This window comes from Tardiphaga robiniae, assembly GCF_013359755.1.
Lineage (GTDB): Bacteria > Pseudomonadota > Alphaproteobacteria > Rhizobiales > Xanthobacteraceae > Tardiphaga > Tardiphaga robiniae.
In genome coordinates this window covers 227434-277104 of the sequence record NZ_JABMCJ010000082.1, presented here as the reverse complement: position 1 = coordinate 277104, position 49671 = coordinate 227434, and the positions used below count along the sequence as shown (strand labels likewise).

40 protein-coding genes and 1 tRNA gene (1 of these 41 only partly in view) are annotated in these 49671 nt (G+C 61.7%); 15 read left to right on the top strand and 26 right to left on the bottom strand.

Annotation, left to right across the window (positions count from 1 at the left end; genetic code table 11):
- Nucleotides 1-493 precede the first annotated feature (493 nt).
- Nucleotides 494-700, bottom strand: coding sequence for a hypothetical protein (locus HP556_RS13165; protein WP_068737106.1), 207 nt, complete (start codon nucleotides 698-700; stop codon nucleotides 494-496).
- A gap of 328 nt (nucleotides 701-1028) precedes the next feature.
- Nucleotides 1029-3266 (bottom strand): flagellar biosynthesis protein FlhA, encoded by a 2238-nt coding sequence (flhA, locus tag HP556_RS13160; protein ID WP_089267512.1) that lies wholly within the window; start codon nucleotides 3264-3266, stop codon nucleotides 1029-1031.
- Between the two features lie 212 nt (nucleotides 3267-3478).
- Between flhA and HP556_RS13155 the strand changes: the two genes are divergently transcribed.
- Nucleotides 3479-4729: an MFS transporter gene (locus HP556_RS13155; RefSeq protein WP_338117568.1), complete on the top strand. Its 1251-nt coding sequence runs from the start codon at nucleotides 3479-3481 to the stop codon at nucleotides 4727-4729.
- Here HP556_RS13155 and HP556_RS13150 read toward each other — a convergent pair.
- From HP556_RS13150 to HP556_RS13135, 4 genes are all read right to left on the bottom strand, one after another.
- Nucleotides 4726-5103: a hypothetical protein gene (locus HP556_RS13150; protein WP_175367293.1), complete on the bottom strand. Its 378-nt coding sequence runs from the start codon at nucleotides 5101-5103 to the stop codon at nucleotides 4726-4728. The two genes, HP556_RS13155 and HP556_RS13150, sit on opposite strands and share 4 nt — an antisense overlap.
- 170 nt (nucleotides 5104-5273) lie before the next feature.
- On the bottom strand, nucleotides 5274-5681 hold the full coding sequence (locus tag HP556_RS13145; protein WP_175367292.1) for a DUF4864 domain-containing protein: 408 nt from the start codon (nucleotides 5679-5681) through the stop codon (nucleotides 5274-5276).
- Nucleotides 5682-5685: 4 nt separating this feature from the next.
- Complete coding sequence (locus HP556_RS13140) at nucleotides 5686-7014, bottom strand: metal-dependent hydrolase family protein (protein ID WP_175367306.1); 1329 nt, start codon at nucleotides 7012-7014, stop codon at nucleotides 5686-5688.
- A gap of 875 nt (nucleotides 7015-7889) precedes the next feature.
- Nucleotides 7890-7965 (bottom strand) — tRNA-Ile (locus HP556_RS13135).
- A 151-nt stretch (nucleotides 7966-8116) separates the two neighbouring features.
- Here HP556_RS13135 and HP556_RS13130 point away from each other — a divergent pair.
- Nucleotides 8117-8329 (top strand): DUF1328 family protein, encoded by a 213-nt coding sequence (locus tag HP556_RS13130; protein ID WP_089267474.1) that lies wholly within the window; start codon nucleotides 8117-8119, stop codon nucleotides 8327-8329.
- A gap of 17 nt (nucleotides 8330-8346) precedes the next feature.
- Here the strand turns inward: HP556_RS13130 and HP556_RS13125 are convergent, their stop codons facing one another.
- The gene (locus HP556_RS13125; RefSeq protein ID WP_170849793.1) at nucleotides 8347-9324 is read right to left on the bottom strand and encodes a Bug family tripartite tricarboxylate transporter substrate binding protein; all 978 of its coding nucleotides are present in this window, start codon (nucleotides 9322-9324) and stop codon (nucleotides 8347-8349) included.
- 148 nt (nucleotides 9325-9472) lie between these two features.
- Between HP556_RS13125 and HP556_RS13120 the strand changes: the two genes are divergently transcribed.
- On the top strand, nucleotides 9473-10444 hold the full coding sequence (locus HP556_RS13120) for a TAXI family TRAP transporter solute-binding subunit (protein ID WP_175367291.1): 972 nt from the start codon (nucleotides 9473-9475) through the stop codon (nucleotides 10442-10444).
- Nucleotides 10445-10659: 215 nt separating this feature from the next.
- Here HP556_RS13120 and HP556_RS13115 read toward each other — a convergent pair whose 3' ends face one another.
- Nucleotides 10660-11883: an ABC transporter substrate-binding protein gene (locus HP556_RS13115; RefSeq protein WP_175367290.1), complete on the bottom strand. Its 1224-nt coding sequence runs from the start codon at nucleotides 11881-11883 to the stop codon at nucleotides 10660-10662.
- 406 nt (nucleotides 11884-12289) lie between these two features.
- On the opposite strand from HP556_RS13115, the gene HP556_RS13110 reads away from it, so the two are divergent.
- Complete coding sequence (locus tag HP556_RS13110; protein ID WP_175367289.1) at nucleotides 12290-13249, top strand: AraC family transcriptional regulator; 960 nt, start codon at nucleotides 12290-12292, stop codon at nucleotides 13247-13249.
- A gap of 197 nt (nucleotides 13250-13446) precedes the next feature.
- The gene (locus HP556_RS13105; RefSeq protein ID WP_175367288.1) at nucleotides 13447-16104 is read left to right on the top strand and encodes an autotransporter outer membrane beta-barrel domain-containing protein; all 2658 of its coding nucleotides are present in this window, start codon (nucleotides 13447-13449) and stop codon (nucleotides 16102-16104) included.
- Nucleotides 16105-16178: 74 nt separating this feature from the next.
- Here HP556_RS13105 and mobA read toward each other — a convergent pair whose 3' ends face one another.
- A complete protein-coding gene (gene mobA, locus HP556_RS13100) occupies nucleotides 16179-16808 on the bottom strand; it encodes a molybdenum cofactor guanylyltransferase MobA (protein ID WP_175367287.1) in 630 nt (209 codons plus the stop codon).
- A 70-nt stretch (nucleotides 16809-16878) separates the two neighbouring features.
- On the opposite strand from mobA, the gene HP556_RS13095 reads away from it, so the two are divergent.
- The 5 genes from HP556_RS13095 (at nucleotide 16879) to HP556_RS13075 (ending at nucleotide 19972) form a co-directional block, all read left to right on the top strand.
- Nucleotides 16879-17127, top strand: a complete 249-nt coding sequence (locus HP556_RS13095) for a sulfurtransferase TusA family protein (protein ID WP_175367286.1) — start codon at nucleotides 16879-16881, stop codon at nucleotides 17125-17127.
- Nucleotides 17128-17327: 200 nt separating this feature from the next.
- The gene (locus HP556_RS13090) at nucleotides 17328-18986 is read left to right on the top strand and encodes an OFA family MFS transporter (RefSeq protein WP_175367285.1); all 1659 of its coding nucleotides are present in this window, start codon (nucleotides 17328-17330) and stop codon (nucleotides 18984-18986) included.
- An 87-nt stretch (nucleotides 18987-19073) separates the two neighbouring features.
- Complete coding sequence (locus HP556_RS13085; protein ID WP_089267466.1) at nucleotides 19074-19337, top strand: hypothetical protein; 264 nt, start codon at nucleotides 19074-19076, stop codon at nucleotides 19335-19337.
- A gap of 159 nt (nucleotides 19338-19496) precedes the next feature.
- Nucleotides 19497-19793, top strand: coding sequence for a hypothetical protein (locus HP556_RS13080; protein ID WP_175367284.1), 297 nt, complete (start codon nucleotides 19497-19499; stop codon nucleotides 19791-19793).
- On the top strand, nucleotides 19790-19972 hold the full coding sequence (locus tag HP556_RS13075) for a hypothetical protein (protein WP_175367134.1): 183 nt from the start codon (nucleotides 19790-19792) through the stop codon (nucleotides 19970-19972). Before HP556_RS13080 ends, HP556_RS13075 begins: the two co-directional genes overlap by 4 nt.
- On the opposite strand, the gene dapA is transcribed toward HP556_RS13075, so the two are convergent.
- Together dapA and HP556_RS13065 are read right to left on the bottom strand one after the other, a co-directional pair.
- Nucleotides 19969-20943 (bottom strand): 4-hydroxy-tetrahydrodipicolinate synthase, encoded by a 975-nt coding sequence (gene dapA / locus HP556_RS13070; protein ID WP_175367283.1) that lies wholly within the window; start codon nucleotides 20941-20943, stop codon nucleotides 19969-19971. The genes HP556_RS13075 and dapA overlap by 4 nt on opposite strands.
- 10 nt (nucleotides 20944-20953) lie before the next feature.
- Complete coding sequence (locus HP556_RS13065; RefSeq protein ID WP_175367282.1) at nucleotides 20954-21223, bottom strand: hypothetical protein; 270 nt, start codon at nucleotides 21221-21223, stop codon at nucleotides 20954-20956.
- A 184-nt stretch (nucleotides 21224-21407) separates the two neighbouring features.
- Between HP556_RS13065 and HP556_RS13060 the strand changes: the two genes are divergently transcribed.
- Nucleotides 21408-21668 (top strand): DUF6496 domain-containing protein, encoded by a 261-nt coding sequence (locus HP556_RS13060; protein ID WP_175367281.1) that lies wholly within the window; start codon nucleotides 21408-21410, stop codon nucleotides 21666-21668.
- Nucleotides 21669-21816: 148 nt separating this feature from the next.
- Here HP556_RS13060 and HP556_RS13055 read toward each other — a convergent pair whose 3' ends face one another.
- Together HP556_RS13055 and ku are read right to left on the bottom strand one after the other, a co-directional pair.
- Nucleotides 21817-22053, bottom strand: a complete 237-nt coding sequence (locus HP556_RS13055; protein WP_175367280.1) for a hypothetical protein — start codon at nucleotides 22051-22053, stop codon at nucleotides 21817-21819.
- A gap of 19 nt (nucleotides 22054-22072) precedes the next feature.
- A complete protein-coding gene (gene ku / locus HP556_RS13050; RefSeq protein WP_175367279.1) occupies nucleotides 22073-22960 on the bottom strand; it encodes a non-homologous end joining protein Ku in 888 nt (295 codons plus the stop codon).
- Between the two features lie 144 nt (nucleotides 22961-23104).
- Here ku and ligD point away from each other — a divergent pair, with 144 nt between their 5' ends.
- Nucleotides 23105-25831: a DNA ligase D gene (gene ligD / locus HP556_RS13045; protein ID WP_175367278.1), complete on the top strand. Its 2727-nt coding sequence runs from the start codon at nucleotides 23105-23107 to the stop codon at nucleotides 25829-25831.
- A gap of 107 nt (nucleotides 25832-25938) precedes the next feature.
- Here ligD and HP556_RS13040 read toward each other — a convergent pair whose 3' ends face one another.
- Entirely contained in the window at nucleotides 25939-26103 is a 165-nt protein-coding gene (locus HP556_RS13040; RefSeq protein WP_081422059.1) for a DUF3309 family protein, read from the bottom strand.
- A gap of 155 nt (nucleotides 26104-26258) precedes the next feature.
- Between HP556_RS13040 and HP556_RS13035 the strand changes: the two genes are divergently transcribed.
- Nucleotides 26259-26570 (top strand): polyhydroxyalkanoic acid system family protein, encoded by a 312-nt coding sequence (locus tag HP556_RS13035; protein WP_175367277.1) that lies wholly within the window; start codon nucleotides 26259-26261, stop codon nucleotides 26568-26570.
- A 230-nt stretch (nucleotides 26571-26800) separates the two neighbouring features.
- On the opposite strand, the gene treY is transcribed toward HP556_RS13035, so the two are convergent.
- The 6 genes from treY to HP556_RS13005 are packed head-to-tail and all read right to left on the bottom strand — an operon-like array spanning nucleotide 26801 to nucleotide 40838.
- Complete coding sequence (gene treY / locus HP556_RS13030) at nucleotides 26801-29593, bottom strand: malto-oligosyltrehalose synthase (protein WP_175367276.1); 2793 nt, start codon at nucleotides 29591-29593, stop codon at nucleotides 26801-26803.
- Complete coding sequence (treZ, locus tag HP556_RS13025; protein WP_175367275.1) at nucleotides 29593-31359, bottom strand: malto-oligosyltrehalose trehalohydrolase; 1767 nt, start codon at nucleotides 31357-31359, stop codon at nucleotides 29593-29595. The genes treY and treZ overlap by 1 nt, the downstream gene beginning before the upstream one ends.
- Nucleotides 31356-33434, bottom strand: coding sequence for a glycogen debranching protein GlgX (gene glgX / locus HP556_RS13020; protein WP_093760720.1), 2079 nt, complete (start codon nucleotides 33432-33434; stop codon nucleotides 31356-31358). Before glgX ends, treZ begins: the two co-directional genes overlap by 4 nt.
- Before the next feature lie 3 nt (nucleotides 33435-33437).
- The gene (gene glgB, locus HP556_RS13015; RefSeq protein WP_175367274.1) at nucleotides 33438-35579 is read right to left on the bottom strand and encodes a 1,4-alpha-glucan branching protein GlgB; all 2142 of its coding nucleotides are present in this window, start codon (nucleotides 35577-35579) and stop codon (nucleotides 33438-33440) included.
- Nucleotides 35576-38875 carry a maltose alpha-D-glucosyltransferase gene (treS, locus tag HP556_RS13010; RefSeq protein WP_175367273.1) on the bottom strand — a complete coding sequence of 1100 codons (3300 nt, stop codon included), beginning with the start codon at nucleotides 38873-38875 and terminating at the stop codon, nucleotides 35576-35578. The genes glgB and treS overlap by 4 nt, the downstream gene beginning before the upstream one ends.
- Before the next feature lie 10 nt (nucleotides 38876-38885).
- A complete protein-coding gene (locus tag HP556_RS13005) occupies nucleotides 38886-40838 on the bottom strand; it encodes a maltotransferase domain-containing protein (RefSeq protein WP_175367272.1) in 1953 nt (650 codons plus the stop codon).
- A gap of 198 nt (nucleotides 40839-41036) precedes the next feature.
- Here HP556_RS13005 and malQ point away from each other — a divergent pair, with 198 nt between their 5' ends.
- Complete coding sequence (gene malQ / locus HP556_RS13000; protein ID WP_175367271.1) at nucleotides 41037-42989, top strand: 4-alpha-glucanotransferase; 1953 nt, start codon at nucleotides 41037-41039, stop codon at nucleotides 42987-42989.
- A gap of 24 nt (nucleotides 42990-43013) precedes the next feature.
- The gene (locus tag HP556_RS12995; protein WP_175367270.1) at nucleotides 43014-44813 is read left to right on the top strand and encodes a glycoside hydrolase family 15 protein; all 1800 of its coding nucleotides are present in this window, start codon (nucleotides 43014-43016) and stop codon (nucleotides 44811-44813) included.
- A gap of 66 nt (nucleotides 44814-44879) precedes the next feature.
- Here the strand turns inward: HP556_RS12995 and HP556_RS12990 are convergent, their stop codons facing one another.
- The 6 genes from HP556_RS12990 to HP556_RS12965 all read right to left on the bottom strand — a co-directional run.
- Nucleotides 44880-45692 carry an HAD family hydrolase gene (locus HP556_RS12990; RefSeq protein ID WP_175367269.1) on the bottom strand — a complete coding sequence of 271 codons (813 nt, stop codon included), beginning with the start codon at nucleotides 45690-45692 and terminating at the stop codon, nucleotides 44880-44882.
- Nucleotides 45693-45703: 11 nt separating this feature from the next.
- Entirely contained in the window at nucleotides 45704-46183 is a 480-nt protein-coding gene (locus HP556_RS12985; protein ID WP_175367305.1) for a gluconokinase, read from the bottom strand.
- A gap of 55 nt (nucleotides 46184-46238) precedes the next feature.
- Complete coding sequence (pgl, locus tag HP556_RS12980; protein ID WP_175367268.1) at nucleotides 46239-46979, bottom strand: 6-phosphogluconolactonase; 741 nt, start codon at nucleotides 46977-46979, stop codon at nucleotides 46239-46241.
- A 4-nt stretch (nucleotides 46980-46983) separates the two neighbouring features.
- A complete protein-coding gene (gene zwf / locus HP556_RS12975; protein WP_175367267.1) occupies nucleotides 46984-48510 on the bottom strand; it encodes a glucose-6-phosphate dehydrogenase in 1527 nt (508 codons plus the stop codon).
- 5 nt (nucleotides 48511-48515) lie between these two features.
- Nucleotides 48516-49544 (bottom strand): phosphogluconate dehydrogenase (NAD(+)-dependent, decarboxylating), encoded by a 1029-nt coding sequence (gene gnd / locus HP556_RS12970; RefSeq protein WP_175367266.1) that lies wholly within the window; start codon nucleotides 49542-49544, stop codon nucleotides 48516-48518.
- Between the two features lie 64 nt (nucleotides 49545-49608).
- Nucleotides 49609-49671 carry the 3' end of a bifunctional transaldolase/phosoglucose isomerase gene (locus tag HP556_RS12965; RefSeq protein WP_175367265.1) on the bottom strand. The gene runs 2790 nt beyond the window's last position, so 63 of the gene's 2853 nt are visible here — the last part of the coding sequence; its start codon lies off the right edge, out of view; its stop codon occupies nucleotides 49609-49611.

Sequence of the window (49671 nt, the reverse complement as noted above, 5' to 3'; positions counted from 1 at the left end):
GCGGAGTGCGGAGCTCTGCGCCTTTGCCCGGAAGAACGGTCCCGGGGACAGAAATCGCCCGTAGCAGTCGCAGACTGCGTAAACTTGTCTGCGGTGTGGCGCGCCGTGAGGCGTTGCGCGGTTGCAGCTTGCCGGCGTTCCGGTGGAGCGGACCGCGATAAAAAACCACCCTTTGCGCCTCACGGCGCGCTGCCACCCCTCATCTATCTGAGGGGGACTGCTCACACCTCGGACGCGCAAGCGCCGCGAGACTGCGAGAGCGTAGCTGTTTGAAATTTGAATCTGTGATGTGGCGCGCTGGCGCGCAGAGTATCCCTCCCACTGCGCAGCTGCGCTGCTTGAGGGAGGGAGAAGCAAGAAAGCACCCCACAAAAGAAAAACGCCCGTGGGGAGCGGGCGTTTTCCATTCAGAAGTCCACTCGGGGGGAAGTGGAGCTTCTATGTATTCACCTGACGACCTTGGGGGACATCGCCACGCGAATTCCTGAATTTCTTAGCGGACCATGCTGGCGTTCGAAGTGGTGACAGCAACCGGCTGGCCTGCTTTGATCACACGAGCGCTGGCGGTCTGGCTGTAGCCTTCGTCAGCATTCATGCGGGCCGAGATTCCGAAGCCTGCCACGAAGATACCGGCGACCAGAGCAACGATCACCACCTTGAGGTGGGTCATGCGATCCGCGCTGTAAATCGAGTGGTTCATTGGAAACGCTCCCTGCCGTCTTACTCTGCCTACGATCGTTTGTGTCGTGTCCGCGTCGGCAGGTTCAACTCATCACGCATAGGAAACGTGGTGTTGGGTCGTTCCGTTCCAAATAGTCGATCACAAGGCAGTGATAAGACGTGATCCGGCGCGATTGAAGCACCCGGCTTGGCCTGAAATTCATAAATTATTATTTATTATCAGAGCGTTGAGAGTGATTCGTGCCGTCGCCCCGAAATGGCCTCGGGATGCGACATTCTGGCAAATCTCTTGTCTGTGACGAATTTACATCGGTTTCGGGCAAGGTTGCTAGCCTCTTGCCGCCGAATCAGACGCTTCCGACGGTCTTCAGGCGCGCACGGGGGTGGATTTCCGCCTGAGACAGCACGGTGGTTTGTGCGCGGAACCGTTCCACCAGCGAGCGCACGAACGGCCGGATCGAGGCCGAGGTGACCAGCACCGGCGCTTCGCCTTCGCGCGCGGCCTGTTCGAAACGATCGCGCACGGTGGTCATGAACTCCGACAGCTTCGACGGCTGCATCGCGAGACTGCGTTCTTCGCCGGTGCCGATGATCGATTCCGCGAAGGCCTGCTCCCACTGCGCCGACAGTGCGATGAGCGGCAGGTAGCCGTTGTAGGACGTGTTCTGCGCGCAGATCTGTCGCGCGAGGCGCGCACGTACATGCTCGACGATGGTCGACGGGTTGCGCGAGAAGGCGAGGGCGTCGGCAATGCCTTCGAGGATGGTCGAGAGATCGCGCACCGAAATACGTTCGGTGAGCAGCAATTGCAGCACGCGCTGGATGCCCGACACGGTGATGAGCGACGGGACGATATCCTTGACCAGTTCGCCTTGTTCCTTCGGCAGGTCCTTCAGCAGCTTCTGCACTTCGCCGTAGGACAAGAGGTCCGACATATTGCCCTTCAGCAGCTCTGTCAGATGCGTCGACAAGACGGTGGCGGCATCGACCACGGTGTAGCCCTTGAGCGAGGCTTCTTCCTTCAGGCCGGCATCGACCCAGGTCGCGGGCAGGCCGAAGGTCGGCTCGGTCGTGTGAATGCCCGGGACATTGACCTGATTGCCGCCGGGATCCATGACCATGAACTGGTTCGGCCAGATGCGGCCGGTGCCGGCGTCCACTTCCTTGATCTTGATGATGTAGGTATTGGCTTCGAGCTGCACGTTGTCCAGGATTCTGACCGACGGCATCACGAAACCCATTTCGACGGCGAGCGACTTGCGCAGCGCCTTGATCTGTTCGGTCAGGCGATCGGTGCCGTCCGGGCCATTGACCAGCGGCAGCAGCGCGTAGCCCAGCTCGATCTTGAGATCGTCGATCTTCAGCGATGCGGAGATCGGCTCGTCCGCGGCGGCGGCTTGTGCGGCGGCGGCGGCGGCCGGTGCTGCGGCCTGATGCGCGACTTCGGCACGCGCAACCTTGTTGCGCTTGTTGGCGGTGACGGCGAGATAGGCTGCGCCGCCGCCGAGCGCGAGGAACGGCAGCATCGGAATGCCCGGCAGCAGCGCCAGCGTCAGCATGACGCCGGCCGACATGCCCAGCGCCTGCGGATAGCCGGAGAATTGCTTGATCAGCGTCTTGTCGGCGGCGCCGGTAATGCCCGCCTTCGAGACGAGCAGGCCTGCGGCGGTCGAGACGATCAGCGCCGGAACCTGGGTGACCAAGCCGTCGCCGACGGTCAGCAGCGTATAAGTGCGGCCGGCTTCCGAGAACGACAGGCCCTGCTGCGCGACGCCGATGATGATCCCGCCGATGACGTTGATGGCGGTGATGAGCAGGCCGGCAATGGCATCGCCGCGGACGAACTTGGAAGCACCGTCCATGGCGCCGAAGAAGCCGCTTTCGTCTTCAAGGTCCTTGCGGCGCGCCTTGGCCGTGGCCTCGTCGATCAGGCCAGCCGACAGATCGGCGTCGATCGCCATCTGCTTGCCGGGCATCGAGTCCAGCTGGAAGCGTGCCGCGACTTCGGCGATACGGCCCGAACCCTTGGTGATGACGATGAAGTTCACGATCACCAGGATCGCGAACACGACGATGCCGATGACGAAATTGCCACCCATCACGAAATTGCCGAACGCCTCGATGACGTGGCCGGCCGCGGCGGTGCCTTCGTGGCCATGCGACAGGATCAGGCGGGTCGAGGCCAGGTTCAGCGACAGCCGCAACATGGTCGAGATCAGCAGCACGGTGGGGAATGACGAGAATTCCAGCGGCGTCTGGGTGAACAGTGCCGTCATCAGGATCAACACCGACATGGTGATGGAGATCGCGAGGAACAGATCCATCACGATAGCTGGCAGCGGCATGATCAGGACGACAAGGATGATCAGAACGCCGAATGCGAGGCCGATATCGCCGCGCAAGACGTTCGTCCTGATGCTGGCGAAGTCGAAACCGCCGCTCTTGGGTGCTCCGAGGCCCTGACCCGCGATCAAATCCGTCATCGATGCCGCTTCCCCGCGCGAATGTCGCTCGCGACTGCCGAACGTCTGCGCGGCGGCCGAAGGGCCGCCGATCCGCAAGTGAGGCACCGCACTGGCATCCACGGGCATTCCCCCGGTCAGCTGACGAGACGCGACTCCACTCGGCAATTTTTGCCGTGTGTATGGTTAGCAAAGGGTTAACGAGGCGTTACTGCGCGGCTTTGCCACAAGCCCGGAGCCAGTTTTGGCCGAAACGGTCTGTTGCACTGTTTCTGCATGCCTAATCCTTCGGCATATCGCTTGACCCGTGGGCACACGCCGAGGATGTTGCCGCCGTGACCATCGCGACCCCCACCTCAGATTCGACGCCGTTCCTGCCTGACTCCCGTCAGGCCTGGATCAGGCTGTCGCTTGCCTTGATCATCGGCTCACTGGGGTCAGTGGGCATGTGGTCGGTGGTGGTGGCGCTCCCGGCCGTGCAGGCCGATTTCGCCGCCAGCCGCGGTGCAGCGTCGCTGGCCTTTACCCTGACCATGGTCGGCTTCGGCCTCGGCGGCGTGGTCGCCGGCAGGCTCACGGACCGGTTCGGCATCGTGGCCACGATAGCGCTTGCGACTGTGCTGATGGGCGCCGGTTATCTTCTCGCGTCGCAGTCCAGGGCGCTCTGGCAGTTCAATCTTATTCACGTGGTGATCGGGGCAGGATCGTCGGCAACCTTCGGACCGCTGATGGCGGAAGCGTCGCACTGGTTCGAACGCCGGCGCGGCATCGCGGTGACTGTCGCCGCGACCGGCAGCTATATCGGCGGCACGCTCTGGCCGCCCATTGTCAGCTGGGGCATTCTGACTTTTGGCTGGCGCTCGACGCATATCAGTGTCGGGGTGGTCACAACCGTCCTGATGCTCCTGATGCTTGTGGTTCTGCGTGCGCAGATGGGCACGGTTACACGACGCAGTCACGTCAATGCGCCGCCGCCCAAGGTCGATCTCCAGCTCAGCAACAACACGCTGACGACGCTTCTCTTCGTGGCCGGCATTGGTTGCTGTGTCGCCATGGCGATGCCGCAGGTGCATATCGTCGCTTATTGCGGGGATCTCGGCTATGGCGTGACGCGCGGCGCCGAGATGTTGTCGCTGATGCTGGCCTGCGGGATTGTCAGCCGTGTTGGCTCGGGTTTTCTGGCCGATCGTATCGGTGGCATTCGCACACTGCTGATTGGCTCGTTGCTGCAGGGATTCGCACTGCTGTTCTATTTGTTCTTCGACAGCCTGGCTTCGCTTTACATCATCTCGGCGATGTTCGGCCTGTTCCAGGGCGGTCTGGTGCCGGCCTATGCCATCATTATCCGCGAGGCGATGCCGGCATCGCAGGCGGCTACGCGTGTCGGCATTGTCATATTGGGCACGGTGGGTGGCATGTCACTTGGCGGCTGGATGTCCGGCGTCATCTTCGACGCCACGGGCTCCTACGCGGCAGCGTTCATGAATGGGCTCGCCTGGAATGCACTCAATGTCACCATTATCACGGCGCTGATGCTGCGGGCGCGCCGCAGGTTGATTTTCTCCTCGGGCGCATCGGTCGCCTAAGGCGTCAGATCCTGCACCGGCGGCATCGCCGGAAATCCATCGATCGGCACGTTTTCGAGCGCGCGTTTGGCCGGGCCGCTACCGAACATGCAATCAAGCGTCGGCTCCGCAATCGCCGTCATGGTCCGCGGGATCAAGCTTCGTTTGTCCGGCGGCAGCCAGTTCTCGTTCAGCGTGGGGACGCCGCGCTCGGTGACCCCGTACAGGATCGCGTCGAGAATATCGCGATCGCCGATCTCGCCGATCAGCGCGGTGCGGACGCAGTCACAGATCGCTTCGGGATGTGCATAGCGCGACACCATGAAGGGCGCGCAGAGCCGGATGAACTCGCCGCGCGGATCGGGCATCAGGGATAGGCGACGCGTGTCAGCCATCGCGATGGTCGACACCCCGCACGCCAACAGGCTGCCCAGGACAATGGGAGACAGTGTGCTGAGGGACAGGTACCGCAACAAATTCACCCGGGAAGCAACCGTAGGACGAGAGAGGTGCAGGACCTATTATAGATGATGTGAGGTGCGAATGTGAATGCCGCTGTGAGGTGTCACACAGCTTGGCCGACTTTCAGCAACATGCAGCCGCTGATCTTCAGGCTGCCATCCGGCTGCGGCTCCAGCGTGTAGAGCGCATCCCACGGCACACCATCGGCATCAACGATATGGACTTTCTGCTCAATTGTACCGTCAGATGTGTTGCTCTCGGTGAATTCGAAGCTGCGATGGCGATAGATGGGTGCATAGGCGTTGCGCACCATGTCCATGAAGCTGTCGGGATCGGTGAAAATGCTCTGGATGCCGGGGGCCGCGAACCCATAGGCAGTCACAGCGTCGTCGCGCGCCAGGGCATCGGCTTGGGAGCTGATGATCTTCTGCGCCGCCGCGACATCGTCCGCCGCACGGACAGGCGATGCGAGGCCGATCGCTATGACGACAAGAAAGAGGAGGCTGCGCATAGGCTCACTTGCTCAAAGTGTTCTTGTAGATGACGCCGTCTTTCATGATGATTTTGAAATTATTCGCGGGATCGGCAATCAGGTTGATGTTGTCCAGCGGATTGCCGTCGACAAGCAATAAGTCCGCGAGCGCACCCTGTTCCACGACGCCGAGCTTGCCGGGATAGGGATTGCGCTTGCCCGACAGCGCCAGCAGTTCGGCGTTTGTCGATGTCGCCATGACCAGCGCTTCGGCGGGCGTGTACCAGCGCGTGAGCGAGGCCAGAATTGCCCCCTGTTGCTGCGCGAGCGCGCGCGAGAACAGCACGTCGGTGCCCCACGCCGTCTTGATCTTGTACTTCCTGGCAAACTCGTAGGACCTGGCTATGCCGGGCCAGACCTCATCCGCCTTGGCCCGCTGGACGGACCCCTCCGGAAAGCCAAGCCTCAAGCCCTCGGGGAGAGGCTGCAAGCTCAACCAGATGTCCTTCTCGGCAAGCAGCCTGGCGGTTGCCTCGTCCATCAGCATGCCGTGTTCGATGCACTTCACGCCCGCGGCAACGGCTCTCTGGATCGCAGCCGGAGTAAAGGCGTGCGCGGCGACATATGTGCCCCAATTCTCGGCCGCTTCGACGGCGGCGCGTAGTTCGGGCTCGGTGAAAGTGGTCACGTCGACCGGACTGAAAGGTGACGACACGCCGCCGCCCGCCGTCAACTTGACCTGGGAGGCGCCCTGCATGAGTTGTTCGCGCGCGCGCAGACGCACCTCGTCAGGGCTGTCCGCAACTATAGCGCCACCGACCTGCTCCATGCGGGTGAGCATGCCGCCGATCGTGCGTGGTAGATCGGTCAGCTGCCGGAAATCCCCATGCCCGCTCGTGATAGTGATCATGGCGCCGGACGGATAGATGCGTGGGCCCTTGACGATGCCCTCGTCGATGGCACGCTTGAGGCCGAACACCGGCCCGCCAACATCGCGAACGGTCGTGAAGCCGCGCATCAGAGTGTCAGTCGCTTCGTTGCCGGCCAGTAGATTGTTGTAGCCGACGTCACCGAAAGCCTGGGCCGGCGTCACCCGTATCAACATCGCATGCCAATGATTGTCGATCAGGCCAGGCATCAGCGTATGCCCGTTTCCTGCAACACGCTGAGCGTCTGCGGCTGCTATCGGTGCCGTGGAAATACGCTCGATGAGGTTGCCCTTGATCAGCACATTCGACGGAGCGGAAAGAGTGGCGCTTCTCCCGTCGAAGATTCGAACATTTTCGAAGAGCACATCGCCGGCGCTCGCGCTGGTGCAAAATGTCAGCGCGAGAATTGCTGCGAGCCATCGACTACCGACAGGGAACAACATAAGCGTTCTCCGAGCAGTGAAGCCTGAACTATGACAGATACCGGCGTCCACTTGAAGGTGGTGCCGCTACCGGTGGACCCCGGCTGATGTTACGGGGAATCCGCTCGGCCAGACGTGAATATATCTGGTTGCTCAAGCTCGTCTGGCATCGCCCATCCTTCAGCCATCAGAGCGACATGGAGCGCGGTTCGAACCTCGTGCGGCTCAATTTTCCCGACGGTTGCCTCATCAAGAACAGCGATCAGCTTCGTCCACCGCGGCGTTGTCTTGGCTTCGGTGTCAACGTAACGCTGGACCCATCTAACCGCCGCCAGGAGAGAAAAGATCGTGCGGTTCCTCGCCGGGGTTTGCCCGGGCGCCTCAGGCATCAATCGAATTGGTTCAAAGATCATTTGCACACAAACCGACTGCTGAAATTCGCTTTATCGTGCCACAGAGCCGGCAATACGCAATGGGTGCCGGCATGCCCCGCAGCAACTGCACGCTGCCTTGAACGCCGTGATCAAGCGCGCGATTATCGTCCTGGATGCGCCGGGAGACTCCGAGATACGATTTCAGAACCAGAAACAAGTCTGGAGCCGGGCAATCAATGATGCTGCGCTAGCGTATGGCTACTTGGAGGTGACGGTCCGGTTCATCTCGACCGCCCGCTAGATTGCGGGCGCGAAGTCTTGGCACGTCGACCCAACCCTCTTCCCTACTGACGAAAATTCCCCCGGAATTAAGATCGCCAAAGTGTCCGCCATTGACGACGATTGTCTCACCGGGCTTGAGGCCCGGCTCGTGCGGGCGATCAGCAACGCTTCAGAGGATAGAACGCGTACCGAATGGATTGGCTACAAAAAGAAGACCCTCACAGACTGGCTCTAAATCATTGGTGGGCCCGGCAGGACTCGAACCTGCAACCAGACCGTTATGAGCGGTCGGCTCTAACCATTGAGCTACAGGCCCCGCCGGCGTCCAGCGGGTGTGAGAAGCGGGGACGGCGGTGCAGGCATTCCTTATATCGGCCATCGCCTGTGGGCAATGCCGCGTTCCCGGGGGCGGAACTTTGGCTGGCCGGTGGCGTTTGTCTGCGCAATTTCAACGTAGGGAGGCGCGGGTGTTTCGCTGGGCTGTCATCTGTCTGATCATATCCCTGATTGCCGGCGGCCTCGGCCTCACCAACATCTCGGCTTTCGCCAAGAAGCTCTCGATCATCCTCTTTGCGCTGTTCTTTCTCGGCTTCCTGGCCCTGCTGGGCTTCGCCTATCTGGTCGCCGGGGCGGTCAGCAGTTCTGAGCTGCTGCCCGCCATGGTCGCCGTAAGCGTCTAGACGAAAGAGCGTCCAGCTCAGTCGACCGAGACGCCGGCGAATTCCACCACCTTGCGCCATTTCTCGGTTTCGGCGGCAACCAGTTTGCCGAATTCCTCGGGCGTCATGGGCTTCGGCACACCGCCGGTCTCGGCGAGCCGTGCGATCAGTTTCGGATCCTTCAACGCTTCGCCCACAGCCTTGTTGAGGGTGGCAATCACTTCCGGCGGCGTGCCCTTCGGCGCGGAGATGCCGTAGAAGCCGATGGACTCGAAGCCCGGCACGGTCTCGGCAATGGCCGGGACATCCGGCACGATGGGCCAGCGTTGCGGCGAGGTGACGCCGAGCGCGCGGACGGTGCCGCCCCGCGACTGTTCGAGCGCCGTGGGCAGGTTGTCGAAGATCAACTGCACCTTGTTGGAGATGATGTCGGGAAAGGCGATCGCCGAGCCGCGATAGGGCACGTGGATCATGTCGCATTTGGTCATCGCCTTGAACAATTCGGCTGACATATGCACCGAGGTGCCATTGCCCGACGACGCATAGGAGATCTTGCCGGGATTGGCCTTGCAGTAGTCGATGAACTCCTGGACCGTTTTCACGGGCATGCCATTCGACACCACCAGCATATTGGTGAGCTGCATGATGCTGGCGACCGGCACGGTGTCGCGGATGAAATCGTAAGGCAGCTTCTTGTAGAGCGAGGCCGAGATTGCGTTGTTCGGTGCGACGAACAGCAGCGTATAGCCATCCGGCGCCGAGGTCACGGCCGCGGCGGCGGCGAGATTGCCGCCCGATCCAGCGCGGTTTTCCACGACGAATTGCTGGCCGAAATGATCCGACAGCCACTGTGCCATGATGCGCGCCACGATATCGACGGGGCCGCCGGCAGCGAAGCCGATCAGCCAGCGCACGGGGCGATCGGGATAGCCGGCGGCGGAGGCGGGGAGGGTCGTCGTGGCGAGGCTGGCGAAGCCGACAAGACACAGCACAGCGGCACGCAGAAAAGCGATCATAGTTCCTCCCAGACATGAAAATCGCAGCGCTGATGCGCGACGTCGTTCGATCGGGCTTGCCGCCCGTTACCTCCATGCTTTCATAGAATTCGGATTTTGCCTACAAGCTTGGTCGAACGATGCAGGCTGATCGACGTCGAGGTGCCCCATGAAAATGATGCCGCTTGTTTGCGCAGCATTCCTGACTGTCACGACGGCCATTGCGCAGGAGGGGGCCAAGCCGATGTCGACCACCATGCCTCTCAGCTTGAGTCTCGGCACGGCGACGCCCGGCGGCGGCTTCCCGCTCTATGGCGACGCCTTTGCCGAGGTGATGAACAAGGCCGATCCGTCGCTGACGCTGGCCACGCGCAATACCAAAGGCTCGACCGAGAACATCCCGTTGCTCGAAGCCGGCCAACTCGATCTCGCTTTGGTAGCCGGCGAGCCCGCTTATGAAGCGTTCAAGGGCATCGGCCGGGCGCCGACGAAGCTGAAGATTATCACCGCGCTCTATTCCAATCCCGGCATGTTCGTGGTGCGCGCCGACAGTCCCTACAAGACGATCCGCGATCTTGTCGGCAAGCCGATCGCCTTCGGCGCGAAAGGCTCCGGCCTCGTGTTCCTGTCGCGCTATGTGCTGGACGGGATCGGCCTCGATCAGGACAAGGATTTTCAGGCGGTCTATCTCGACCGCGCCGGCGACGGTCCGGCGATGGTGCAGGACGGTCGCGTGGCAGCGCTGTGGGGCGCGGGACTGGGCTGGCCCGGCTTCAAGGCCATGAGCGAAAGCCCCGGCGGCGCGCGCTTCATTGCGCCCGATGCGGCGGAGATCGCGCAGATCCGTGCCAAGCACGCCTTCCTCAAGCCGATGCTGGTGGGCGCCAACAGCTATCCGAACCAGCCGATGCCGATCGCGTCGGTGGGCTCGTGGAGCTACATCCTCGCGCGCGAAACGCTGCCGGATGAGGTCGCCTATCGGCTGGCGAAGACACTGCACGGCGCCGAAGCCAAGCTCGGCGCGCGGCTGGCGCAGGCGAAGGAGACGACGGCATCGAACACAGTGGCGTCAGCGCCCGATGTGGCGCTGATCCATCCCGGGGTGCTGAAGTATTTCAGAGAGATTGGGGTGGTGAAGTAGGGGGCTTTCTTCCCCTCTCCCCCAGCGGAGCAAAGCTCCGCGCCGCGGGAGAGGGTGGATGCGCGCCGAAGGCGCGCAGACGGGAGAGGGCGCCACAACTCCGCGCTTTGTCGCTATCCCTCTCCCGCCTTCGCTGCGCTCAGGCACCCTCTCCCGCGGCGCGCGGCGCGCGGCGTTGCCGCGCTGGGGGAGAGGGGAAGGGGAGCGTCGCTTTCCTACTTCTTCCCCAATGCACAAGCCGGGTCTGGCGGCCCGAATGCCTCCTCGCCGGAAATCTTTGCGAGGATCTTGTAGTAGTCCCACGGATACTTGGACTCTTCGGGTGACTTGACCTGCACCAGCATCAGGTCGTGGACCATTAACCCGTCCTCGCGCAGTTTGCCGTTGCGTGCGAAGAAATCCTCGATCGGCTTCTCGCGCATCTTGGCGGCGACCTTCAGCGGCTCGTCGGTGCCGGCTTCCTTGACGGCATTGAGATAAACCATGGTCGAGGAATAGACGCCGGCCTGCCACATGGTGGGCATCCGCTTGGTCTTCTCGAAGAAGCGCTTCGACCAGGCGCGGGTCTTGTCGTCCATGTCCCAGTAAAAGGCGGTGGTCAGCAGCAGGCCTTGCGCCGTCTGTAGCCCCAGCGAGTCGATGTCGGTGATCAGCGCCAGCAGCGCCGCCATCTGCTGGCCGCCCTTGAACACGCCGAATTCGCCGGCAGTCTTGATCTCGTTGATGTTGTTCGGCGGCCCACCGGCGATGCCGATGATCTTGGCCTTAGAGGCCTGCGCCTGCAGCACGAAGGACGACAGGTCCGATGCGCCGAATGGCGGCCGTACAGAGCCAATCACCTTGCCGCCAGTCTTGGTGACGACGGCAGATGCGTCGCGCTCCAGCGCATGGCCGAAAGCAAAGTCATCGGTGATGAAGAACCAGCTGTCGCCGCCGCGCTTCACCACTTCCTGCGCGGTGCCGACGGCGAGCGCGCGGGTGTCGAATACCCACTGCATCGTATAAGGCGAGCAGAACTTGCCGTGGAAGTCTGCAGCGCCGGTCGAATGGGTGATGAACAATCGCTTGCGATCGTTGGCGACGTTCTGAACGGCAAGGCCGACAGCAGACACCGGCACGTCGACGATGAGATCGACCTGATCGACATCGTACCAGCGCCGCGCGAGACTGGCGCCGACATCGGGCTTCAACTGATGATCGCCGATGATGATGCTGATCGGCTTGCCCAGCACGGTCCCGCCGAAATCATCCACGGCCATTTGCGCGGCCGTCACCGAACCCTGGCCGGAGGGCGTCGAGGCCGGACCGTTCATGTCGGTGAGCACGCCGATCTTGACGACGTCGTCGGAAATCTGCGCGTTTGCGGATGTGGCGAGCAGCGCAAGCGCAAAGGCGCCGGCGAGTGAAAGTTGTGTGACGGTCAGTCTTTTCAAGCGCATGAATATTGCCTCCCCGGTGCTTTAGCTGTGTTACGCGTCACATGCACGTCCCAGCTTTGGGCCGATCATGCAGCAGGTGTGAGGGCGCAACAAGTACGATAGCGCATGAAATCCAATGCTTGATATAGCAGGCGAGCAGAGCCCATCACGACGCTTTGACATATTGTAGTTGTATGCTAGTTGCCGCGCGCTCTGGCCATGCAGCATCACGCGCTCGCCTTTCGATCAGGTCGGCATGCAAACTCTCTGCGCCTGGATCGAACGACATGCGATCTCAAAACGACACATGCGAGCGCCTTGCCAGAGGCGCCAGACCAACACCTCGCCCTGCTGACGGGGCGATGGAAGATGCCCGGCAAGACGCCGACGCGATCATCCCAAAATCCTGAATACCGAAAGGCCGCCCATGCAAAAGACTGCGTTTTCGTCCAAGGACTTGCCGACTCATCTGGGCGAAAAGGCCAAGTTTGACTTGTGGCAGGATATTCACGTTGCGGAAATCTGGTCGGTCGAATACGCGGTGTCCGATAAACTGCCTTTCGAAGCTGTGATCGAGGCGACGAGTATCGGACCGGTGGTTGTCGGCCAGATGGCGGGAACGATCAGGCAGGCGACGCGAAAGGCCCGCAATATCGCCGATGATGGCAATGATAGTTATCTCCTGCTGATCAACAAGGCCGATACCGAGTTGACTGGCGGGCAGGTCGGTCGCGACTATGCCGTCGGTCTGGGCGAAGCGGCCTTGGTCACGGCCTCGGAACCGCTGAAAATGCTCGGTGCTGACAAGAATGTCTGGATGAACGTGGTGATTCCGCGCGAAGTTCTGACGCAAGCATTTCCGCACATCGATAGCAGGCTGGCACTGAAAATCGGCGACGACAACGAAGCGCTGGGTCTTCTCAAACGTTATTGTCACCTTCTTGAAACCGGCCCGGCCCTCGTGAATCCGGGTCTCATTGCGCATGCGGCAACGACGATCGTCGACCTCATCGGTCTGGCGACGGGTGCGAAGGGCGGGACCGCCGAGCTGGCGGGTCTGCGGGGGCTCCGTGCGGCGAGGCTGCAGGCGGTCCTGGCGAATATTGCAGACAATTACGCCAACCACGGCATTTCGGCGCAAGGCGTTGCGCGGGAGCTCAAGCTGTCGGCGCGTTACGTTCATGATCTCTTGCAGGAGACCGGCATCAGCTTTTCTGAACGCGTGCTCGAATTGCGACTGCAGAAGACCTACAGGATGCTGCAGGACCGGCACAGCAGTGCGATGCGTGTCAGCGAGATCGCCATGATCTGCGGCTTCAACGACATCGCCTATTTCAATCGATGCTTTCGCCGTCGCTTCGGCTGCACGCCGAGCAGCGCGCGATAGTCACTGCGCGATCATGCAGTTGCATGCGCGCAATGACGATTGGCGCTGTTGACCGATCGAGCGTTGCCTGACGGGCACACCGTTCGGGAAAGCAACGCATCTCTCTCCAGGACAATTCCTCTGCATTCCAGCCCAAGACACCGCCGCGGAGCAATGCGACTTCTGGTGCACGGCTACCGGTTCGCAAGAGGGAATATATGTCTCCACGTTCGACGACCAGCACCATCGGAAGACCCAGGCGATACCTGACGAATGCCAGTTATCTGGCGCTCGCGATTGGCTGTGTGACGCTTGTGTGCGTCGCCTTGCCCGCTCCGGCTATGGCGGTCGACTGGACGGGGACGACATCCACGGACTGGTACACACCCGGAAACTGGGATCTTGGCACCGTCCCGACATCAGTCCAATCGGTCGTGATCAACACCACCGGGCCCAACGCGACGCTGATCAGCGGCGGGACGGCGGCGGCCGGCACAACGAATATCGGCCTGAATAATACCGGCATGCTGACAATTTCGAACGGTGGCACCCTGGCGGGCGGCCAGGCCTTCCTCGGCAATCTGTTCGGCTCGGTTGGCACTGCGACCGTTACGGGCGCGGGCTCGGTCTGGAATGCTGAGGGAATGGTGGTCGGCTATCGTGGCGCCGGCACGCTGAATATCCTGAACGGTGCGGCCGTCGGCACCTCAGTGTGGGAGTTCTCTATCGGAGATCACTTTGGTGGTTCCGGGGCGGCGACCGTCGATGGCGCAGGTTCGATTTTGACCGCCAGCGATTTTGTTGTCGGTAACGGTGGAACAGGCACGCTGGTGGTTTCGAACGGCGGCACGGTCGTTGGTACAACATGGACGAGCTATATAGGGCAGGCCGCAGGTTCGGTTGGCACGGCAACGGTCACAGGTCCGGGCTCGCATTTGATCGTCGCCAATAATGGCCTCGCTATCGGTCAAATGGGAAACGGCACGCTCACGATTGCAAATGGTGGTGTCGTATCGGTCAGCGGCAATGTGCTTCTTGGCTTTCAAGCAGGCTCAGTGGGTACGCTCAATATCGGCGGCGGCACCGGAGCGGCGGCGGCCGCGCCGGGCACGCTCGATAGTGCGTCTGTCTTTTTCGGCAACGGGACCGGCGCGATCAATTTCAATCATACGAGCACCGGCTATACTTTTGCCCCGGATATCAGTGGGCCCGGATCGATCAACCAGCTTGCCGGCACAACTATCCTCACGGGCGATTCGGGCGGCTTCTCCGGCGCGACCAGCGTGACCGGTGGCCGGCTGGCCGTGAACGGCTCGCTCGCCAATTCGGTGGTGACGGTGTCGGGCGGCGGCATCCTGGGCGGCACGGGCACGGTCGGCGGCATCGCTGCCAATAGTGGCGGCATCGTCGGCCCCGGCAATTCGATCGGTACGTTGAACGTCAATGGCAATGTGACGTTTGCAGCGGGATCGATCTATCAGGTGGAGACCAATGCAGCCGGGCAGTCGGATAAAATTGCAGCGACAGGAAGCGCGACGCTGAACGGTGGCACAATCGTCGCCTCCGGTGCCGCGCCTCTCGGGAGCCAGTTTACGATCCTGACGGCAGCCGGCGGCATCAATGGCACTTTCGCCAGCGCCAGCGGAGCGACGGTGACGCCGTTCCTGGCCTACGGCCTGACCTACGATGCAACCAACGTCTATCTTGGCGTCAGCCGCAGCAACGCCACCTTCGCCTCGGTCGGATCGACCCGCAATCAGATCGCGGCTGGTGGAGGAGCAGATAGTCTACCGATTGGCAGTCCATTGGTGGGCGCACTGGTGCAGCTCGATGCGGCGCAGGCCCGCGGGGCCTTCGACCAAATCTCCGGCGAGGTGCATGCCTCGGCCAAGGGCGTCATGATCGAGGATAGCCGCTTCCTGCGCGAGGCAGCGGTCGATCGGCTGCGCGCTGCGTTTGACGGCGTCGGCGCGGCTGCCGCGCCGGTCACGACCTATGTCAACGGCCGCCCCGTGCTTGCACCAGCCGCCACCGACGGCATTGCGGTTTGGGGCCGCGGCTTCGGCTCCTGGGGGCAGTGGAACGGCGACGGCAATGCTGCAACCATCAAGCGCGATATCGGCGGCTTCATGGTCGGTGCCGATGCGCCGTTCGTCGATGGATGGCGCGTCGGTGCAATCGGCGGCTACAGCCGATCGAGTTTCCGCGTCGCCGATCGCAATTCCTCCGGCGCCAGCGACAACTACCATGGCGGCCTCTATGGCGGCACGCAGTGGGGCGATTTCGCTTTCCGCTCCGGCCTTGCCTATACGCGACACGATCTCTCGATCAATCGCTCGGTGGGATTTCCGGGCGTCGCCGAACTGCTCAGGAGCGACTACAGCGCCGGCACCACGCAAACCTTCGGCGAGTTCGGCTATCGCATCAGGGCAGGGCGGACGCCGCTCGGCCATCTGGCTTTCGAGCCTTTCGCCAATCTCGCTTATGTGAATCTGTCGACCGATGGCTTCACAGAAAAGGGCGGCGTCGCTGCGCTCACCAGCCGGAGCAATACCACCGGCGTCACCTTCACCACGCTGGGGCTTCGGGCGTCCACAGGCTTTGATATTGGCAACGGTATGACCGCGACTGCGCGCGGCATGCTCGGCTGGCGTCATGCCTTTGGTGACGTCACGCCGACCTCGACCATGGCCTTCGCCGGTGGATCGCCGTTCACCGTTGCCGGCGTGCCGATTGCGAGGAATGGCGCCGTCGCTGACCTTGGCTTTGACGTCAACGTCACGCCAAACGCCGTTCTCGGCCTCACCTATGGCGGGCAGTTCGGCTCCGGTGTCACCGACCAGACCTTGCGAGGCAATTTCGCTGTCAGGTTCTGACGCGATCGCATCATGTCGAGAGGCGGCCTGACGGCCGCTTCTCGGTCGATGTCATTCCAAACGGCGATATGTCGTTAGTTGTCATCCAGCTTTGCAAGCCGTTCGGCTTCAGCGATATCGTCCATCGTATTGGCATTGAAGAACGGATCGACAGGATCGACCGGCCACTCCACGGTGGCGAGACGATAGCGTGCCGTCCAGCGGCCGACCTTGCGGATGTCCTCGTTGACGAGCGCGTGCCGTAACTCATGGCGCAGGGAGACATCCCACAAGCCGACGACGGGATGCGATTGCCCGGCCGATGACGCGACAGCAAGCTGTGCATTCTCCGCGGTGCGGGCGTGATGTAAACGCGAGACGAGATCGCGCGGCAGGAACGGGCAGTCGCCGGCGACGCTGAGCATCCATGTGACATCCGGTCGGTTGGCGGCTGTCCATTCCAGACCTGCGAGAATGCCGGCGAGCGGGCCGGGGAAATCCGCGACGTCGTCGGCAATCACCGGCAGACCGAAGGACGCAAATCGCGCGGGATCACCATTGGCGTTCAGCACCAGTCCGTCGCATTGCGGCGCGATGCGTGCGATCACGCGGGCCAGGATGCTGCGGCCACCGATCTCGCGCATCGGCTTGTCGCCGCCGCCCATCCGGCGCGCGAGACCGCCCGCAAGAAGCACGCCCGGAGTGGCCGGATATGTGTTCGTCATCGCCATACCGCTGCATATGACATTTGATGCCAGCCCGATATAACGCAGTTGCACCAAGTGGAACCGCGCGATGCCTGTGACCAAGCTCGACCTGACCGGATTGAAATGCCCGTTGCCGGCGCTGATGACGCGCAAGGCGATGAAGGCACTGTCGGTGGGCGATCGGCTTGAAGTCCACTGCACGGACCCCCTCGCGGTGATCGACATCCCTGCGTTGATTCAGCAAAGCGGCGATCAGATCGAGACCTCCGAACGCAGCGGCGATGTGATCGTTTTCTTCATCGAAAAACGAAATGCTGCGATTGCAAATCGCGATTGAATTGCTGCGATGCAGTGGAAATCATTGATAAATTTTCGCTCCTGATACCTTTGGACTATCGACTCCCGCAGTCGCTTCTGGCCCTGTTCTAAAGTGCGAGCGTGCGTAAATCTTTGTCCGCGCGCCGCAGGGGAATTGACGAAGCGACTTTTTCAAATCGCAGACCGGCTCAGAAGGGTCGGCTGCAGGGGAGAACTTTCATGACAAGTGTGGGCAACGCCGGAACACTGTCTGGCACCAAGCCAGGATTGCTGGAACGCGAACGCATCATTGCGACCGCCGGCTTCAACCGGTGGCTGGTTCCACCTGCTGCACTCTGTATTCATCTCTGTATCGGCATGGCCTACGGCTTCAGCGTGTTCTGGCTGCCGCTGTCGCAAGCAATCACGACACCTGCCTCGAAGGAAGTGTGCGAGGGCATGAGCCTCGCCACCGAGCTGTTCACCACCACCTGTAATTGGAAGGTCGCCAGCCTCGGCTGGATGTACACGCTGTTCTTCGTGCTGCTCGGCGTTTCCGCTGCCATCTGGGGCGGTTGGCTCGAGCGAGTCGGTCCGCGCAAGGCCGGCTTCGTGTCGGCGATGTGCTGGTGCGGCGGTCTCGTGCTCGGTTCGATCGGCGTCTACACGCATCAGCTCTGGCTGTTGTGGATCGGCTCCGGCGTGATCGGCGGCGTCGGTCTGGGTCTCGGCTACATCTCGCCGGTATCGACGCTGGTGAAGTGGTTTCCGGATCGTCGCGGCATGGCCACAGGCATGGCCATCATGGGCTTCGGCGGCGGTGCGATGATCGGCTCGCCGCTGGCTAACCTCTTGATGAATTATTTCAAGACCCCGACCGATGTCGGCGTCTGGCAGACCTTCCTGGCCATGGGCGTGATCTACTTCGTGTTCATGACCATTGGTGCGTTCTCCTATCGCATCACGCCACCGAACTGGAAGCCGGAAGGCTGGACCCCGCCGGCTACGGCGAATGCGATGATCACCACCGGCCACGTGCATCTCGACAATGCGCACAAGACCAAGCAGTTCTGGCTGATCTGGGGGGTGCTCTGCCTGAACGTGTCCGCCGGCATCGGCGTCATCGGCATGGCCTCGCCGATGCTGCAGGAAATCTTTGCGGGCAAGCTGATCGGTGCGCCTGACCTCTCCTTCAGCCAGCTCTCGGCTGCACAGAAGACGGCGATCGCCGGCATCGCCGCCGGCTTCGCGGGTCTGATCTCGCTGTTCAACATCGGCGGCCGCTTCTTCTGGGCGTCTTTGTCGGACAAGCTCGGCCGCAAGAACACCTACTACACGTTCTTTATTCTCGGCATCGTGCTATATGCACTGGTGCCGACCTTCGCGGCGATGGGCAGCAAGGTTCTGTTCGTGCTGGCCTTCGGCATCATCCTCTCGATGTATGGCGGCGGCTTCGCGACCATCCCGGCCTATCTCGCCGACATTTTTGGCACCCAGTTCGTGGGTGCGATCCACGGCCGGTTGCTGACGGCCTGGGCGACTGCGGGCATCGTCGGTCCGGTGGTGGTGAACTACATCCGTGAATTCCAGATCGCTGCCGGCGTGCCGCGGGCGCAGGTCTATGACTTCACGATGTATATCCTCGCCGGCATGCTGGTGCTGGGACTGATCTGCAACATGCTGGTGAAGCCACTGGCGCCGCACTGGTTTATGAAGCCCGAAGAAGTCGCGAAGTTGCAGGCCAAGGGCGCCGAGGCGGCGTCGGCCGGTGGAGGCTCCTATGGCATTGGCAAGGGCGGTTTCGACGGCGCAGCCATTGCCTTCTGGGCTTTCGTCGGTGTCCCGCTGTGCTGGGGTGTCTGGCTGACGCTGCAGAGCGCCGCGCGCATCTTCCAGTAAAACCTGCGCGGGACCGGCAGCGAAAGCTTCCGGTCCCGTTTTACATCTGACGAACAATCTTCAAAACAAGCACATTCGGGGATAACGATGACACGCATCACTACGGGCCTCTTGGCCGCACTGTTCGTTGTGACTTCAATGGGCGTTGCTTCGGCACAGGCGCCTGCGACGCCGGCAACCCCTGCTGCGCCCGCCAAGATGAAGCTGAACAAGCAGAGTCTGAAGGACATGAAGGCGAAGTGGAGCGCCAACAAGGGCAAGCTCAAGGCCTGCCGCAAGGACGTCAAGGTCAAGGGTCTCGCCGGCGACGATCGCTGGTTCTACATCGAGGACTGCATGGCCAAGAGCTGAGCGAGCGCTGGTCTTTCCGGCAGTTCCAGCCTCCTGATCTTTATGCCGCGCCTATGAACAGGCGCGGCTACCCGTCTCGATTTCATATGGCGATGTCCGCATCTTCTCACCATCCCGACGCGCTCATGCGCCAGGGATCTGAGAAGACGGACAACGACCATGACGATGTTCTACAATCGCGATACGCAGCTGCACGATTTCTCGGCCGACAGCGCCTATCGCTCCTATCTCATCAGCCGCAATCAGCCGCCGATCGTCCATCACTCCAGTGATATCCAATGGAAACGGCTTTGCGTAGCCATCAGGCTGACGCGTAACCACATCAAGGGCTTCTTCGCCGCCATCCACATGGCCCTGGTGGCCGACAAGATGCGCCGCGCGCGGCGTGAGCTGGCGCGCGTCCGTGTGCGCGCCGCCGATACGCCGGTGCTTCCGGATCGCCGGAGCGTGCCATGAGGGAAGACCGTTCTGCAGCGCTGTTCGCGCGTATCGCCTCCTATGCGACCATCATGCCGGGCATTTTCGCCCGGCTATGGCGTTTCGTCATTGGACCTGCTGTCTATCGGCCGGCCGCGCATTATATGCGCGGACCCGGCCCGAAATGTCGTGAGAAGAACGAGCGCCCGCAAGCCTAGCGGGCGCGGCGCAGGGGCGGCGCGTCGTCGGGCTGTGCCCAGATCGCTTCCATCGCGGTGTGTAGCTGCTGCTGCTCGGCATCTGTAAGCTCGGTCAGCGGCAGGCGCACGGCGGCATTCCCCAGGCCCCGCAAGATCAATGCATACTTCACTGCTGATGTAACCTGGTCCGGCGGCAGTGCTGCGGCGAGCGGCGCCAGCATGTCGGAGATGGTCGTCGCATAGCGCGGGCATCCCTGGCGGGCCGCGTAATACATGCCGCGGCAGAGCTGCGGCGCCACATTGGCCATCGCGGAGACAACGCCGTCGCCGCCGAGCAGCAGATAAGGCAGGGCTGCGGTGTCCTGTCCCGTCAGCATCCGGAAACCCGCTGGCAGCAGCGGCCGCAATCGCGCCAGCCGGCCGGCGTCGGCGGTGTCGTCGCGCAGGCCTATCAATCGTGGCGAGGCGGCGAGGCCGATGAGCGTGTCGTCGGTCAGCGCACGGGCACAACGCGACGGTGCGTCATGCACAATGACCGGCAGCAATGTCGCCTCCAGGATCGCACGGAAATGCGCTGCGATGCCACTTGCCGTCGGGCGGTTGTAATACGGCACGACCGATATGACGGCATCGGCGCCGGCAGCCCATGCCAGCCGGGTCGATTCAATGGCGCGGCTGGTGCAGTTCGATCCCGCGCCGGCAATGACGTGGATGCGCCCGCGGGCGACGCCGGCGGCAGTCCGGATCAGCGTGGCGCGCTCGTTCGAGGTGAGCGTGTCGGCTTCGCCAGTGGTCGCGCCGACGACGATGGCACTAGCGCCGGCACAGACCTGTCGCTCGCACAGGCGTGCGAAAGTGACGATATCGAGCGCGCCATGCGTGTCGAACGGCGTCGGCACATCGGCGATGATGCCGTGCAGCCAGTCGTTGGCGCGATGGGAGGCATGAGCTTGCGGGAGGGCATGAGCCCGAAGAGCAACTGTGGACATGGCGGGAAGCTCAGGCGACGCGCCGTTGTTGTAACCGTTCGACAGAGGTTGCTGCCGTGAAAGGCAGGGCGTTCATATCGAGTTCGATGAGGCCCGCCGTCTCGATGATAGCTTCGGGGCGATGACCGTTCTCGAACAGTGCATAACGCACGGCATTCGCGCGGCTGACAAACAATCCGCCGAATAGGCCGTTTTGCTCCTGCGCGACCCACTGGCCGCCGCCGTTCTTGCCGATGAAAACGAGGGATGAGCTACACGAGGGAGGTTCGATGGTGATCACTTGCAGTCTCCAGTTCATTCGCTTGAGCGAATGGCTGCAAGATGATCGGCCACCCGTTTGAAAACGAGATGAGTGGCGGCGCCGCGTTATAGGGATTTCATAAGTGCGTCCGTTCGCCAATCGTCGGCGTGGAACCATCACCCGCGGCGGCGATTGATCGTTTCGATCATAAAGGGAGCGTGGAATGGCGAAGTATTCCAAGAAGGCGGCAGCGAAGGTCGCGCGAGCGGTGAAGAAGGCGAAGGCCGGCACGCTGAGAAGTGGTCGTTCGAAAAAGAAGGTGACCAGCCGCAAACAAGCGATCGCCATCGGCTTGTCGGAAGCTCGCGCCGAGGGCAAGAAGGTACCGAAGGCGCCGAAGAAAAAGACGGTGAAGAAAGCCAGCAAGAAGACGGCGGGGAAAAAGAAAGCGGCAAAAAAATCCCGGAAGTCGACGAAGGCCTGAGGCAGCGCCGATGTACGTTGATCGACGCATATGACCCAATCTTCGTCATGCCCGGGCTTGTCCCGGGCATCCACGTCTTGGGGAGAGAAAAGACGTAGATGGCCGGGACAAGCCCGGCCATGATAGTTTCGACCGAAGCGTCATCGCCTCACTTTGTCTGTAGGGTCGCCTTCAGCAGGTGGTCCTTACATTCATCGTCCTTGCCCTCCGCCATTGCTTCGCTGGCCAGGCCGATCTCGTCGGAAGCGGTCTTCTTTTGCTTGCCATCGGCCATCTTGGCGATGGCTTCGGCGACGAAGGCGATATTCGAGGCGTTGCATTCCCGTGTCTGCAGTTGCTGCGCCTGCGCTGCCGCGGTCGACATCAACGCGATGCCTATGATCATTCCCAAAATCTTCATGCGCTCAGCTTGCCTTGCGATGTCGCGCTGATGACCGCGCAGCCTTCTTGACCGGGCGCTTGCGTGCTACATGTGGTCGTGACGACGAAGCGCGTTTGGTCGACTTGCCCTTGCCACCCTTGAGGCTCGCCTTCAGCGCATCCATCAGGTTGATGACGTTGTCCGGCTTCTCCTCCTTCTCGACGACCTTCACCGGCTTGCCCGCAGCCTTGCGCTTCACCAGCGTCTTCAGCGCGGTCTCATATTCATCCTTGAACTTGCTGGGATCGAAATGCGACGCCTTGCTGTCGAGGATATGCGCCGCAAGGTCGATCATGTCCTTGGAGATCCTCGGGTTCTTGATATCGTCGAAATAGTCCTCCTCGTCGCGCACTTCATAGGGGAAGCGCAGCGTGGTACCGAGCAGGCCCTTGCCGAGCGGCTCGATGGCGATGATGTGCTCGCGATTGGTGAGCACGATGCGCGCTAGCGCCACGCGGTCCTTGTCCTTCATGGCATCGCGGATCACGGCGAACGCATCGGCGCCGGCCTTGCCGTCGGGCGCGATGTAATAGGGATTGTTCAGATAGCGCCGATCGATCTCGTCGCGCGGCACGAAGTTGTCGATGTCGATAGTGTGATTGCTCTCGATCTGCACGGCCTCGAGCTCTTCCTTCTCGATCTCGACATATTCGCCCTTGCTGATCTCGTAGCCGCGGCCCTTCTGCTCCTTCTCCACGACGTCGCCGGTCTCGACATCCACCATCTGCTGTTTCAGCCGGTTGCCGGTCTCACGGTTGATCATGTGGAATTTGGTTTTCTCGACCGAGGTCGCGGCCGGATACAGCACCACCGGGCAGGTGACGAGCGACAGCTTGAGAGAGCCTTTCCAGTAGGCGCGGGGCGGGGCCATACTCGTCCTCCAACTCGATCTACAAAATGAAGCGCGCGGGCCGCAAAGCATTGCGCCGGCGTGGATTTCCAGGAACTTCAACGGCAGTTGCCGGTTTTGGTTCCGGGCCGGATCATGCGCCCAATGCGGTGAGTGGGGGACGGTGTGGCCGACAAGCAGCTTCAGATCTACCGCCGGAAACGCGATTTCGCGCTCACGAAGGAGCCCGCCGGGCAGATCGTGGTCGCGCCGGCGAAGCGCCGCCGCTTCGTGATCCAAAAACACGATGCCACGCGGCTGCATTACGATCTGCGGCTGGAGATGGACGGGGTGTTTAAGTCCTGGGCCGTCACGCGCGGGCCATCGATGGATCCCGCCGACAAGCGCCTCGCTGTCGAGGTCGAGGACCATCCGCTGGATTACGGCGATTTCGAAGGCACGATTCCCCGGGGACAATACGGCGGCGGCACCGTGCAACTGTGGGACCGTGGCTATTGGGAGAGCGACGATCCGGACAAGGGCTTCAAGAAGGGCGACCTGAAATTCACGCTGGACGGCGAGAAGCTGCATGGCGGCTTCGTTCTGGTGCGCATGAAGCATGACCGCAATGGCGGCAAGCGCACCAACTGGCTGCTGATCAAGCATCGCGACGACTTCGCGAAGGAGGGCAAGGCCAACACCATCCTCGACGATGACAAGTCAGTGGCGTCCGGCCGGACCATGAGCGCCATCGCCTCAGGAAAAGGGAAGGCGCCGAAACCGTTCATGATCGCCAAGACGGCGAAGATCAAACCCGATGCTATCTGGGATTCCAGCGAGGGCAGTGCTGCCGATGCGCGCGCTAATAAGGGCGTGAAGACCCAGGCGGATGTCGGCAGTCGTGCAGCGAAGAAAGAGGCGCCGGCGAAAAACGCGACCGCGAAGAAAGCTGTCAAAAAATCCATCAAACCGACCAAGGCGACGACAATGCCGGGCTTCGTCGCGCCTCAACTTTGCACCATCGTGGAGCGGCCACCCTCCGCGGATGGCTGGGCGCATGAGATCAAGTTCGACGGCTATCGGGTGCAGCTCCGCGTCGAAGACGGAGAGGCCACGCTGAAGACACGCAAGGGGCTCGACTGGACCGACAAGTTTCAGGCCATCGCCAAGGAAGCCACCGGCCTGCCGGATGCGATCATCGATGGCGAGATTGTCGGCCTTGACGCTCATGGCGCGCCGGATTTCGCGGCGCTGCAGGCGGCGCTGTCGGATGACGAGACCGATACGCTGATCTTCTTCGTGTTCGACCTGCTGTTTGCGGATGGCGAAGACCTGCGGAAGCTGCCGCTTGGCGAGCGCAAGGAGCGATTGAAGGCGCTACTCGACAAAGCCCGCGGCCGTCGCAAGGAAAGCCTGATCCGCTATGTCGATCATTTCGAGACTGGTGGTGACGCCATTCTGCAGTCGGCCTGCAAACTGTCACTGGAAGGCATCGTCTCCAAGAAGCTGTCGGAGCCCTATATGTCCGGCCGCTCGCAAAACTGGACCAAGGCCAAATGCCGGGCCGGTCATGAGGTCGTGATCGGCGGATGGAAGAGTAATGCCGGCAAGTTCCGGTCGCTGATGGTCGGCGTCAACAGAGGCGATCATCTGGCCTATGTCGGCATCGTTGGCACCGGCTTCGGCCAGGACAAGGTCACGCGCATCATGCCGGCATTGAAGAAAGCGGCGGCGAAGACCAGCCCGTTCGGCGGCAAGGAGACGCCGCAGGGTGGCCGGGACGTGCACTGGCTCAAGCCCGAACTGGTGGCCGAGATCGAATTCGCAGGCTTTACCGGCGCCGGCATGGTGCGTCAGGCGTCGTTCAAGGGGCTGCGGCAGGACAAGCCGGCCGATGAGGTCGAGGCCGAAACTCCCAAGAAGACCGAACTTGCCGAGCCGACGCCGAAGCGCAGCGCGAAGAAAACTGCCAAAAGCTCCGCAAGAAAAGCCGCGCCCGCAAAAGCTGCGGCCGGCAATGCCGTTGTCATGGGTGTCTCGATCTCCAAGCCTGACAAGGAGCTATGGCCGGATGCTGGCGACGGCGAGCCGGTCACCAAGCGCGATCTCGCGGTGTATTTCGAGGCCATCGGCGATTGGATGATGGACTATCTCAAGGGCCGCCCGTGTTCGATCGTGCGCGCGCCCGACGGCATCGACGGGCAGCAGTTCTTCCAGCGCCACGCAATGCCGGGGACATCGAACCTGCTCGAACTCGTGAAAGTCTCAGGTGACCGCAAGCCTTACCTGCAGATCGATCGCGTCGAGGGTCTTGCGGCTGTCGCGCAGATCGGCGGGCTCGAACTGCATCCGTGGAATTGCGCGCCTGATGCTCCGGATACACCGGGGCGTCTGGTGTTCGATCTCGACCCGGCGCCTGATGTGGAGTTCATTGCCGTCATGGATGCGGCACGCGAGATGCGCGAACGGCTCGCGCGCCTCGGCATGGAGAGTTTCTGCAAGACGACCGGCGGCAAGGGCCTGCATGTGGTGGCACCGCTGCTGCACGGCGCGAAGGACAAGGTGGACTGGAAAACGGCGAAGAGTTTTGCGCAGGCCGTGTGCCAGCAGATGGCCAGTGACGACCCCGAGCGCTACCTCCTCAACATGTCGAAGAAGCTGCGTGGTGGAAAGATTTTCCTCGATTATCTGCGCAACGACCGGATGTCGACCGCGGTCTCGGTGCTGTCGCCGCGGGCGCGAAAGGGGGCCACAGTGTCGATGCCGCTGACATGGCCACAGCTGCGCAAAGATCTGGATCCGAAGAATTTCACTGTGCGCAGCGTCCCGGCGCTACTGGCGAAGAGCAAGGCGTGGGTGGGTTACGAGGATGCTGCGTCGTCGATCAAGTCGGCGATCGGGAAAATGAAATGACTCTCACCGTCATCACTCGCCTTCGCGGGTGATGACGGTGAGAGCGTGCGCACATGGAAAAGCGCGCGATCCTTCCGGATCGCGCGCCTTGAAATCAATATCCGCTCTTACAGCTTACCAAGCAGCAGGAGGATCAGCAGAATTACCACGATGAGGCCGAGACCGCCGCCGCCGTAATAGCCGGTGCCGTAGAACGGACCGCCGCCGATACCGCTGAAACCACCAAGCAAGGCGATAATCAGAATGATCAGAATGATAGTACCAATGGACATGGATTTCTCCTCAGCCTGGCAGACGGACAAGCCTGCTGCCTTCATGCGATAAAAACGCGCAGGCATCCCCAAGGTTCCATGAGTGAAACTTTGATTACGACTACCGTCGGGCGAAATCGCGCTTACATCCGTGTGAGCTAACAAAGGATCATGTGATGTCTGCACCGCTCGTCGTTTCCATTCCGCACAGCCTCGGCCGCGAGGAAGCCGCGCGCCGGCTCAAGACAAGACTGACACGCGCAGCAACTAATGTACCAATGTTGAAAGTTGACGAGGAGCGCTGGGACGGCGACCGGATGATCTTCCGCGTCCGTGCCATGGGGCAGGCAGCGTCCGGTCATATCGATGTGGCCGAGGATCATGTCACCGTCGAAGTTGTGCTGCCTTGGTTGCTGCAGCGCTTCGCCGAAGTGGCGCAGGCAGCGATCAAATCGCGCGGAAATCTGCTGCTCACAAAAAAGAGTTGAAGCGGCGATTGCGGCGTGCAAAAAATCTCACGCATCTTCAATGTCTGTTGCTGCGCAACATAAAAATGCCGTGCGATAGTGCGGCGCACGCGAGTTTGATCGTAAACCACTCGCAAACAATTTGATGAAAAGCTTTGAGCACGCGGAGGAAGGGAACCGACCTTTCTCGAGTCGGCACGACATCCGCCAGGCCGTCCGGCCGTTGATCCCGGGCGGCCTTGTCGTGTGTGCTATCGCAAACGCGTCGAACGAATGCGTTTCGGCGCGGCATGTGCCTTCACGATCGCCATCGGAATCTGCCTGAAGAGCTTGGTAACGGAAAGCTGGATCGCGCCGTTCTTCTGCGCAGAACCTTCAACGAGGTAGCCGGGCGCGATCACTGTCGCGTCGAAGGCCGTCGCCTCGGGCCAATGCCGCCCGCCTTGTGTCGCTTCGGAAAAAGCGCGTGGGATCACGACGATTGCCGCGTCGCGCTGATGCCGCCGCGCAAAGGCGATGATGTGCGCGGCATGAGGTCCGGTCACTTCAAGTGGTTCGTAATCGCCATCGGTGAAGACGGCTGCCATCTCGGTGCGGCGTTTCAAAAGCTCGCGCGTCCAGGCGAGCTTGATGTGGCCATCATCCCAGTGCTGCGCCAGTGCCGCCCAATCCGGTTGCTGCAGTGCCTTCAGCACTTTCGCGCGTTCGGCGAAATCCACCGGGCGGCGGTTATCGGGATCGACCAGCGAGAAATCCCAGAATTCGGTGCCCTGATAGAAGTCCGGCATGCCGGGAATGGTCGCTTTCAGCGTGATCTGGCTGAGTGAATTCAACGCGCCGATCAGCGATGTGCGTTTGGCAAAGGTCTCAAGCGCTGCAAGAAATTCCGGCGACTGGGCCGGGTCGAGAATGCGCTCCAGAAACGTGCGCAGACCCTTCTCATAGGTGTCGTTCGGGTTGAGCCAGCTCGTTTCCTGCTTGCCCTCGCGCGCCGCCTTCAGCGCATAGGCCTGCATCCGCTCGAGGAAGGAATTGTCCTGCCCGCCGAGCGGCCAGGCGCCGATAAGCGCCTGATACAACATATACTCGAACGCTGCGGAGGGCGCGCGCATCTCGCCGTCAACAACCAGATGCGGCGCGTTCAGCAGCTTCCAGCGGCTGACAGCACTGGCCCATTCACCGGGCATTTCGGCCAGCGCCAGCAAACGCGCGCGGGCATCCTCGCCGCGCTTGGTATCGTGGGTGGCGGTCGAAGTCATGCCATGCGGCCGCTCGAGCGCGCGTGTGATCATTATCTCGTGGAACGTGGCGACAGGTATCGCTTCCGCTGCCGGCTCGCCGCCAACTTCGTTGAACGCCAGCAGGCGATGATAGCGATAGAAGGCGGTGTCTTCGAGCGACTTCGCCATCGTCGGCCCGGTGAACTGCTGCACCTTCAATGCAAAGCGTCGCACCCGCGGCTTGCTATGTGCGGGGCGGCCAGGCTTCAGCAGGTCCAGCGTCAGAGCGTCGCGCAAGAAGTCGAACAAGCCTTCATCGGCGCCGAACCAGTCGGCGCGAGCTTTCTCGATGGTCGTGGCGATCAGTTGCCGGTCGAGGGCCGATGGGCCGGCGGTGGAGAGATAGGTGCGATAGACCGGGAAATGAAGCACGTAGAGTTCGAAAGCCTGACGCAGCGTGTCGGCGGAGAAATCGCGTGTCGAATAATGCCCGTTGGCGATCCGTGCCAGCAGACGCGTCAGCACGGTGAATTCGCTGAGCAGCAGCGTATCGAGCACGCGGCGCTTGGCTTCCACCAGTTGCGGTTCGAATTTCGGCGAGACGTTGCTCACCTGTCGCCAGGTTTCGCCCAGTGGTTCCAGGCCTTTTTCTTCGACCAGCACCTGCGTGATCACATTGAGCCATTCATAGCCGGTGGTGCCATGCACGCCGGCGAAGGGCACCAGCTTCTCGTGCTCGCCGAGAATCTTCTCGACCACGACATAGAACGGTTTGGTGCTGTTGCCATGCGCCTCGCGGATCAGCCGGCGCAGCCGTTGGAAATATTGCGAGGGATCGTGAAGGCCGTCGATATGGTCCAGCCGCAACCCCTGCAGCTTGTCTTCGGTAATCAGCCGTTTGACCAGCGAATGGATCGCCTCGAACGTATCGGCGTCCTCGATACGTAGACCAGCCAGCGTATTGACGTCGAAGAAGCGGCGGTAATTGATCTCGCTCGATGCCAGGCGCCACTGACCGAGCTTGTAGTGCTGGCGCTCCAGCAGCATGTGCATGGCCTGAATCTGGGCGGGCCGATCCAGCCCGGCGCGATAGGCGTCGAGGCCGCGCGTGATAACCTCGGCAGCGCCGTCGATCGACGCCAGCTGCTGCTTGAAAGCCGGCGCTTCCCGCCGGTTGGGATGGCGGAGGCCTTTGTGCCTGGCCGCCAGTGTCAGGATTGCGCGGCCGGCTGGCGTGTTGCCGGCATCGGCTTCCTTGACGATGGTGCGCAGCATCTCGCTGTAACGCTCCGGCGCGATCGGCAGCCTATGTTCGAAATACCAGGCCGAGAAGCTGCCGTCCTCGGCGTCGTATTTCAGCTCGATCTCGCCGTTGTCCAGTGCCTGGCCATAAGAGCTACCGATGATCGGTAGCAGCAGACCGCCGCGTGCGCGATAGGGCAGCGTGTCCCAGTCGATGTCGAAGGAGACGGCGTGCGGCGAGGCCTGTCCCCATTCCAGCAGGTCGAGCCACCACGGATTGTCTGCGAAATGCACGCCCACATGATTGGGCACAAAGTCGAGGATCAGGCCGATATCACTGGCCTTCAGCGCGGCACTCAGGCGCTCGAAACCTTCGTCGCCGCCCAGTTCTGGATTGAGCTTGGTGTGATCGACAATGTCATAGCCATGGGTCGAGCCGGCGCGCGATTTCATGAATGGCGACGCGTAGAGATGCGTGATGCCGAGTTCCTTCAGATAGGGCACGATGCCCGCGGTGGCATCGAAATCGAAATCCTTGGTGAGTTGAATACGGTAGGTCGCGACGGGAATCGCAGGAGCCATTATCTATCTCCGATCCGCCATACGACGGACCACGGCGTCCCCACGCCGGTGGTAGTGTTACCCCAAATTGTTGTGCCTGTGCTCGGCGATGCTGCGTTGACGGCCTTGTCGGAAAGATTGGCCGTGAGATGCAGCCTGCTGCCGTCACCCATTGTCCAGAAGGCCGTGAGCCAACCGTCCTCGCTCGCCTCAGCCTGGCCGAACCGTGCGCCAGCGAGGTGCGGCACGATATGCTGCTTGCGCAATGCGAGCAGCTCGCGAACCAGCGTCAGCCGCGTCTTGCCCGCGGTCGTTTCGCGATTGTCCCAATCGACGAAGGCCGAGCGGAACGAGCTCTCGTCCAGCGGGTCGGGGATCTCGTCGCCGTATTTCTCATAGGCGCTGGCGAATTCCTTCTTGCGGCCATTGCGCACGGCATTGGCGAGATCGCCCTCGAAATCGCAGAAGAACGGAAACGGCACTTTCGAGCCCCATTCCTCGCCCTGAAACAGCATCGGCACCATCGGCGCCAGCAATGTAACGGCCAGCGCAGCTTCGATGGCCTCGGGCTTGGCCAAGGTTTCCAGCCGATCGCCAAGCGCACGATTACCGATCTGGTCGTGGTTCTGCAGGAAATTCACGAAGGCCGCCGGTGCGAGTTCGCCTGATGGTTCGCCGCGCGGTGCGCCGTCGCGATGCGCCGACGACTGGCCCTGATAGGCGAAGCCCGAGCCCAGCGCCCGTACGATATGATCGAGCGGCTTCGGTGCGTAGTCGCTGTAATAGCCCTTGTCCTCGCCGGTGAGCAGCACGTGCCAGGCATGGTGATAGTCGTCGTTCCACTGCGCACGATATTTGCCGCGCGGCGGGTTGGTGGCGGGATCGAGCAGAGTGGCGCGGTTGTCGTCGTTCTCGAGCACCAGATGGATCAGCCGGCCGGTGTCGGCGGCCAGCTTGCCGACCTCGCGGCTCAGCTCGTGCAGCATCGGGATCTCGCCCTGTTCGGGAATCGCATGCACGGCATCGAGCCTGAGCCCATCGAAGCGATAGTCACGCAGCCACGCCACGGCATTCTCGATCGCGTAGGCCCGCACGTCCGGCAGGCGATAGTTGATCGCCGAGCCCCACGGCGTATGCGCCTCGCCGAAGAAGGACGGCGCATATTGCCCGATGTAATTCCCTTCCGGGCCGAAGTGGTTATAGACGACGTCCAGAAACACTGTCAGCCCACGCAGATGCGCCTCGTCGATCAGCGCCTTCAGATCGTCCGGGCGGCCGAACATCGCGTCCGGCGCATACCACAGCACACCGTCATAACCCCAGTTGCGCTTGCCGGCGAAATCGGCCAACGGCATCAGCTCGAGTGCGGTGATCCCGGTGGCGATGAGATGATCGAGCTTGTCGATCATCGCGCGATAGGTGCCCTGCGGCGTAAAGGTACCGACATGGGTTTCAATCAGCACGGTCTCTTCCCACGGCCGCCCGCGCCAGTCGGCTGCTCGCCACGCATAGGTCCTGTGATCGATGACTTCGGAAGGGCCGGCGATATCGTTCGGCTGAAAGCGTGAGCCGGGGTCGGGCACGTCGGTCTTGCCGTCGATCCTGAAGCGATAGGTGTCGCCAGCCTCGACACTTGCGACCTCCGCAGTAAACCAGCCGTCTTCGCCGAGTTTCAAGGGATGGGATTGATTCCCAAGTACCACGTCGACGCGTTGCGCAGCCGGCGCCCAGAGGCGGAAGACCGCGCCTTTCTCGGTCAGCTGTGGTCCGAACGAATGAGCGCTCATGCTGGCGTCCCCGCAAAGGCCAGTACCGAACGCGGCGGCGCATCGATGTCGCTACCGGGGGGCAGGATCGCGATGGAGAGCTTTTCGTCGGCGGTGTTCAGCACCTGCCGCCAGTTCTTGTATTCCAGCATCTTCGGCAGCTTGAAAGGAATGCCCTCGGGCGCCGCATTCAGCACGATGAAGATCGGATTGGTGTTGTCGCCGGAAGCGCTAAGCACGTAGGACAGGAAGCGCCCGTCTGGAAACGCCCAGTCCGTCTCGGTCATCTCGTCGGCCGAGGGCGTCAGCCACAGTACCCCATAGCTGCCGTCGGCACGGCGGCCGTCGAGCCAGCGTTGCGTGGTGATCTGCGGAAAGCGCTGTCGCAGCTGCGCCATATGGCCGATGAAGTCGGTGAGATCGTCGTCCTTGTCGCCGAGATTGTCCCAGCCGACCCAGCCGATCTCGTTGTCCTGGCAATAGGCATTGTTGTTACCGCCCTGGGTATTGCCGACCTCGTCGCCGGCCAGCAGCAGCGGCACGCCCTGCGCGAGGAACAGACAGGCGAGCTGGTTCTTGCGCAGCTGTCGGCGCAGCGCCAGCAGCTCGGGATCGTCGGTCGGGCCCTCGACGCCGAAATTGTTGCTGAGGTTATCCGAGGAGCCATCGCGATTGTCCTCGCCATTGGCCTCGTTGTGCTTCTCGTTATAGGCAAACAGGTCGGCCAGCGGGAAACCGTCATGCACGGTGACATGGTTGATGCCGGCGCGCTGCTTGCGGCCGTCATGGTTGAACACGTCTGACGAGCCGGTCATGCGGCTGGAGACTTCGCCGATCAGCGAGCCTTCGCCGCTCCAGTAGCGGCGCATGGCGCTGCGATATTTGTCGTTCCATTCCGACCACTGCGATGGAAACGCGCCGACCTGATAGCCGCCCATGCCGAGGTCCCAGGGCTCGGCGACCATCTTGACGTTCGCGAGGACAGGGTCCTGCCGGATGGCGGTGAGGAAACCGCTATTGCGATCGAAGCCATTCGGCCCGCGCGCCAGCGTGGTTGCAAGGTCGAAACGAAAGCCATCCACGTGACACACCTCAACCCAGTAGCGCAATGAATCCATCACCATCTGCAACACACGCGGATGCGTAAGGTTCATCGAGCTGCCGCAGCCCGTGAAGTCATCATAGAATCGTGGATTGTCCGGCATCAGCCAGTAATAGGAGGCGTTGTCGATGCCGCGATAACTCAGCGTCGGGCCGAGATGATTGCCTTCGGCGGTGTGGTTATAGACCACGTCGAGCATCACCTCGATGCCCGCGTCATGCAGCCGCGCGACCGTCGTGCGGAACGCATCGAGCGGATTGTCGGTGCCGTAGCGCGCTTCCGGGGCGAAGAAGGAGAGGGTATTGTAACCCCAGTAATTCACCAGCTTCATTTCCACCAGCCGGCGGTCATCGACAAAGCTGTGCACCGGCAGCAGCTCGATGGTGGTAACGCCAAGCCGTTTGAGATGCTCGATCATCGACGGCGACGACAGGCCGCGATAGGTCCCGCGCAGCCCTGGCGGCACGTCCTTGCGGGTCTGCGTCAGGCCTTTGACATGGGCCTCATAGATGATGGTGTCTTCCCAGGGTACACTGGGACGCGCTTCCTTGCGGCCCCAGTTGAACGTTTCGTCGACCACCACAGCCTTCGGCATGCCGCGCGCATTGTCGCGGCGGTCGAAAGAGAGGTCCTCGCGCGACGAGCCGGTGCGATAGCCGAAATGTGCATCGCTCCAGACGAGACGCCCGGCCAGTTTCTTGGCATAGGGGTCGAGCAGCAGCTTGTGCGCATTGAAGCGATGTCCATGCTCCGGTTCATAGGGCCCATGCACGCGATAACCATAAAGCTGGCCCGGCGAGACATCGTTGAGATAGCCGTGAAAGACGTGCTCGTTATATTCCGGCAGTTCGATGCGCTCGAGTTCGCGCCGCCCCTGGCTGTCGAACAGACACAGTTCGACCTTGGTGGCGTTCGCAGAGAACAAGGCAAAGTTGGTCCCCCGTCCGTCCCAGCTTGCGCCGAGGCGGGAGGGCATGCCGGCGGATAGTCTCATGCTCTAGAATTCCGGTACGAGAAAGAGTGCGGCCAGCGGTGGAAGGGTCAGACTGAGTTCGGGGACAAGTCCCTTGGCAATGACTTCGCCCGAATTGCCGACATTGCTGCCGCCATAAGGCGCGGCGTCGGAATTCAACACCTCGCGCCAGGCGCCGGTGAACGGCACGCGGACGCGGTAATCGTGATAGACGTTGGGCGAGAAGTTCACGACCACGAGGCATTGCGCGCGCGGATTGCCGCCCTTGCGCAGCCAAGCGAAGACGTTGTTGCCGGCATCATCAGTGATCATCCATTCGAAGCCGGCGGGATCGCAATCGAGTTCATGCAGTGCCGGCTGGTTGCGATACAGCTCGTTGAGATCGCGGATCAGCGAATGGATGCCGGCATGCTTGTCCTGCTCCAGCAGGTGCCAGTCCAGCGACGTGTCGTGATTCCATTCGCGCTCCTGGGCGAATTCGCAGCCCATGAACATCAGCTTCTTGCCGGGATGGCCGAACATGAAGGAATAATACGCGCGCAGATTCGCAAAACGCTGCCAGTCGTCGCCGGGCATCCGGCCCAAAATGGATCGCTTTCCGTGCACGACTTCGTCATGCGATAGCGGCAGCACGAAATTTTCCGAGAAGGCGTATTGCAGCCCGAACAGAATGTCGTTGTGCTGGTACTTGCGATAGATCGGATCCTTGCTGATGTAGTTCAGCGTGTCATGCATCCAGCCCATGTTCCACTTGTAGCCGAATCCGAGCCCGCCGAATTCGACGGGGCGTGAGACCTGCGGCCAAGCAGTGGATTCCTCAGCGGCAGTGGTCGCATTCGGGAATTTCGCGAAGACTTCGGTGTTGAAGCGGCGCAGGAAGCTGACGGCCTCGATATTCTCGCGACCGCCATATTTGTTCGGAATCCAGGCGCCGGCTTCACGGCTGTAATCGAGATACAGCATCGAGGCCACGGCATCGACGCGCAGCCCATCCACATTGTAACGCTCAAGCCAGAATAGCGCGTTGGATACGAGGAAATTTACGACTTCGGTGCGGCCGTAATTGTAGATCAGCGTGCCCCAGTCCATGTGCCGGCCCTGCAGCGGGTTGGCATGTTCATAAAGGGCCGTGCCGTCGAAATTGCCGAGGCCATGCGGATCATCCGGGAAGTGCCCGGGCACCCAGTCGAGCAGCACGCCGAGCCCCTCGGCATGACAGGCGTCGATCAGCAGTGCGAATTCTGCGGGCGTGCCGAAGCGGCTGGTCGGCGCATACATGCCGGTCGGCTGATAGCCCCAGGAGCCGTCAAACGGATGCTCGTTGATGGGTAGGAATTCCACGTGGGTAAAACCAAGATCGCGGGCATAGCGCGGCAGCGTCTCGGCCAGGTCGCGATAGGTCAGCCACTCATTGTCGCCCTTGCGACGCCAGGAGCCCAGATGCACCTCGTAGATCGACATCGGCTTATTCAGCGCATTGATGTGATCCGGGGCAGGGCGCGGATGCGGGATCCTGGCTTCGTCGAGCACGATGGACGCTGTGGAGGGCCGCAGTTCGGCGGCGAAGGCCATCGGGTCGGATTTTTGCGTCAACTGTCCATGCGGGCCGATGATGTCGAACTTGTAGTGATCGCCGGGCATCGCGCCCGGGATGAACAGCTCCCAGTAGCCCGCACCGCGCACGCGCATGGGATGACGCCGCGCATCCCAGAAATTGAAATCACCAACAATGCTGACACGCTTCGCATTGGGCGCGAGCACCACAAATCCGACGCCGCTGACGCCTTCAAGCACCATCGGATGGGCGCCGAGCTTGTCATAGAGCCGCTGATGGGTACCTTCGCCGAGCAGATAGAGATCGAATTCGGTCAGGATCGGCGGAAAGCGATAAGGGTCGTCGAGATCGACGGACCTGTCGCCATAGCGCGCCCGCAGTTGATATTTGGTCGAGCCATTGGCCAGTGCGCCGACAAACAGGCCGGCGTCATGGACGCGTTCCAATGCGGTCGTCGCACCGTGATCATCAATGGCATCGACCTTCACGGCTTCCGGCAGGAAAGCGCGCACGACTGTTTTGTCGGCTTCCTTGTGGGGGCCGAGATAGTGAAATGGATCGGAGTGGCGGCCTTCGACGATTGCGTAAGCCTCGGCGGGCAAATTGGTCATACGGCTTCCTCAGAATACTGGTTCAGAATGCGCAGGATGCCAGTCAGCGGCACGCGCAGCCAATCTGGCCGATGCGCGAGTTCGTATTCGATTTCATAAAGCGCCTTTTCCAGAAGGAAGAAGTTCAGCATTTCCTTGGTGGCTCCCGCGTCTGCCGGCCACAGCCGCGCATCGGTCATGGTCTCGCGATAGGCGTCAACGAAAGCCGTGGTGGCACGTTCCCGCCAGGCGTCCAGTGCGGCAGCCAGCTTGCCGGTGTCGTCCGAAGTTACCTTGAGCGCGCGTTCCAGTGCTGCCGTTGCCGAATAATCGATTGAGCGAATGAGCCCGGCGATATCACGTGCAGCGGGCGCCTTGCGGCGGCGCTCATCGATCGATCTGCGCGGTTCACCCTCGAAGTCGATGATGAAGATATCATCCTTGACGATCAGCATCTGGCCGAGATGGAAATCACCGTGATGGCGGATCTTCAGTCCGTCGATATTCTCCGGCAGCAGCTCGGTCAGCCACCCCCGCAAGCCGTGGCGCAGTTCCAGCACCTGATCGATCAGCGCGCGATCCGAATCCTTTGCAGAATTGCGACGTTGGGCGAGCGCGCTAAATACCGGCTCCGCACGCGTGACGATTTCATTGATCCAGAGCCTGATATCGTCAGGCGACGTCGGCTCCGGCTTGAAATCCGGGATGTCGTCGCGGCTGGCCAGCGCCATCTGCATCTCGGCGACGCGGCGGCCGGTCTGCGACATATAGAGCAGATACGGCACCTGTTCTTCACTGTGCGGGGCGTGGTCATCCACCGCCAGCAGACGCTGCTCATCGGCGAAACGGTCGAGATAGGCCGATGTCACGGTCCAGGCATCGCCCTGATTCTGCACGAAGGCATGCACGATGGCGACGGCGGTGCGCTGATCACCCTCGACCAGTTCGACGCTGCCAAGCAGAGCCGGCGTATTGGTGAAACCGGCGATATCCGTCAGGAAACGGCTGACCTCGATCTCCGGATTGATGCCGGCCTGCAGCTTGCGATAGATCTTCACGACATAGTCGTTGTCGACCAATGCAGTGCTGTTGGACTGTTCGGTTTCGACCGCACGGATGTTCTCCAGCGGCGCAGCCGGCTTTTCGGCAAGCTTGGTCGTTGGCCGGAATTCCAGACGGTTGCCCTCTTCTTCGACGGTCAGTGAAATGCGCAAATTGTGCAGCAGCAGCGCAATGAAGATGTGGTCGGTGGCAACGTCGAGTAGGGTACCTTCGCGCGCGCCCTGACGGACAGCGGCAAAGGCTTTCGGATTGTAGCGTTCGCGGTCGAAGCGGGTCCACTCGATCTGCATGGGCAGCAGATAGCGCGTCGCCACATTGCGCTGCGTGGTTTCGAAGAACACCAGCCATGGACGGTTGTCGCCGATCTCGCAGAACGGGATCGCGCCGGTAAGCATGGGCTGGATCGCCTTTGGCTGTCGCTCCGGATACCAGCGGCTGCGCGCCAGGAAGGAAGGCAGCACGTCGCGCTCGAACACACCGCGCGTACGGGCGAGAGTCATCCAGGTCGAGCCAAGCGGCACCACCAGCGTTTCGAATTCTGGCACCACCGGCGGCTGCGAATGTTCGGAGACATCGCGGAGCTGCAGCTGGAACCAGTAGAAGCCGTAAGGCGCCAGCGTAATCATGTAAGGCAGATCGCCGATCGGCGGGAATTTGGTGCGGCCGAGCATTTCCAGCGGCACGCGTTCCTTCCACGGCGACAGATCGAGTTCGGTGGCCTGCGCGGCGCGCGACAGGTTGGCGACGCAAAGAATCGCTTCGTCGCCGAGTTGGCGCACATAAGCGAGAACGGAGCGGTTGTCGGGGCGGATGAAGGTCATGGTGCCGCGACCGAAAGCGAGCGTCGATTTCCTGACAGCAATGAGCCGTTTGGTCGCCGACAGCAGCGACGACAGGCTGCGCGACTGCGCTTCCACGTTCACGGACTCGTAGCCGTAGATCGGATCCATGATCGGCGGTGCATAGAGCCGCGCGGGATCGGCGCGCGAGAAGCCGCCATTACGGTCCGGCGCCCATTGCATCGGTGTGCGCACGCCGTTGCGGTCGCCGAGATAGATATTGTCGCCCATGCCGATCTCATCGCCGTAATAGATGATCGGCGTGCCGGGGAACGACAGCAACAACGAGTCCAGCAGCTCGATCTTGCGCCGATCGTTGTCCATCAAAGGCGCCAGGCGACGGCGAATGCCGACATTGATGCGCGCGCGCGGATCGTTCGCATAGGTCGACCACAGATAGTCGCGCTCGACGTCGGTGACCATTTCCAGCGTCAGCTCGTCGTGATTGCGCAGGAACATTGCCCACTGGCAGTCGCCCGGAATATCCGGCGTCTGCCGCATGATGTCGGTGATCGGGAAGCGGTCTTCCTGCGCCAGCGCCATATAGATGCGCGGCATCAGCGGGAAGTGATAGGCCATGTGGCATTCGTCGCTGTTGCCGAAATATTCCTGCACGTCCTCCGGCCATTGATTGGCCTCGGCGAGCAGCAGCTTGCCCGGCGCATAGGCATCGAGTTCGGCCCGCAAATGCTTGATGACTTTGTGGGTCTCGGGCAGGTTCTCGTTATTGGTACCGTCGCGCTCGACAAGATAGGGGATCGCGTCCAGACGGAAGCCATCGACGCCGGCATCCAGCCAGCGTTTCATCACCTGCACCACGGCAGAGACAACGCGCGGATTGTCGAAATTCAAATCCGGCTGATGTGAGAAGAAGCGGTGCCAGTAATAGGCCTTGGCCTCCGGGTCCCAGGTCCAGTTCGACTTTTCGGTATCGGTGAAGATGATCCGGGTGCTCTGATATTTCTGGTCGGTGTCGCTCCAGACATACCAGTTGCGCGCACTGGAGCCGGCCGGGCTGCGGCGGGCGCGTTTGAACCAGTCATGCTGGTCCGACGTGTGATTGATGACGAGTTCGGTAATCACGCGCAGGCCACGGCGCTTGGCTTCGTGGATGAAGCGCTTGAAGTCCTTCATCGTGCCGAAGTCGGGATGGATCGAACCATAGTCGGCGATGTCGTAGCCGTCGTCGCGGCCTGGCGACGGATAGAACGGCATCAGCCAGATGGTGGTGACGCCGAGATCCTGCAAATAATCCAGCTTCTCGGTCAGGCCGATAAAGTCGCCGATGCCGTCATGGTTGCTGTCAGCGAAGGTCTTCACATGCAGCTGATAGATGATGGCGTCCTTGTACCAGAGCTTGTCGATCTCCTCGGCGCGCTGTTTCGCTTTAACGTCGATATCGGTCATTACGTTCATGTCAACGCTTTCAGGCGAGGCAACGGAAGAAGATGGCGGGATCGCGCTGGGGATCGAGACGCAGGCGGATGCCGCCCCATTCGACGCCATGGCGCTCGCCGGTAATGATGTTCTCGACGGCGGCGACATTGCGCTTCTCGCCATCGACTGTGACTTGCGTGTCGATCGGCAGCCAAAATTCATAAGGATCGCGCGACAGGGCGATGGCGCCAGCGACCGTATTGGTGCCATCCACCGACTCCTTGACGAAGCCGATGATGTTGTCGTTGTCGACCGGCATGAAACGCAGGTTTGACGTCTGCTGCAGCGCCGTGTTGGCGCGGCGTGCGTGGTTCAGCGCGGTGATATAAGGCTTGATATTGCCCGGCGCATTCCAGTCGCGGGTCCTGATCTCATATTTCTCCGAGTTCAGATATTCCTCCTTGCCCGGAATGGCTTCGTGTTCGAGCAGTTCGAAACCGTTATAGATGCCATAGGTCGACGACAGCGCGGCCGCCAGCGCCACGCGCGCCTTGAACATCCAGGCTTCACCGGATTGCAGATGATAGGGCAGGATGTCCGGCGTGTTGACGAAGAAGTTGGGGCGATAGAACTCACGCTCGGGATAGCCGCACAGTTCGTTGAGATACTGCTCGATCTCCCACTTCGCAGTGCGCCAGGTGAAATAGGTATAGCTCTGCGAGAAGCCGAGCTTGGCGAGGCCCTTCATCAGCTTCGGACGTGTGAACGCTTCCGCCAGAAACAGCGCGTCCGGATGCCTGATCTGCACCTCATGGATCGCCCATTCCCAGAACCGCAGCGGCTTGGTGTGCGGATTGTCGATGCGGAAGATCTTGACGCCCTGGTCGCACCAGAACAGCAGCATGTCGCGCAGCGCGTTCCACAGCGATCCCGCGTCCTCGCAGTCGAAGTCCGGATTGTGGATGTCTTCGTATTTTTTCGGCGGGTTCTCGGCATATTTCATCGAACCGTCCGGCCGGCGCTTGAACCAGTCTGGATGGTCCTTGACCCATGGATGATCCGGCGAGCATTGCACGGCGACGTCGATAGCGACTTCCAGACCATGGTCTTTGCACGCAGCGATCAGCGCATGGAAATCTTCCATGGTGCCGAGCTGCGGATGCAATGCGTCATGGCCGCCCTCGGCTCCGCCAATGGCATAGGGGCTGCCGACATCGCCGGGCTCGGAGGTCAGTGAATTGTTCTTGCCCTTGCGGTTGGTCTTGCCGATCGGGTGGATCGGCGTGAAATACAGCACATCGAAGCCCATCGCCTGCACGTCGGGCAGGCGGGCGATGCAATCGCGGAACGTGCCGTGCTGGCCTGGCACTGTGCTCTGACTGCGCGGCACCATCTCGTACCACGCGCCGTTGCGGGCACGTTCACGGTCGATCATCAGCGGCAACAAAGGCGAGCGCGTCAGGTCCGGGCGTAACTGGGCCTCGCCCATGGCGGTGCGCAGCTCAGGTGACAGCAGCGGCTCATTGTCGCCGGTCTGCAGAAAATTCTCGCATTGCTTGACGATGAGCGCCGAAGCCTCGGGCCCGCCATTCTGCGCCTTGGTCATCAGACCGGCGCCTTCCAGCGCATCCAGCGTGACATCCTGTCCCGCCTTCAGCTTCAGTTCGAAGCCGTGGCGCCAGGTGGCGAATTCGTCGGTCCAGGCCTCGATCGCATACACATAGCGTCCGATGCCATCGGGGATGAATGAGCCGCCCCAGCGGTCGTTCACTTCCAGCGTCATCGGGACGCGATTCCACTCGCGGTCCTGCTCACGGCGCCAGACAATGGCAGCGGCGATGATCTCGTGACCATCGCGGTACAGGTCGGCATAGACAGCGACAGGTTCGCCCACGATGCGTTTGACCGGGAAGCGGCCAGCGTCGATGATCGGATAGATGTTTTCGATATGGAAAGCCCCGCCGATACCGGCGGTGTCCACGATTTGCGATGTTCTGTTCACGGTGATGCCATCATGAGGTGTCGTCCCTGTTCGATTTTTCAAAAAGAGACGGTGCGATCATATACAAAGCCCCGTGACAGGGGTTTGGTTCCCCATGGAACTCAGCTTAGATCGACGCGTTGAAATCGGCTATCCTCTTCCGCAAATTCAGAAATTTCCCAGCAACTTTCGATTGTTGCTCTGCAAACAGCGTGCCGAATGGACCTTTTCACCAAAGCTGCCGAACTCGGAATCCAGACCGGTTTTCACGACGGTCAGGGCCAGTGGCACACCACGGGCGAAGCCGCCCTTAAGCTCATTCTGGACGCCATGCCGGTGCGCACGCCGCATCGCTTCGTGGCGAGTCCGGTCGTGGTGCGGGCCGGCGAGGGTGCCCGCACGGTCCTCAATGAGGCTGCCACGTTTCCCCTGAGCTGGAAAATTCTCGACGGGGTTAAGGTTATCGCCGAGGGAACGACGGAGGGGCGCGAGATCACCTGGCCGCGCGACCTGCCGGTCGGCGTGCACCGGCTCAGGCTGGTCGACGCCAAGAAATTCCCCGACGAGGCGCCGTTCATCGTCGCGCCGTCCAAGGCATTTCCCGGCACCTTCGATCGGTCCTGGATTCTCGCCGTACAGCTCTATGGCGTGCGCTCCGAGCGCAACTGGGGCATCGGCGACTTCACCGATCTGCAGGACCTGATCAGACTGGCGGCCTCGATCGGCGCCGGCGGTGTCGGGCTCAATCCGCTGCATGCGCTGTTCGACGACCGGCCGGCCGAATGCAGCCCGTATTCGCCGAACAGCCGGCTGTTTCTCAATCCGCTTTATATCGACGTCGAGGCGCTGCCCGAATACGCGGCCAACGACAGCGGCGATATGCTGGCTACTATGCGCGCGAGCCAATTCGTCGACTATGCGGATATCGCGGCCGCCAAGGCGAAGGCGATGCGCGCGGCCTTCGAGGCTTTCTATGCCGATCCGACATCCGAGCGTCAGAAGGCCTTCGCCGCATTCCGCGCCGAACGTGCGCCGCTGCTGACGCGCTTTGCCTGTTTCGAGGTGCTGCGGCATCAGCAGCAGACCGCGTGGTGGGACTGGCCGTCGGAATGGCTGCTGCCCGATGACGCGACCTGTGACGCCTTCCGCGCCGGACCGGACGGCAAGGAAGTCGCTTATATCGAATATGTGCAGTGGAATGCCGACCTGCAGCTCAAGGCGTGTTTCGATCTGACGACGAAGCTCGGCATGCCCGTCGGCCTCTATCTCGACGTCGCCGTCGGCGTACAGTCCGGCGGCTTCGATGCCTGGAATGAGCAGATCGCGATTTCGCGTCATCTGTCCGTCGGCGCGCCGCCCGATGCGCTGCAGCCCGCCGGACAGAACTGGGGTCTCGCCGGCTTCAATGCGGCGGGGCTGGAAGTGCAGGGCTTCGCGCCGTTCAAGGACATGCTGCGTGCCTCGATGCGCTATGCGGGCGCGGTTCGCCTCGATCATGTGCTCGGCCTCAATCGCCTCTATGTCGTGCCGCATGGCTATGACGCTGACAACGGCGCCTATGTGAAGATGCCGCTGGAAGCACTGTTGGCCGTGACGGCGCAGGAGAGCGTCGCCAATCGCTGTGTGGTGATCGGTGAGGACCTCGGTACCGTGCCGGACGGCTTCCGCGATCATCTCGCGTCCTGGGGCATCTGGTCGTATCTGGTGATGATGTTCGAGCGTGATGAACGCTATGCCTTCCGCGGTATCGACTATTACGCACCGAATGCGCTGGTGACCTTCAATACCCATGATCTGCCGACCTATGCCGGCTGGCGCAGCCTGCACGATCTGCAGCTGAAGCGCTCGCTGGGCATCGATCCCGGCGAGAGCGACGATGCCCGCCGTTACGCGCTGCAGATGCTCAGCGAGGCGCTGCGAGCCCAGGGCATCAATACCGAAGACTTCTACGCCGTCGCTCACTTTCTCGCGCGCACGCGGACCCGTTTGCTGGCCGTCGCGTTGGAAGACCTGTTGGGTGTGATCGATCAGCCGAATATTCCCGGCACCATCAATGAGCATCCGAACTGGCGGCAGCGGCTGTCGGCCACGGTGGAGACGATGGCCACGTCGATCGATCGTGACGCGCTGCACATTGCAACCGCGGACAGGAGTTTGTCCGCATTGACGTAAATTTTGTCAGGTGGCGGAAAGACTTTGTACAGCAATATCGAAGATTACGCGCTGATCGGCGATTGTGAGACCGCCGCTCTCGTCAACCGCAACGGATCGATCGACTGGCTGTGCTGGCCGGCCTTCGATTCTGACGCATGCTTTACCGCGCTGCTCGGCACCAAGGATCATGGCCGCTGGCAAATCACGCCCGATGCTCCGATCACGGCATGCAAACGGCGCTATCGCGGCGACTCCCTCATTCTGGAAACCACGCTGGAGACGGACGACGGCGCCATCACGCTGATCGACTTCATGCCGCCGCGCGGCGCTGCCTCTGATGTGGTGCGCATTGTCCGCGGCGATCGCGGCACGGTGACGGTCCGGATGGAGCTGATCATCCGCTTCGGATTCGGCGCGGCCATCCCCTGGGTGAAGCGCGACAAGGACGGCGGAGTGCTGGCGATTTGCGGGCCCGACATGACCGTGCTGCACACGCCCGTCGAGACCCATGGCGAGAACCTCACGACCGTCGCGAAATTCGAAGTCAAACAGGGCGACAGCGTCCCGTTCGTGCTGACCTATGGGCCTTCGCATCTCAAAGTGCCAGCGCCGATCAATGTCGACGAGGCGCTGAAGGACACCGAGGAATTCTGGAAGGAATGGAGCAGCCGCTGCACCTATAAAGGCGAGCACCGCGATCTCGTGATGCGCTCGCTGATTACGCTGAAGGCGCTGATCTATGCACCTTCAGGCGGCATCGTCGCGGCGCCGACCACGTCGCTGCCCGAAAAGCTCGGCGGCTCCAGAAACTGGGACTATCGCTTCTGCTGGCTGCGCGATGCGACCTTCACGCTGCTGGTGCTGATGAACAGCGGCTACACGGATGAGGCGCGCGCCTGGTATCGCTGGCTGCTGCGCGCTGTCGCCGGCGCACCGGCCGAGATGCAGATCATGTATGGCATCATGGGCCAGCGCCGCTTGCTCGAATGGGAGGCCGACTGGCTGCCCGGCTATGGCGGCGCGCTGCCGGTGCGCGTCGGCAATGCCGCCCATGCGCAATTGCAGCTCGACGTCTATGGCGAGTTGATTGATGCCTTCCACCAGACCCGCGTTGCTAAACTCGATCTCGAGGATGGCACCTGGGCGGTGGAATGCGAGATCCTCGAACATCTCGCTTCGGTCTGGAATAAGCCCGATCACGGCATCTGGGAGCGCCGCGGTCCCGGCAAGCACTATGTGCTGTCGAAAGTCGGCTGCTGGGTTGCGTTCGACCGCGCCATCAAGAGCGCCGAGACCTTCAATCTCAAAGGCCCTGTCGACCAGTGGAAGGAGCTGCGCAAGGAGATTCACCGCGACGTCTGCGAGAAGGGGTTTGATCCCCGCGAAAACACCTTCGTGGAATCCTACGGTTCGGACGTGCTCGACGGCGCCATCCTGCTGCTGCCGGCCCTGGGTTTTCTTCCGGCCGACGATCCTCGCGTGAAAGGCACGATCGCTGCGGTCGAGAAATATCTGATACGTGACGGCTTCGTGCTGCGCCACGATCCGCGCGAGGTCACCGGCGAGGTGCAGCCCGCCGAGGGTGCGTTCCTCGCCTGCAGCCTGTGGCTGGCCGAGGCCTATATCAAGATGGGTGAGATCGCCAAGGCGGAAGAACTGTTTAATCGCGTCGTTGCGATCGCCAATGATGTCGGTCTGCTGGCGGAGGAATATGACAGCGGCGTCAAACGCCAGACCGGCAACTTCCCGCAGGCGCTGACCCATATTGCGTTGATCGCCGTGGCGCATAATCTGGCGAGCGCCAAGCGTCCGCAGGAGAAGAAGGTGGAGCGGGCGAAGTAGTTCTTCCTTTTCCCTCCCGCGCGGCTACGCCGCTTGGGGGAGGGAAGCCACGGGTGCCAGAGCGCCTCAGCGCCCCGCATTCCTTTTCAAAATCATCTCCACCGCTCCCGCAAAGCCTTCCTCTTCATTCGACGATGTCACATCCGTTGCCTGCGATTTCACGTCGTCGCTCGCATTGCCCATCGCCACCGACATGCCTGACACCTTGAACATCGGCAGGTCGTTGCGCATGTCGCCGATGGTGGCGATGGCCTCAAGGGAGATGCCGAGGCGCTGCGCCATCGCCTGCACAAAGGTGCCTTTGTTCTGGTTGGGCGGCGTGATGTCGAGATAGTAGTTCTGCGAGCGCACGGCGACAGCTGTATCGCCCAGCGCCTTCTGCATCGCGCCCTCACAGCGCTCCAGCAACGGAAAGTCCGCGCTGGCGCCGACGATCTTGCAGGCCTTGGCAAGATAGGGCGTGAAGTCATCCACCATCACGGCCTCATGCTGGATGGTGTCGCGCTCATGCGGCACATATTTGCCGTCGTCGCGCTTGACCACCCATTCATCATTGGTGAAAATCCAGATATCGACGCCGTGGTCTTCCAGTACTTCGATGGCGCGCTTGGTGGCGGATTCCGGGATCAGGTGCTGCATGATCGGCTTCAGGTCGCCGTCCACCATGGAGCTGCCGTTGAACGGGCCGATCGGCAGCGTGATCCCCAGTGGCTTGACCAGGAAGCGCATGCCGACGGGCGGGCGGCTCGACGTGATGGTGAAGCCGATGCCGGCGTCTTCCAGTTTCTTCACGGCCGCCTTGGCCGTGTCGGTGAGGCGTTTGTCGTGGGTGACGAGCGTACCGTCGACGTCGGACACCACGAGAGCAATCTTGGTCATGGTCTGATCCTTCAGGCCGGCAGTTGTTTGATGATGGCGGAGACGATGCCGTCGACATCGTCGTCGATGGATACTGTGATCGGGCGTTCGTCTGGGCCAGGGATTTCGAGCGTCTTGAACTGACTGTCGAGCAGCGTCGGCGGCATGAAATGATTCTTCCGCGCCGCCATGCGCTTGGCGATTAGCTCCCTGGAGCCGTCGAGATAGACGATGCGAATGTCGTCGCGGCCGTGCAATAGCAGATCGCGATAGGCGCGCTTGAGCGCAGAACAGGCGACGACAAGCTTTTGGCCATCGGCGGTGACGCGGTCGATCTCGTCGGCAATGGCCTGCAGCCAGGGCCAGCGATCGTCGTCGGTGAGTGGCTGGCCCGCGCGCTGCTTCTCGATATTTGCCTTCGGGTGAAAATCGTCGCCATCGGCGAAACGCCAGCCGAGGCGTTCAGCAAGCGTCTTCGCGATCGTGCTCTTGCCTGAGCTGGAGACGCCCATCACCACCAGAGCCTTGGGTGCCAGGATCTTGGGTGCCAGAGTCTTGGGCGCGGTGTCAGCCACGCGCGTCGTCCGGCAGGGCGGCCTTGTCGCACAGCCATACGGTTTCGCCGTCCGACCGCGCGCGATTGGCTGGCAGATCCTCGCCCTTCAGCACGCGCGTCAGGATTGCGCGCTTGTCCTCGCCGCTCATCAGGAACAGCATCTCTCGGCATGAGGCCAGGGCCGGCAGCGTCAGGCTGACGCGCGGCACGAACGGCTTTACATGCGCTTCGGGCACGCCGACTACCCAGCGGTCCTTGATCTCGATGCCGGGATATCCGGGAAACAGCGACGCCACGTGGCCATCGGGGCCGACGCCGAGCAATACGAGATCGAACAGCGGTTTGGCTTTATCGAGCTTGTGGGTGCCGTAGAAGGACTGCAGTTCGCGCGCATAGAGCGCCGCCGCGTCATCCGGATTCGCCGCATCGGTCTTGATCGGGTGCACATTCGCAAGTGGCGCGCATGCATCCAGAAACGCAGTTCGCGCCATACTCATGTTGTTGAGCGGGTCGCTTGAAGAAACGAAGCGGTCGTCGCCGATGAACCAGTGTACGCGATCCCAGGGGATTTCGCTGCGATAGGGTTCGGTGGCGAGTAATTCATAGAGCCGCTTCGGGCTCGATCCGCCAGTCATGCAGATGGCGATGCGACCGGGATTGGCCTCGATGCGCTCGATCAGCCGGTCGGCTGCGGCCTCGGCGAGAGCCACTGCATCCTCGACCACGACGATATGGCGATTGGGCGCTGTCATGGCGTCAGCTCAGCACGCGCCAGCTACGACCATCGCGCTTGAGCAGGTCGTTGGCTTCCTCGGGACCTTCGCTGCCGGCGTTGTAGGTCTTGAGCCCATCCTTGCCGGCCTTCTTCCAGGCATCGAGGAACGGCTGTACGGCACGCCAGCCGGCTTCCACGCTGTCGGCCCGCTGGAACAGGATGTTGTCGCCGATCATGCAGTCATAGATCAGCGTCTCGTAGCCTGTCGCCGGCGCGGCCTGGAAGTAATCCTTGTAGCGGAACTTCATCTCGACGCCGTCGATCTCCACCGCAGGGCCGGGCACCTTGGTGTTGAACTTCAGCGAGATGCCTTCATTCGGCTCCACCGCGATAACGAGAAAGTTCTCGGCGAGGCTTTCCACCGACATGTCACGGAACATGGCGAAGGGCGCTTGCTTGAACTTGATCGCCACTTCGGTGCGTTTGATACCAAGTGCCTTGCCGGTGCGCAGATAAAAGGGAACGCCGGCCCAGCGCCAGTTGTCGATCGACAGCTTCATCGCTGCATAGGTCTCGGTGGTGCTGCCATCCTTGACGTCTTTGGTCTTCAGATAGTCACCAATGTCGGTATCGCCCACATGGCCGGCGACATATTGCGCGCGAACCGAATTCTGCAGTGCTTCGGCCTCGGTCTGCGTGGTGACGGCGGCGAGCACTTCGGCCTTCTCGGAGCGAACCGCATTAGCCTCGAACCGCGCGGGCGGCTCCATGGCCACCAGCGACAGCAGCTGGAACAGATGGTTCGGCACCATGTCGCGTAGCGCGCCGGTGGCGTCATAGAACGAGCCGCGATGGCCGACGCCGAGTTTCTCGTCCACGGTAATCTGCACGTGATCGATATGGTTGCGATTCCAGATCGGCTCGAACATGCCATTGGCAAAGCGCAGCACCAGGATATTCTGCACCGTCTCCTTGCCGAGATAGTGATCGATCCGGTAGATCTGCTGCTCGTTCATCAGGCCGAGCAGTTCATTGTTCAGCTTCTTCGCTGATTCAAGGTCCGTGCCGAACGGCTTCTCGACCACGAGGCGACGCCACGAGCCGTTTTCCTTCAGCATGCCGGTGCGGCCGAGCTGACGCGCGATCGGCGCGAAGGCCGACGGCGGCGTTGCCAGATAGAATAGGCGATTGCCCCCGGTGCCGCGTGCTTCCTCGAGTTTGTCGAGCTGGTCGCGCATGCGATCGAAGGATTCCGGCTCGCTCGGATCGGCTTCGATACAGGTGACGCAATTGAGCAGCTTCTGCGCGATGGCGTCGTCAACCGGGCGCGTCGCATATTGCTTCAGGCCCTTCATCAGGTCGTCGCGGAGTTCCGCGCCGGTCATGTCCTTGCGGGCGATGCCGACGACGCAGAATTTCTCCGGCAGAAGATCGGCCGCCTGCAGGTTATAAAGCGCCGCGATGACCAGCCGGTGGGCGAGATCGCCGGTGACGCCGAAGATCACGAATGCGCAAGGGTCTGGCTTCTTCTTGGATTTGACAGGGCCTGGAGCTTGTATCTCGGTCATGCGGGCTACGCCTTTGGCTTGATGATATCAGGCGCGTCCTGCCGTTTTGGATCCGGATGCTGATCGGGCTCTTTGTGGCCGCCGAAACCGGCGCGCATCGCGGATAGAATCTTCTCTGCAAATGTGTGCTCCTTGCGCGAACGGAACCGCGCAAACAGCGCCGCCGTTAGCACTTCGGCGGGAACTGCCTCGTCGATGGCGGCATTCACCGTCCAGCGGCCTTCGCCAGAATCCTCGACGAAGCCTGAGTAAGTATCAAGCGTCTCGTTCTTGGCGAGCGCGGAGGAGGTAAGGTCGAGCAGCCATGACGGGATCACGCTGCCGCGGCGCCACACTTCGGCGATGTCAGGCAAATTCAAATCGAAGCGATGCGCCTCCGGGAGCGCCTCGATATTGGCGTTCTTCATGATGTCGAAGCCTTCGGCATAGGCCTGCATCAGTCCGTATTCGATGCCATTATGGACCATCTTGACGAAGTGCCCGGCGCCGACCGGGCCGGCATGGATATAGCCATTCTCGATGCGCGGATCGCTGTTGTCGCGGCCCGGCGTACGCGGAATGTCGCCGATCCCCGGGGCCAGTGTCTTGAAGATCGGATCGAGCCGATCGACGACGCTCTTTTCACCGCCGATCATCATGCAGTAGCCGCGATCGATGCCCCAGACGCCGCCGGACGTGCCGACGTCGATATAGAACAGGCCCTTTTCCTTCAGCGCCTTGCCGCGGCGGACGTCGTCCTGCCAGAAGGTGTTGCCGCCATCGATAACGGTGTCGCCCGGCTCCAGCAGCCTGGTCAGCGCGTCGATGGTGGTTTCGGTGATCTTGCCGGCGGGCAGCATCACCCAGACCGCGCGGGGCTTGTCGAGCTTCTTGACGAAATCTTCGAGCGACGATCCGCCGGTGGCACCTTCGGAGGCGAGGCCGCTGACGGCCTTGGCGTCCTTGTCATAGACGACCGCGGTGTGACCGTTCTTCATCAGGCGGCGGACAATATTTCCGCCCATTCGGCCGAGACCGATCATGCCGAGCTGCATTGTGTGATGTCCTTTATTGATTGCGCATGACCCGAAGCAATGTCCGGGCCATGCGGATCGTCGTTTAGTTCAATGCGGCAGTCATCGCCTTGTCGAGAACAGCAAGTCCGGCCTTGAGATCGCCCTT

Bases quoted from the DNA above. Each gene is read 5' to 3' on its own strand.
- HP556_RS13165 (WP_068737106.1), bottom strand. From the start codon at position 700: ATGAACCACTCGATTTACAGCGCGGATCGCATGACCCACCTCAAGGTG.
- HP556_RS13150 (WP_175367293.1), bottom strand. From the start codon at position 5,103: ATGGCTGACACGCGTCGCCTATCCCTGATGCCCGATCCGCGCGGCGAG.
- HP556_RS13145 (WP_175367292.1), bottom strand. From the start codon at position 5,681: ATGCGCAGCCTCCTCTTTCTTGTCGTCATAGCGATCGGCCTCGCATCG.
- HP556_RS13140 (WP_175367306.1), bottom strand. From the start codon at position 7,014: ATGTTGTTCCCTGTCGGTAGTCGATGGCTCGCAGCAATTCTCGCGCTG.
- HP556_RS13125 (WP_170849793.1), bottom strand. From the start codon at position 9,324: ATGATCGCTTTTCTGCGTGCCGCTGTGCTGTGTCTTGTCGGCTTCGCC.
- HP556_RS13120 (WP_175367291.1), top strand. From the start codon at position 9,473: ATGAAAATGATGCCGCTTGTTTGCGCAGCATTCCTGACTGTCACGACG.
- HP556_RS13115 (WP_175367290.1), bottom strand. From the start codon at position 11,883: ATGCGCTTGAAAAGACTGACCGTCACACAACTTTCACTCGCCGGCGCC.
- HP556_RS13110 (WP_175367289.1), top strand. From the start codon at position 12,290: ATGCAAAAGACTGCGTTTTCGTCCAAGGACTTGCCGACTCATCTGGGC.
- HP556_RS13105 (WP_175367288.1), top strand. From the start codon at position 13,447: ATGTCTCCACGTTCGACGACCAGCACCATCGGAAGACCCAGGCGATAC.
- mobA (WP_175367287.1), bottom strand. From the start codon at position 16,808: ATGACGAACACATATCCGGCCACTCCGGGCGTGCTTCTTGCGGGCGGT.
- HP556_RS13095 (WP_175367286.1), top strand. From the start codon at position 16,879: ATGCCTGTGACCAAGCTCGACCTGACCGGATTGAAATGCCCGTTGCCG.
- HP556_RS13090 (WP_175367285.1), top strand. From the start codon at position 17,328: ATGACAAGTGTGGGCAACGCCGGAACACTGTCTGGCACCAAGCCAGGA.
- HP556_RS13085 (WP_089267466.1), top strand. From the start codon at position 19,074: ATGACACGCATCACTACGGGCCTCTTGGCCGCACTGTTCGTTGTGACT.
- HP556_RS13080 (WP_175367284.1), top strand. From the start codon at position 19,497: ATGACGATGTTCTACAATCGCGATACGCAGCTGCACGATTTCTCGGCC.
- HP556_RS13075 (WP_175367134.1), top strand. From the start codon at position 19,790: ATGAGGGAAGACCGTTCTGCAGCGCTGTTCGCGCGTATCGCCTCCTAT.
- dapA (WP_175367283.1), bottom strand. From the start codon at position 20,943: ATGTCCACAGTTGCTCTTCGGGCTCATGCCCTCCCGCAAGCTCATGCC.
- HP556_RS13060 (WP_175367281.1), top strand. From the start codon at position 21,408: ATGGCGAAGTATTCCAAGAAGGCGGCAGCGAAGGTCGCGCGAGCGGTG.
- HP556_RS13055 (WP_175367280.1), bottom strand. From the start codon at position 22,053: ATGATCATAGGCATCGCGTTGATGTCGACCGCGGCAGCGCAGGCGCAG.
- ku (WP_175367279.1), bottom strand. From the start codon at position 22,960: ATGGCCCCGCCCCGCGCCTACTGGAAAGGCTCTCTCAAGCTGTCGCTC.
- HP556_RS13040 (WP_081422059.1), bottom strand. From the start codon at position 26,103: ATGTCCATTGGTACTATCATTCTGATCATTCTGATTATCGCCTTGCTT.
- HP556_RS13035 (WP_175367277.1), top strand. From the start codon at position 26,259: ATGTCTGCACCGCTCGTCGTTTCCATTCCGCACAGCCTCGGCCGCGAG.
- treY (WP_175367276.1), bottom strand. From the start codon at position 29,593: ATGGCTCCTGCGATTCCCGTCGCGACCTACCGTATTCAACTCACCAAG.
- treZ (WP_175367275.1), bottom strand. From the start codon at position 31,359: ATGAGCGCTCATTCGTTCGGACCACAGCTGACCGAGAAAGGCGCGGTC.
- glgX (WP_093760720.1), bottom strand. From the start codon at position 33,434: ATGAGACTATCCGCCGGCATGCCCTCCCGCCTCGGCGCAAGCTGGGAC.
- glgB (WP_175367274.1), bottom strand. From the start codon at position 35,579: ATGACCAATTTGCCCGCCGAGGCTTACGCAATCGTCGAAGGCCGCCAC.
- treS (WP_175367273.1), bottom strand. From the start codon at position 38,875: ATGAACGTAATGACCGATATCGACGTTAAAGCGAAACAGCGCGCCGAG.
- malQ (WP_175367271.1), top strand. From the start codon at position 41,037: ATGGACCTTTTCACCAAAGCTGCCGAACTCGGAATCCAGACCGGTTTT.
- HP556_RS12990 (WP_175367269.1), bottom strand. From the start codon at position 45,692: ATGACCAAGATTGCTCTCGTGGTGTCCGACGTCGACGGTACGCTCGTC.
- HP556_RS12985 (WP_175367305.1), bottom strand. From the start codon at position 46,183: ATGGGCGTCTCCAGCTCAGGCAAGAGCACGATCGCGAAGACGCTTGCT.
- pgl (WP_175367268.1), bottom strand. From the start codon at position 46,979: ATGACAGCGCCCAATCGCCATATCGTCGTGGTCGAGGATGCAGTGGCT.
- zwf (WP_175367267.1), bottom strand. From the start codon at position 48,510: ATGACCGAGATACAAGCTCCAGGCCCTGTCAAATCCAAGAAGAAGCCA.
- gnd (WP_175367266.1), bottom strand. From the start codon at position 49,544: ATGCAGCTCGGCATGATCGGTCTCGGCCGAATGGGCGGAAATATTGTC.